This is a genomic window from Bacillus sp. GW821-FHT11D08 (assembly GCF_058808515.1).
The window spans coordinates 226461-284131 of sequence record NZ_JBXARS010000003.1; the positions used below are offsets into that span (position 1 = coordinate 226461).

The 57671-nt window shown below is 47.6% G+C and carries 60 protein-coding genes and 2 other annotated features (2 of these 62 cut by a window edge); of the genes, 7 read left to right on the plus strand and 53 right to left on the minus strand.

Translation table 11 applies throughout. The features are described 5' to 3' along the window. A protein-coding gene (locus AC1RRX_RS08070; protein ID WP_015240291.1) for an N-acetylmuramoyl-L-alanine amidase family protein crosses the window boundary here: on the plus strand, window positions 1–44 show its 3' portion. Its footprint begins 1519 nt before the window's first position; only the last 44 of its 1563 coding nucleotides appear in the window; its start codon lies beyond the left edge, outside the window; its stop codon occupies window positions 42–44. A 26-nt stretch (window positions 45–70) separates the two neighbouring features. Here AC1RRX_RS08070 and dtd read toward each other — a convergent pair whose 3' ends face one another. From dtd to comN, 8 genes are all read right to left on the minus strand, one after another. Further along, window positions 71–514, minus strand: coding sequence for a D-aminoacyl-tRNA deacylase (gene dtd / locus AC1RRX_RS08075; protein ID WP_007408194.1), 444 nt, complete (start codon window positions 512–514; stop codon window positions 71–73). Window positions 515–528: 14 nt separating this feature from the next. Further along, window positions 529–2733 (minus strand): GTP diphosphokinase, encoded by a 2205-nt coding sequence (relA, locus tag AC1RRX_RS08080; RefSeq protein WP_003152716.1) that lies wholly within the window; start codon window positions 2731–2733, stop codon window positions 529–531. A 157-nt stretch (window positions 2734–2890) separates the two neighbouring features. Continuing rightward, a complete protein-coding gene (locus tag AC1RRX_RS08085) occupies window positions 2891–3403 on the minus strand; it encodes an adenine phosphoribosyltransferase (protein ID WP_003152714.1) in 513 nt (170 codons plus the stop codon). Between the two features lie 5 nt (window positions 3404–3408). Beyond that, window positions 3409–5769: a single-stranded-DNA-specific exonuclease RecJ gene (recJ, locus tag AC1RRX_RS08090; RefSeq protein WP_053103954.1), complete on the minus strand. Its 2361-nt coding sequence runs from the start codon at window positions 5767–5769 to the stop codon at window positions 3409–3411. A 55-nt stretch (window positions 5770–5824) separates the two neighbouring features. Then, on the minus strand, window positions 5825–6151 hold the full coding sequence (locus tag AC1RRX_RS08095; RefSeq protein ID WP_012118087.1) for a LapA family protein: 327 nt from the start codon (window positions 6149–6151) through the stop codon (window positions 5825–5827). Window positions 6152–6214: 63 nt separating this feature from the next. Then, complete coding sequence (locus AC1RRX_RS08100) at window positions 6215–6712, minus strand: cation:proton antiporter regulatory subunit (RefSeq protein ID WP_053103953.1); 498 nt, start codon at window positions 6710–6712, stop codon at window positions 6215–6217. 131 nt (window positions 6713–6843) lie between these two features. Continuing rightward, window positions 6844–9063, minus strand: coding sequence for a protein translocase subunit SecDF (secDF, locus tag AC1RRX_RS08105; RefSeq protein WP_032866626.1), 2220 nt, complete (start codon window positions 9061–9063; stop codon window positions 6844–6846). 36 nt (window positions 9064–9099) lie between these two features. Continuing rightward, window positions 9100–9396 (minus strand): post-transcriptional regulator ComN, encoded by a 297-nt coding sequence (gene comN / locus AC1RRX_RS08110; protein ID WP_007408189.1) that lies wholly within the window; start codon window positions 9394–9396, stop codon window positions 9100–9102. Window positions 9397–9511: 115 nt separating this feature from the next. Here comN and spoVB point away from each other — a divergent pair, with 115 nt between their 5' ends. Then, window positions 9512–11068 (plus strand): stage V sporulation protein B, encoded by a 1557-nt coding sequence (spoVB, locus tag AC1RRX_RS08115; RefSeq protein ID WP_007408188.1) that lies wholly within the window; start codon window positions 9512–9514, stop codon window positions 11066–11068. A gap of 7 nt (window positions 11069–11075) precedes the next feature. Here the strand turns inward: spoVB and AC1RRX_RS08120 are convergent, their stop codons facing one another. Next, window positions 11076–11732, minus strand: a complete 657-nt coding sequence (locus AC1RRX_RS08120; RefSeq protein ID WP_003152699.1) for a DUF421 domain-containing protein — start codon at window positions 11730–11732, stop codon at window positions 11076–11078. Window positions 11733–11898: 166 nt separating this feature from the next. Here AC1RRX_RS08120 and AC1RRX_RS08125 point away from each other — a divergent pair, with 166 nt between their 5' ends. Then, window positions 11899–12285 carry a TIGR04086 family membrane protein gene (locus tag AC1RRX_RS08125; protein WP_003152697.1) on the plus strand — a complete coding sequence of 129 codons (387 nt, stop codon included), beginning with the start codon at window positions 11899–11901 and terminating at the stop codon, window positions 12283–12285. Window positions 12286–12336: 51 nt separating this feature from the next. Here AC1RRX_RS08125 and yajC read toward each other — a convergent pair whose 3' ends face one another. From yajC to nadB, 13 genes are all read right to left on the minus strand, one after another. Continuing rightward, the gene (yajC, locus tag AC1RRX_RS08130; RefSeq protein WP_144464162.1) at window positions 12337–12597 is read right to left on the minus strand and encodes a preprotein translocase subunit YajC; all 261 of its coding nucleotides are present in this window, start codon (window positions 12595–12597) and stop codon (window positions 12337–12339) included. 30 nt (window positions 12598–12627) lie between these two features. Then, window positions 12628–13773 (minus strand): tRNA guanosine(34) transglycosylase Tgt, encoded by a 1146-nt coding sequence (gene tgt / locus AC1RRX_RS08135; protein ID WP_007408186.1) that lies wholly within the window; start codon window positions 13771–13773, stop codon window positions 12628–12630. 27 nt (window positions 13774–13800) lie between these two features. Then, on the minus strand, window positions 13801–14829 hold the full coding sequence (gene queA, locus AC1RRX_RS08140) for a tRNA preQ1(34) S-adenosylmethionine ribosyltransferase-isomerase QueA (RefSeq protein ID WP_144464163.1): 1029 nt from the start codon (window positions 14827–14829) through the stop codon (window positions 13801–13803). 25 nt (window positions 14830–14854) lie between these two features. Continuing rightward, complete coding sequence (locus tag AC1RRX_RS08145; RefSeq protein ID WP_003152687.1) at window positions 14855–15055, minus strand: DUF2905 domain-containing protein; 201 nt, start codon at window positions 15053–15055, stop codon at window positions 14855–14857. Continuing rightward, on the minus strand, window positions 15048–16052 hold the full coding sequence (gene ruvB / locus AC1RRX_RS08150; RefSeq protein ID WP_007408185.1) for a Holliday junction branch migration DNA helicase RuvB: 1005 nt from the start codon (window positions 16050–16052) through the stop codon (window positions 15048–15050). The genes AC1RRX_RS08145 and ruvB overlap by 8 nt, the downstream gene beginning before the upstream one ends. Window positions 16053–16062: 10 nt before the next feature. After that, complete coding sequence (gene ruvA / locus AC1RRX_RS08155) at window positions 16063–16668, minus strand: Holliday junction branch migration protein RuvA (RefSeq protein ID WP_003152683.1); 606 nt, start codon at window positions 16666–16668, stop codon at window positions 16063–16065. 134 nt (window positions 16669–16802) lie between these two features. After that, window positions 16803–17312, minus strand: a complete 510-nt coding sequence (gene bofC, locus AC1RRX_RS08160; protein WP_007408184.1) for a sporulation cell-cell signaling protein BofC — start codon at window positions 17310–17312, stop codon at window positions 16803–16805. Window positions 17313–17443: 131 nt separating this feature from the next. Continuing rightward, complete coding sequence (locus AC1RRX_RS08165) at window positions 17444–17563, minus strand: hypothetical protein (protein ID WP_007612850.1); 120 nt, start codon at window positions 17561–17563, stop codon at window positions 17444–17446. Between the two features lie 131 nt (window positions 17564–17694). Then, on the minus strand, window positions 17695–18288 hold the full coding sequence (locus tag AC1RRX_RS08170; protein WP_061582037.1) for a YhcN/YlaJ family sporulation lipoprotein: 594 nt from the start codon (window positions 18286–18288) through the stop codon (window positions 17695–17697). A gap of 148 nt (window positions 18289–18436) precedes the next feature. Then, window positions 18437–19624, minus strand: a complete 1188-nt coding sequence (safA, locus tag AC1RRX_RS08175; protein ID WP_144464165.1) for a spore coat assembly protein SafA — start codon at window positions 19622–19624, stop codon at window positions 18437–18439. A 127-nt stretch (window positions 19625–19751) separates the two neighbouring features. Then, complete coding sequence (gene nadA / locus AC1RRX_RS08180; protein ID WP_144464167.1) at window positions 19752–20855, minus strand: quinolinate synthase NadA; 1104 nt, start codon at window positions 20853–20855, stop codon at window positions 19752–19754. 1 nt (window position 20856) lies between these two features. Next, window positions 20857–21705 carry a carboxylating nicotinate-nucleotide diphosphorylase gene (nadC, locus tag AC1RRX_RS08185; RefSeq protein ID WP_059368039.1) on the minus strand — a complete coding sequence of 283 codons (849 nt, stop codon included), beginning with the start codon at window positions 21703–21705 and terminating at the stop codon, window positions 20857–20859. Then, window positions 21687–23252, minus strand: coding sequence for an L-aspartate oxidase (nadB, locus tag AC1RRX_RS08190; RefSeq protein ID WP_144464169.1), 1566 nt, complete (start codon window positions 23250–23252; stop codon window positions 21687–21689). Before nadB ends, nadC begins: the two co-directional genes overlap by 19 nt. Before the next feature lie 106 nt (window positions 23253–23358). Between nadB and AC1RRX_RS08195 the strand changes: the two genes are divergently transcribed. Further along, window positions 23359–24510, plus strand: a complete 1152-nt coding sequence (locus tag AC1RRX_RS08195; RefSeq protein ID WP_042635392.1) for an IscS subfamily cysteine desulfurase — start codon at window positions 23359–23361, stop codon at window positions 24508–24510. Then, window positions 24507–25049, plus strand: coding sequence for a transcription repressor NadR (locus tag AC1RRX_RS08200; protein WP_012118101.1), 543 nt, complete (start codon window positions 24507–24509; stop codon window positions 25047–25049). Before AC1RRX_RS08195 ends, AC1RRX_RS08200 begins: the two co-directional genes overlap by 4 nt. A gap of 26 nt (window positions 25050–25075) precedes the next feature. Here the strand turns inward: AC1RRX_RS08200 and pheA are convergent, their stop codons facing one another. From pheA to AC1RRX_RS08300, 20 genes are all read right to left on the minus strand, one after another. Next, window positions 25076–25933, minus strand: coding sequence for a prephenate dehydratase (gene pheA / locus AC1RRX_RS08205; RefSeq protein ID WP_144464171.1), 858 nt, complete (start codon window positions 25931–25933; stop codon window positions 25076–25078). 13 nt (window positions 25934–25946) lie between these two features. After that, window positions 25947–26390, minus strand: a complete 444-nt coding sequence (gene thrR / locus AC1RRX_RS08210; protein ID WP_007408173.1) for a transcriptional regulator ThrR — start codon at window positions 26388–26390, stop codon at window positions 25947–25949. A 53-nt stretch (window positions 26391–26443) separates the two neighbouring features. After that, on the minus strand, window positions 26444–27730 hold the full coding sequence (obgE, locus tag AC1RRX_RS08215; RefSeq protein WP_007408172.1) for a GTPase ObgE: 1287 nt from the start codon (window positions 27728–27730) through the stop codon (window positions 26444–26446). Between the two features lie 31 nt (window positions 27731–27761). Beyond that, window positions 27762–28340, minus strand: coding sequence for a sporulation initiation phosphotransferase Sop0B (spo0B, locus tag AC1RRX_RS08220; protein ID WP_007408171.1), 579 nt, complete (start codon window positions 28338–28340; stop codon window positions 27762–27764). Between the two features lie 317 nt (window positions 28341–28657). After that, window positions 28658–28942, minus strand: a complete 285-nt coding sequence (gene rpmA / locus AC1RRX_RS08225) for a 50S ribosomal protein L27 (protein WP_003152662.1) — start codon at window positions 28940–28942, stop codon at window positions 28658–28660. A gap of 12 nt (window positions 28943–28954) precedes the next feature. Beyond that, on the minus strand, window positions 28955–29296 hold the full coding sequence (locus AC1RRX_RS08230; RefSeq protein WP_012118103.1) for a ribosomal-processing cysteine protease Prp: 342 nt from the start codon (window positions 29294–29296) through the stop codon (window positions 28955–28957). A gap of 2 nt (window positions 29297–29298) precedes the next feature. Further along, window positions 29299–29607, minus strand: coding sequence for a 50S ribosomal protein L21 (gene rplU / locus AC1RRX_RS08235; protein ID WP_003152660.1), 309 nt, complete (start codon window positions 29605–29607; stop codon window positions 29299–29301). Window positions 29608–29620: 13 nt separating this feature from the next. Continuing rightward, window positions 29621–29694: a sequence feature (ribosomal protein L21 leader region), on the minus strand. A gap of 58 nt (window positions 29695–29752) precedes the next feature. Next, complete coding sequence (locus AC1RRX_RS08240; protein WP_020956150.1) at window positions 29753–30619, minus strand: M50 family metallopeptidase; 867 nt, start codon at window positions 30617–30619, stop codon at window positions 29753–29755. After that, complete coding sequence (locus tag AC1RRX_RS08245) at window positions 30612–31415, minus strand: M23 family metallopeptidase (protein WP_007408168.1); 804 nt, start codon at window positions 31413–31415, stop codon at window positions 30612–30614. The genes AC1RRX_RS08240 and AC1RRX_RS08245 overlap by 8 nt, the downstream gene beginning before the upstream one ends. Before the next feature lie 127 nt (window positions 31416–31542). Beyond that, on the minus strand, window positions 31543–32346 hold the full coding sequence (gene minD / locus AC1RRX_RS08250) for a septum site-determining protein MinD (RefSeq protein WP_016938784.1): 804 nt from the start codon (window positions 32344–32346) through the stop codon (window positions 31543–31545). Between the two features lie 2 nt (window positions 32347–32348). Next, window positions 32349–33029, minus strand: coding sequence for a septum site-determining protein MinC (gene minC / locus AC1RRX_RS08255; RefSeq protein ID WP_003152653.1), 681 nt, complete (start codon window positions 33027–33029; stop codon window positions 32349–32351). A 53-nt stretch (window positions 33030–33082) separates the two neighbouring features. Continuing rightward, on the minus strand, window positions 33083–33601 hold the full coding sequence (gene mreD, locus AC1RRX_RS08260; RefSeq protein ID WP_007408167.1) for a rod shape-determining protein MreD: 519 nt from the start codon (window positions 33599–33601) through the stop codon (window positions 33083–33085). Then, window positions 33598–34461 (minus strand): rod shape-determining protein MreC, encoded by an 864-nt coding sequence (gene mreC / locus AC1RRX_RS08265; protein ID WP_007408166.1) that lies wholly within the window; start codon window positions 34459–34461, stop codon window positions 33598–33600. Before mreC ends, mreD begins: the two co-directional genes overlap by 4 nt. A gap of 30 nt (window positions 34462–34491) precedes the next feature. Further along, window positions 34492–35505, minus strand: a complete 1014-nt coding sequence (mreB, locus tag AC1RRX_RS08270) for a cell shape-determining protein MreB (protein WP_003152647.1) — start codon at window positions 35503–35505, stop codon at window positions 34492–34494. Window positions 35506–35596: 91 nt separating this feature from the next. Continuing rightward, window positions 35597–36292, minus strand: coding sequence for a RadC family protein (radC, locus tag AC1RRX_RS08275; RefSeq protein ID WP_007408165.1), 696 nt, complete (start codon window positions 36290–36292; stop codon window positions 35597–35599). A 31-nt stretch (window positions 36293–36323) separates the two neighbouring features. Further along, on the minus strand, window positions 36324–36893 hold the full coding sequence (locus tag AC1RRX_RS08280; RefSeq protein WP_007408164.1) for a Maf family protein: 570 nt from the start codon (window positions 36891–36893) through the stop codon (window positions 36324–36326). Window positions 36894–37033: 140 nt separating this feature from the next. Next, complete coding sequence (locus AC1RRX_RS08285; protein ID WP_032866593.1) at window positions 37034–38035, minus strand: SPOR domain-containing protein; 1002 nt, start codon at window positions 38033–38035, stop codon at window positions 37034–37036. Between the two features lie 126 nt (window positions 38036–38161). Next, entirely contained in the window at window positions 38162–38914 is a 753-nt protein-coding gene (locus AC1RRX_RS08290; protein ID WP_012118107.1) for a prepilin peptidase, read from the minus strand. Between the two features lie 139 nt (window positions 38915–39053). Continuing rightward, a complete protein-coding gene (locus AC1RRX_RS08295; RefSeq protein ID WP_144464173.1) occupies window positions 39054–40346 on the minus strand; it encodes a bifunctional folylpolyglutamate synthase/dihydrofolate synthase in 1293 nt (430 codons plus the stop codon). Window positions 40347–40404: 58 nt separating this feature from the next. After that, window positions 40405–43047: a valine--tRNA ligase gene (locus AC1RRX_RS08300; protein ID WP_042635394.1), complete on the minus strand. Its 2643-nt coding sequence runs from the start codon at window positions 43045–43047 to the stop codon at window positions 40405–40407. A 58-nt stretch (window positions 43048–43105) separates the two neighbouring features. Beyond that, window positions 43106–43327, minus strand: a binding site (T-box leader). 172 nt (window positions 43328–43499) lie between these two features. Between AC1RRX_RS08300 and AC1RRX_RS08305 the strand changes: the two genes are divergently transcribed. Continuing rightward, window positions 43500–43691 carry a YszA family small membrane protein gene (locus AC1RRX_RS08305; protein WP_003152639.1) on the plus strand — a complete coding sequence of 64 codons (192 nt, stop codon included), beginning with the start codon at window positions 43500–43502 and terminating at the stop codon, window positions 43689–43691. A 14-nt stretch (window positions 43692–43705) separates the two neighbouring features. Here AC1RRX_RS08305 and ysxE read toward each other — a convergent pair whose 3' ends face one another. The 8 genes from ysxE to hemA all read right to left on the minus strand — a co-directional run bounded on the left by ysxE (window position 43706) and on the right by hemA (window position 53071). Then, window positions 43706–44728 (minus strand): spore coat protein YsxE, encoded by a 1023-nt coding sequence (gene ysxE, locus AC1RRX_RS08310; RefSeq protein WP_144464246.1) that lies wholly within the window; start codon window positions 44726–44728, stop codon window positions 43706–43708. A 33-nt stretch (window positions 44729–44761) separates the two neighbouring features. Continuing rightward, the gene (locus tag AC1RRX_RS08315) at window positions 44762–46690 is read right to left on the minus strand and encodes a LysM peptidoglycan-binding domain-containing protein (RefSeq protein ID WP_053103946.1); all 1929 of its coding nucleotides are present in this window, start codon (window positions 46688–46690) and stop codon (window positions 44762–44764) included. 132 nt (window positions 46691–46822) lie between these two features. Further along, entirely contained in the window at window positions 46823–48112 is a 1290-nt protein-coding gene (gene hemL, locus AC1RRX_RS08320) for a glutamate-1-semialdehyde 2,1-aminomutase (protein WP_053103945.1), read from the minus strand. Between the two features lie 28 nt (window positions 48113–48140). Beyond that, window positions 48141–49115: a porphobilinogen synthase gene (hemB, locus tag AC1RRX_RS08325; protein WP_015240312.1), complete on the minus strand. Its 975-nt coding sequence runs from the start codon at window positions 49113–49115 to the stop codon at window positions 48141–48143. Window positions 49116–49120: 5 nt separating this feature from the next. Next, window positions 49121–49900, minus strand: a complete 780-nt coding sequence (locus AC1RRX_RS08330; RefSeq protein ID WP_032866584.1) for a uroporphyrinogen-III synthase — start codon at window positions 49898–49900, stop codon at window positions 49121–49123. Continuing rightward, on the minus strand, window positions 49890–50831 hold the full coding sequence (hemC, locus tag AC1RRX_RS08335; RefSeq protein WP_007408155.1) for a hydroxymethylbilane synthase: 942 nt from the start codon (window positions 50829–50831) through the stop codon (window positions 49890–49892). The genes AC1RRX_RS08330 and hemC overlap by 11 nt, the downstream gene beginning before the upstream one ends. Window positions 50832–50865: 34 nt before the next feature. Beyond that, window positions 50866–51696 carry a cytochrome c biogenesis protein gene (locus tag AC1RRX_RS08340; RefSeq protein ID WP_007408154.1) on the minus strand — a complete coding sequence of 277 codons (831 nt, stop codon included), beginning with the start codon at window positions 51694–51696 and terminating at the stop codon, window positions 50866–50868. A 7-nt stretch (window positions 51697–51703) separates the two neighbouring features. Continuing rightward, window positions 51704–53071: a glutamyl-tRNA reductase gene (hemA, locus tag AC1RRX_RS08345; protein ID WP_060562760.1), complete on the minus strand. Its 1368-nt coding sequence runs from the start codon at window positions 53069–53071 to the stop codon at window positions 51704–51706. Between the two features lie 194 nt (window positions 53072–53265). Between hemA and AC1RRX_RS08350 the strand changes: the two genes are divergently transcribed. Beyond that, window positions 53266–53757 (plus strand): hypothetical protein, encoded by a 492-nt coding sequence (locus tag AC1RRX_RS08350; protein ID WP_007612894.1) that lies wholly within the window; start codon window positions 53266–53268, stop codon window positions 53755–53757. A gap of 32 nt (window positions 53758–53789) precedes the next feature. Here the strand turns inward: AC1RRX_RS08350 and yihA are convergent, their stop codons facing one another. From yihA to lonB, 3 genes are all read right to left on the minus strand, one after another. Next, complete coding sequence (gene yihA / locus AC1RRX_RS08355) at window positions 53790–54377, minus strand: ribosome biogenesis GTP-binding protein YihA/YsxC (RefSeq protein WP_003152626.1); 588 nt, start codon at window positions 54375–54377, stop codon at window positions 53790–53792. Continuing rightward, entirely contained in the window at window positions 54374–56698 is a 2325-nt protein-coding gene (gene lon / locus AC1RRX_RS08360; RefSeq protein ID WP_007612896.1) for an endopeptidase La, read from the minus strand. Before lon ends, yihA begins: the two co-directional genes overlap by 4 nt. Window positions 56699–56897: 199 nt before the next feature. Then, window positions 56898–57671, minus strand: the end of a protein-coding gene (gene lonB / locus AC1RRX_RS08365; protein ID WP_012118116.1) for an ATP-dependent protease LonB. Its footprint extends 885 nt past the window's final position; the window shows 774 of its 1659 coding nt (coding positions 886–1659); its start codon lies beyond the right edge, outside the window; the stop codon is at window positions 56898–56900.

The window sequence follows — 57671 nt, forward strand, 5'->3', positions numbered from 1 at the left end:
CAGACGGAATTGAAAGCGGATTGGAACATTATTTTCAATCATAAAAAAAAGCTGCCGAACGGCAGCTTTTTTATTGTTTAGAATCCATAATCAATGTAATCGGCCCGGAATTCGTCAGCTGAACATCCATCATGGCTCCGAATATTCCGGTTTCCACTTTGACTCCTTTTTCCCGAAGGAGTTCGTTCCACTTTTCATAAAGGAGCACAGCCTGATCCGGTTTAGCCGCATTCATAAAATTCGGGCGTCTCCCTTTCTTCGTTTCGCCGTAAAGCGTAAACTGTGAAACGGATAAAATCTCCCCGCCCGTATCCAAAAGCGATAAATTCATCTTGCCGCTTTCATCATCAAAAATCCGAAGATTCACGATTTTATCCGCCAAGTAAGCGGCATCTTCTTCTGTATCTTCATGAGTGATGCCGACAAGCGCCATAATGCCGGGTCCGATCCGGCCGGCAACAGCGCCGTCAACCGTCACACTCGCTTCTGTTACACGCTGAACAACTAATTTCATAGCAAGCGCTCCTTTTAGTTCATTACCCGGCGGACTGAATAGATGTCTCTGATCTGCTTAATCCGCTCGACCACTTTGTGCAGATGATTGATGTTTTGAATAAAAATCGCCATATGAATCGTAGCGACTTTATTGCGGTCGGATTTGCCGGAGACAGAGGAGATGTTGGTTTTCGTTTCATTTACGGCTTGGAGCACCTCATTTAAAAGTCCGAGACGGTCATATCCCAAAATCTCAATCTCAACGTTATATTCTTTGCGTCTTTGAACCTGTGATTCATGCTCCCATTCAACGGGGATCAGACGTTCCTGCGCTTCATTCGTTTTGACGTTCGGACAGTCATCCCGGTGAACGGATACACCGCGCCCTTTTGTAATAAAACCGACAATATGGTCGCCAGGCACCGGGTTGCAGCATTTCGACAAGCGGACGAGAAGGTTGTCAATGCCTTTTACGCGCACACCCGCTTCCCGTTTTCTTCCTTGCGGATAATGTTTCGGCTCGGAAGTGACTTCCTGAACGATTTTTTCCTGCTCTTCCTGGTCACGCAGCTTCCGTTCTTTTTCGGTGAGCCTGTTGGCCACCTGAAGAGCGGTAATGCCGTTATACCCGACCGCCGCGTACATATCCTCTTCATTTGAGAAATTGAACTTGTCGGCAACTTTTTGAAGATTTTCGAGTGTTAAAACATCTTTCACTTCAAAATCAAGATTTTTAATTTCTTTCTCGACAAGCTCACGGCCTTTTTCGACGTTTTCTTCACGGCGCTGTTTCTTAAAGAATTGGCGGATTTTGTGTTTCGCCTGGGACGTCTGCGCCAGTTTGACCCAGTCTTGACTCGGACCGTATGAATGCTTGGACGTCAGAATCTCGACGATGTCGCCCGTCCGGAGCTTATGGTCAAGCGTCACCATTTTTCCGTTCACTTTCGCCCCGATTGTTTTGTTGCCGATCTCCGAGTGGATCCTGTAGGAAAAATCAATCGGCACAGAGCCTGACGGCAGTTCAATGACATCGCCTTTTGGCGTAAATACGTATACCATGTCAGAAAACAGATCGATTTTCAGCGATTCCATAAATTCTTCCGCATCGGTAGACTCGTTTTGGAATTCCAGAATTTCACGGAACCAGGACAGTTTTTTCTCAAATGTCGCTTCTTCGTTTGCAGCCTTGCCTTCTTTATATGCCCAGTGTGCGGCCACCCCGTATTCAGCGATCTCATGCATCTCAAATGTTCTGATCTGCACTTCCAGCGGATCGCCTTTAGGCCCGATTACGGTCGTATGCAGGGACTGATACATATTCGGCTTAGGCATCGCAATATAATCTTTGAATCTGCCCGGCATCGGCTTCCAGCACGTATGAATAATGCCGAGGACGGCGTAGCAGTCTTTAATGCTTCCGACAAGAATACGGACGGCGAGCAGATCATATATTTCATTGAACTGTTTATTTTGCAGCGCCATCTTGCGGTAAATGCTGTAGATGTGCTTCGGACGTCCTGAAAAGTCCGCTTTAATATTCACTTCTTCGACGCGTTTTTTCACTTCATTGACAACCTCTTCGACATAAAGTTCGCGTTCCGCGCGCTTTTTCTTCATGAGGTTGACGATTCTGTAATATTGCTGAGGATTCAAATAACGGAGAGCGGTGTCTTCCAGCTCCCATTTGATTTTAGAAATCCCGAGCCGATGGGCCAGCGGAGCGAAAATTTCCAGCGTCTCATTTGAAATTCTCCGCTGCTTTTCCTGCGGAAGATGCTTTAACGTCCGCATATTGTGAAGGCGATCCGCCAGCTTGATCAATATGACTCTGATATCCTGAGCCATAGCGACAAACATTTTTCGATGGTTTTCCGCCTGCTGCTCCTCTTGAGATTTATACTTAATTTTACCGAGCTTCGTCACGCCGTCGACAAGCATCGCCACTTCTTCAGAAAATGCTTCCTTCAGGTCGTCGAGGGTGACATCCGTGTCCTCTACCACGTCATGCAGAAATCCGCCCGCAATTGTGGAAGGGTCCATTTCCAGATCGACGAGAATGCCCGCCACCTGAATCGGATGAATGATGTACGGCTCACCTGATTTGCGGTACTGTTCGCGATGCGCGTTTTGCGCATACAGGTAAGCTTTCTCAACAAACGCAATCTGCTCCTCCGGCAGATAAGTGCGCGCTTTATCTATTACTTGCTCGGCAGTCAATACTTGTTCGTTCGCCATGGAATCACCTTTTTTAAATGTAAACTGTATTAGTTTATTATCAAGAAAAAAACGAGAGATGTAAAGGGCAGAAGTTCAAAACACCTAAAGAATCTGTCAGGATGATGAAATAATAGGAAAAAAGCACCCTGACACGAGTGCTTTTTTCCATATGCGGTTAATATTTCATTAATGTTAAAATATCGTAATCGTCAAGCTTGTCTCTGCCGTCAAGGTAAGAAAGCTCGATTAAGAACGCAATACCGGCTACGACGCCGCCCAGTTCTTCGACCAGCTTAATCGTTGCTTCGATCGTGCCGCCTGTTGCAAGCAAGTCATCAGTAATCAGCACGCGCTGTCCCGGCAGAATCGCATCTTTATGAATCGTCAGTACGTCTTTTCCGTACTCCAAACCGTAATCGACTTTAATGACCTCACGCGGAAGTTTTCCTTCTTTCCGAACCGGCGCAAAGCCCACTCCGAGAGCGTATGCAACCGGACAGCCGATAATAAAGCCGCGCGCTTCAGGCCCGACAACTAAATCAATTTCTTTTTCTTTTGCATATTCAACAATTTGGTCAGTGGCGTAACGGTATACGTCGCCTTTGTCCATCAATGTCGTAATATCTTTAAATTGTACGCCTTCTTTCGGGTAATCGGGCACAATTGTTACGTATTTTTTAAGATCCATCTGTTCTATGTCCTCCTCGTACTTTCATAAGCTTCTGAACCTTGGTTCATCAGCTTATTCAGCCATTCCTTCAGCTCATGGGCTGCGGAATAATTGAGCTTCTGGTCTAATTCCATCAGCTGCTGTTTTACCTGATAGGTTTGCGAATCTGCCAGGTCGCGTTTTTTCGCGCCGCTCACGACAGACAGCACACCATCTTCTATTTTAACAAAACCGAGATCAAAAAACACCTTTGTCATGAAATTGATTGTGTCAATTGACCATCCTCTGTGTCTCGCAAGCTCTGAACCATGCTTGCCGAAGTCAAAAGCGCCCCTTTTCAAGAGAAATGCGTAAAACCACTTGAAATCATTCCGCGATGGAAATGAGGACAGGAAATGTTCTTCATGATTGATAAAAACAAAATAAATCCGTTCCGGCTTCTTTCCGTCAAGCAAATGCTGCAGGCGATCCGCTGACGGCGGCACATCCAGAAAAACGGCATATTTTCCGTCAAGCTGGAGAGCTTCTGCCTCGGATTCCGATGTGATCCCGGCCAGCTCGCCCGACAGCTCTTTTGCACGGAGCTTCTGAGCGGTTTTTTCGTTAAAGCTGATGAGCACCCGTTTTTCCTTCGGCAGCGCGGTGACCGTGTCTTCCCACGTCCGCTTGCCCCTGATATCAAAAAGCTGCCATTCCGGCACCGCAGCATCTTTAATCATCAGCTGGGGCTTCTTTCTGTTGTTCCATTCATTAATGGACATCTCGCCGACAATGGAAATCGTTGATCCGGGGACAACTCCGGCTTCAAGCTCTCCTTTGTTAAAGCCGACGCAGTCAAGGACGGCGGAATCACTTTTCACCGTCATTTTCACGTGGTTTTTATTCGCTCCGATCAGGCGAACTTCATCAAGTACGGCATTTTTCACCATCACATGCGGTTTAGGGTTAAGCATGCCGAACGGCGACAGCATATTCAATTCTGTAATGCTTTCAACGGTTATCTCTTCAACGCCGCAGACAAGATCAACCTCCTGAACGGGAATAAAATCCTCTTCCGTAAGGGTTTCTTCAGCCATTTGATTCAGCCTGTCCCTTAATTCCGCCACATCTTCAGCCTTCAACGTCATTCCTGCCGCCATCGGATGCCCGCCGAAATGAGGAAGGATGTCTCTGCACTGTGAAAGGCTCGTAAACAGGTTGAAGCCTCTGATGCTTCGCGCCGACCCTTTAGCGATTCCCTGCTCCTCATCTATCCCAAGCACAACAGCGGGCCGGTAAAAACGTTCAGCCAGCTTCGATGCGACAATACCGACGACTCCCGGATTCCAGCCGGCTTTTGCCACTACAATGGCAGACGGGTTTCCGCCTTGCTGCTGAACCATTTCAACAGCCTCTTCGGTCATGGTTTTCACCATTTTCTGCCGCTCTTTATTCAGCCGGTCAATATCCGAAGCCAGTTCCTCCGCTTCAAACTGATCTTCGGTCATCAGCAGATGGACGGCGGGATCGGCCTGTTCTATTCTTCCGACTGCATTGAGCCTCGGCGCGACCTGAAATCCGATCGTTTCCTCATCAGCTTGTCCGATATCTCCGCCGGAAAGCTTAATCAGGGCTTTGAGGCCCGGCCGATTTGTCGTCCGAAGCCTTTCGATTCCGAGTGACGCAATTAATCTGTTTTCATCATGAAGGGGCACCAGATCTGCAACCGTACCGATTGCCGCCAAGTCCAGCATAGCTTCCGGCAAAGAACCCGTAAGCGCGTGGGCAAGCTTAAACGCCACACCGACGCCGGCCAATTCTTTAAACGGATAGCCGCATCCCGGCTGCTTCGGGTGGATGATCGCAAATACGTCAGGAAGCTCGGGTCCCGGCTCATGGTGGTCGGTAATAATGACGTCTAAGCCCAGCTCTTTTGCGACTTCAGCTTCATGGACGGCGGCGATTCCCGTATCCACTGTAATGATCAGCGAAAATCCCCGCTCTTTTATGGAGCGGAAAGCTTGTTCATTCGGGCCGTAGCCTTCTGTGAAACGGTCGGGAATATAAAAGTCAACGTCCGCCGACAGCTGTCTCAGTGCCGTCAGCATCACCGACGTGCTTGTAACGCCGTCTGCATCGTAATCTCCGTAAATCATAATCGGTTCCCCTTGAGAAACCGCCAGTTTTATCCGATCAACTGCTTCCCGCATTCCCTTTAATTCATACGGGTCATAAAAGTCTGCATCCTTTGTATGTAAAAACAGCCTTGCGCTTTCGGCAGTATCAAAACCTCTTTTTACAAGCAGTGATGCCACAAGAGGTGTTATGTCCAATTGTTCTGTGAGTGATTTGACTTTTTCCTGATCCGGCTGCTGGATTTCCCAGCGCATTTTTGACGCTAACATAAATTCACCCCTCAACCACCCTATTATACTAGAGCGGACTGAGGGGTTTCAAATGTTATTCTGATCCTTTTTTCTCTTCAAGCATTTCTTCCGGCGGCGCGGCTGTTTTTTTGCCGTCCGAATCAGCCGTCAATTCAGCCGCAGATCTGTTTTCTTTCCGCAGGATTTTAATTTCGCGCTTCAGCTTCATCACTTGAAAGATACCGGCTGAAAACACGATCAGCGCTCCCATTAACACAGAGCCTAAAATGACTAAAATCAGCGGCCATTCAGCGGTTCCGAACAGATAATCAACCTCAACCGCCCGCACGTTAATGACAGCAAAGATGGCGACAATCAAAGTAAATAGTAAAGCGAATATAATAGTCCATTGTTTATTCATGCGTCTGCCCCCAATTGTTCATTCTTATCTTTTCCCCCATTTCCCCGGGAGTAAACCCCGGTCTCAGGAAATCCGGGCCGTTAATTGCTCGCGGACCAGCTTTTTCAGTCCGCTTCTTTCTCCCGACATGACGAGGGTGTCCCCTTCTTCAATTACGGTATCAATGCCGGGGCTCAGCTGTTTTTGCCGGTTTTTCTTTACGATCGCAATAATCTGGACGTTGTAATGTTTCTTGATCTCCAAATCTCCGATTGTACGGCTGACAGCCGGTGCATGAGATTCGGCTTTAAACCACTCAATGACGAGGTCATCAAGCGCGACTTCCACAGATTCCAGCGCTTTCGGCTTATACGTCATCCCGCCTAAAATAGCGGAAATCTGCCTCGCCTCTTCGTCGTTAAATTCAACGGATGCCAAGCATTCGTCATGATCATTCTCATCGAAGTAATAGAGCTCTTTTCTGCCGTCATCATGAAGAATAATACTGATTTTATCGTGATTTTTCGTAATGACTTCTACTTTCTGGCCGATGCCCGGAAGCTCCGACTCACGAACGTTCATAAGAACCCTCCTACATGTTTTTACAATGATGATTGATTATGTAAGCGTATGTCATTATAGCAAATGCAGGTTTTAAGTTCAATGCGGCCTAAAAAAACAGGCTGCCTTCCGGAAGACAGCCTGTTCCCATTTTACTCTTCGATTGATTTTTTCCCTTTAAATTCTTTACCTTTCCATACAAGCCACAGCTGCGCGGCGATGTAAAGAGAGGAATAAACGCCCGTCAATAAACCGACCAATAAGGCGACGGAGAAGTTTGTAATTGACGATGAGCCCAAAATGAGCAGCACGACGACAACAATCACAACGGTCAAGACCGTATTGATCGAACGTGTAAAGGTTTGCTGCAAGCTCAGATTCACGATATGTTCCAGATCGGCAAATGACTTCGGCTTGCGTTTTTTCATCTGCTCACGTATCCGGTCAAATGTAACGATCGTATCATTTATCGAGTAACCGATTATGGTGAGAATAGCGGCGATAAAGGTGACATCGACCTCCAGCCTTGTAATGCTGAAAAACGCGACGATAAAGAAAGCGTCATACAGCAGGGATACAATTGCGGCGATAGCCATTCTGTACTCGAAACGTATTGATACGTAAATAATGATGCCGATTGATGCAATGGCGACAGCATATAAAGCATTACGGGCCAGTTCTTTTCCGACTGTCGGCGATACCGTGCTGACGTTCGGTTCAGATCCGTATTTGTCCTTAAAGTACGTTTTGATTTCAGCGATTTTTTCTTTAGATGGCTCTCCGACAAACCGGGCCGCGGCAACATGGTTCTCTTTACCAGAAAGCACGATGTTTTCCGGCTCCATGCCGAGAGAATCAAAATCTTTTTCAACCTGATGCGCCGTCAAAGAATGATTGCTCTGCACGTCAATCCGCGCGCCGCTTGCAAAATCGATTCCCAGGTTGAGTTTAAAGACCAGTAAGATGATAATTCCCGCAACGGTTACAGCGCTTGAGAAAATAAAGAAGTATTTTCGCTTGCTCGTGAAATCCCATTTTTGGAATGCCGTATGCGGTTCAGTATTTTCGTCGGTCTTCTGAATATCCATAATGTGTTTTTTCTTGACGCCGAACCAGCCTTTTTTCCGGTCAAGCCATCTGCTTTCCACGAGAAGGGAGAGCAGGAATCTTGAAAGGAAGACAGCTGTAATAAAGCTTGTCAGAATTGACAAAATCAGCATCGTCGCAAACCCTTTTACAGAGCTTGTCCCGAAAATAAAGAGCACGACCGCTGCGATGATCGTTGTAATGTTCGCATCGAAAATCGTCGCGAATGACCGTCTGTTCCCTGAACGGAAAGCTGAGCGGACGGATTTGCCGAGTTTCAGTTCTTCTTTTATCCGTTCATAGGTGATGATGTTGGCGTCAACCGCCATCCCGACTCCCAAAATGAGCGCCGCAATACCCGGAAGCGTCAGCACCGCCTGCATCCAGTCAAACACTTGAAGCGTAATATACACGTATACAGAAAGCGTAATAACCGCAATGAGTCCCGGCAGTCTGTAATAAAGCAGCATAAATAAGAAAACAATTGCAATACCGATGATGCCGGCCTCTACCGTATCATGCAAAGCCTGCTGTCCGAATTGCGCCCCTACTGAAGTAGAGTATTTTTCGGTCAGTTTCACAGGCAGCGCGCCCGCGTTTAAAATATTGGCCAAGTCCTTCGCTTTTTGAACGGTGAACTGACCTTCAATCGTGACATCCTTCGTGTTTAATTCCTGGCTCACATTCGGAGCGGATACATATTTCGGATGTTTTTTACCGACTTCTTTTTTAAATGAATCGCCTTTTTGGTAATCAAGCCAGATCACAAGCTGATTATTAGGCGCCATTTTCTTGACTTTTTTCGTCACTTCTCCGAACTTATCCGCATCCTTCAGCTTAACGCTGACAATCGGTTCGTTCGTCGTCGGATCAAAGGTTTGCTTCGCGCCGTTTTCCACGAGATCAGAGCCGTTTAACAACTCTTTATCATTCGTATCCCTGAACGAGAGCTGCGCTTCCGTTGACAGAATTTCGCGCGCCCTGTTCTGATTCGTGACGCCCGCCAGCTGTACGCGGATGCGGTTATTTCCTTCAATCTGAATGTTCGGCTCGCTTACGCCGAGAACGTTAGCCCGGCGGTTCAGCGCCTGCACCGTGCTGACGAGCACGTCTTTTGTGATTTTATCGCCTTTTTTGACGGGCTGCACATCGTACAGAACTTCAAACCCGCCGCGTAAATCCAATCCTAACGTAATATTATTGGCAGCCGGTTTTGTAAAATACCCCAGCCCTGTGCCGATTAATAATACGATCAGGAAAAACGCAATCAAGCGTCCTTTTTTCATTATGTATTTCCTCCTTAAACCTATGCCGTCAAATCATTATCTCAGCAGTTCATCTAAAGCTTCCTGACCCTCATCGCTTTCCAGCCAATTAGACGACTTAAAAGCTTCAACGGTTGCATAGTTCATAAAATCGCCAATTTTAACTGATAAAATATGACCGGCCAATTCATGCAGCGGCAGTTCCTTTTTCTGTTTCCACTTTTTATGTATTAAGTATGACCATAAACTCTCGTGCTCAACATCATCGTATCCGAGGATTTTGAACTCTTCAAGTTTACTGTACAAGAAAGGCCGCAAATGATCTTTGTACATTTCGGCGGGATGTTTCTCCACTGGGCGCTCGCTCCTTTTTCCATTTTTCTCGAAGACTTGTCATGCTCGGACGACATCGGCGCATATCTTTATTGTATATGATTCCAGGTAGTTTGAGAAGGCAGGGGTTTATAAAATGGCAAAACAGACTTTTTTAAGGGGCACTCTTATTCTCATCGCAGCCGGGATGATTACGAGAATGCTCGGCTTTGTCAACCGGGTGGTTATCGCCCGGTTTATCGGTGAAGAAGGGGTCGGTTTATACATGATGGCTGCCCCGACATTTTTCTTGGCCACCACTTTGACTCAATTCGGCCTCCCCGTTGCCATCAGCAAACTTGTCGCTGAAGCAAGCGCGCGGGGGGACCGGCAGAAAATGAAACACATTTTAGTGATGTCGCTTACCGTCACCGGGATATTAAGTCTCATCTTCACGCCGCTGTTTTTATGCTTTGCGCCGATTATGTCCGAAACGATGCTGACGGATCAGCGCACGGTTTACCCGCTTCTGGCGATTACGCCCGTCGTGCCGATTATCGCGATCTCCAGCGTGCTGCGCGGTTACTTTCAGGGCAGGCAGAATATGAACCCGCTGGCGTTTTCCCAAGTACTTGAGCAGATCGTGCGGATTTCACTTGTCGCGGTCTGCACGACGGTGTTTCTGCCGTACGGGATTGAATATGCCGCAGCCGGAGCCATGATTTCGTCTGTCATCGGGGAGCTTGCCTCTCTTATTTATTTATTCATTTGTTTTAAAGCAAATAAAACAATCAGAATCAGAAAACAATTTTTCAAGTCGATCGCAAATGGAAAAGAAACATTCCGCCAGCTGATGAGCGTGTCGCTCCCGACAACCGGAAGCCGCTTCATCGGAAATTTATCTTGGTTTTTTGAACCTATTGTCGTCGCGCAAAGCCTTGCGATTGCAGGAGTGGCCACCGCTGCCGCCACCAGCCAGTACGGGGAGCTGACCGGATTTGCCATGACGGTCTTGACGCTGCCCAGCTTTATAACCTATTCTCTGTCAACGGCGCTTGTTCCTGCGATCAGTGAAGGAATGGAGCAAAAAAAGCTGCAAGTTGTCGAATACCGTCTGGAACAGGCGATGCGGCTGTGTCTTTTAAGCGGAGGCATTTCGGTGGTTATTTTATTCTCTTTCGCTGATGAACTGATGTCCGTCATGTACGGATCAACTAATGCGGCGGTATTTGTTAAAGTGATGGCGCCGTTTTTTCTGCTTTATTATTTTCAGGGGCCCCTTCAGGCGGTGCTGCAGGCTCTCAATTTAGCCGGGGCCGCCATGATGAACAGTTTTATCGGCGCCGCTGTCAAAACTGGCCTAATTTTTGTTTTGGCGACCAGGCCTTCCTTGGGCATCATGGGCGCCGCACTTGCGATTGTAACGGGGATGGTTCTTGTCACCCTGCTGCATGCGGCCACCGTAAGCAAGGTGCTTCCGATCAGCATTAAAATAAAAGAATACGCGCTCTGTTTTGCCGTCATATTCATTTGCGGCTATGTCAGCCGCATCATCAAACACGCCGTTCATTTTTCAGGGTCAGAGGCTGTTAATCTCACAGGCTGGATTGCAATGACCGCGATTTTGTACATTGCGCTTCTTCTGTTATTCAGGCTGATTAAAAGGGAAGAGCTGATCCGGATTCCGGTCATCGGCAAGTTCGTGACGCGGTGAAACCGATTCATGGCTCCCCTTTTTCATCTTTAAGATCAATAAAAAAAGCGCCGTCCGTAAACGTGCAGAATGATATAACCGAAAGATCGCGATATCCTCTTTTTGCTAAATTTTTTTCGAGCCAGTGTTTATCTTTCCCGATTCTGTCCAGATGCTCGTTCTGAATGACCCCGTCAACGATAAGCGATGTTTCCATCTGCTTATCCTTATTGTTTTTCTTTTTGACGATCGACAGTTTGCCTGAAGACTCCAAAATGGCGTATGACACGTCAGAGATTCTATCGATGTTATTCTCCCTCAGCTGCATAAGAAGATCGTCAAAATTGTAGCGCTGCGATCTCATCGCCCGTTCATCAATTTTTCCCTGTTTTATAATAATGGTGGGTTTTCCGTCAAGCAGCTGCCGTATTTTTTGGCTTTTGAGCGAAATAAAAGCAAGGCTTACTTGAATAATCATTAAAACGACAATCGGCACAATTGTATGCAAAAGCTTATCTTTTACATTTTCAATTGCCAATACGGCAATCTCGGCAATCATAATGGAGACGACAAGGTCTAAAATGCTCAGTTCTCCGATTTCCCGTTTTCCCATCAGTCTGAAAATCACAAGAATGATAAAATAAAGCACAATCGTACGAAACGTAATAATGAAAATATCTTCCATATCGCACCTCCAACGGTCATAGCATTTGCCATCGGCTCTGAATTATGTAAGAAACGGGCTGAACATCATGCATTTACGTCTAATTCGAACATTCAGAGAATACATTTAGAAAAAGACAGGCTCCGGCTTGTCATATATCAGGCCGCAGAGCGGAGAGGAGATAAAAATGGAAGAAACGAAACAAGTGGGAAGAGGCGTCTTGTACGGCTTAGTGGCTATCTTTGCGGTGATGCTTCTTACGAGTTTGGCGATTTCGCTTTTACTGACGGTTACCTCAATGGAAGAGTCATCTTTCAGCTGGCTGATCACCGCGCTTTCCTTTCTTTCTTTATTTGCGGGCGGTTTTATATCGGGCGGCAAAGCGAAAGAAAAAGGCTGGATGATCGGAGCGTTAACCGCCGTCTGTTTTTCATTAATCATCTTGCTGTTTCAATATTTAGGGTTCGGAAAAACGTTTACATCCGGTCAGCTTTTGTTTCATCTCGGCTTTTTGGGAGTCAGTATGCTGGGCGGCATTTTCGGAGTGAATTTGAAAGGAAGCAGATCAGCGTAATAAAAAAAGAGCGGATTCTCCGCTCTTTTTTTGTATGTATGAGCTTCGCTGTTATTCAGCGGAAGCTTCTCTGATTGCGCGGCGGTCAAATGTTAAACGGGTGTTATCACCTGTTTTAATGACGACCTTGCTTTCATTAATTGAATCAACAGTGCCGTGCAATCCTCCGATTGTCACCACTGTATCCCCTTTTTTCAGCTCTTCTTGCATCTGGCGTACGGCCTTCTGCTGCTTTTGCTGCGGACGGATGAGCAGGAAATAAAGCACTGCAAACATTAAAATAATAGGAACGATTGTACCTAAAGTACCCATCTGTTTCCCTCCCTTCAAGAATGGTTTTATTTAGAAGCTTTTCGCATTTGGCTTATTATAGCCGTAACGCTCAAAGAACTCTTCTCGGAAATCACCAAGACGATCCTCCCGGATGGCTTGTCTGACCTGCTCCATTAAGTGTAACAGAAAATGAAGGTTATGGTAAGTTGTTAATCGAATTCCAAACGTTTCATTACAGCGGATCAAATGTCTGATGTAAGCGCGGGAGTAATTTTTGCATGTATGGCAGCTGCACTCTTCATCAATCGGACGGAAATCACGCTCATATTTGGCGTTTTTCATATTCAGACGCCCTTCATTCGTAAACACCGTGCCGTTTCGGGCAATCCGGGTCGGCAGTACGCAGTCAAACATATCCACGCCGCGGATGGCGCCGTCAATTAAGGCATCCGGTGAACCCACACCCATTAAATATCTCGGCTTGTCCTTCGGTAAAAGCGGAGTTGTAAACTCAAGCACTCGGTTCATGACGTGCTTCGGCTCGCCGACAGATAATCCGCCTATGGCATACCCCGGAAAATCAAGCGAAACCAAGTCTTTTGCACTTTGTGTCCGCAGGTCTTCGTATTCTCCGCCCTGTACGATTCCGAACAGCCCCTGCTCATCTGAGCGCCCGTGCGCCTCCAGGCAGCGTTCCGCCCAGCGGCTGGTCCGTTCCACAGAGCGTTTCATGTAATCATACTCTGCCGGATACGGCGGACACTCATCAAACGCCATCATGATATCAGAGCCGAGGGCGTTTTGAATTTCCATCGCTTTTTCCGGAGATAAAAACAGCTTGTCTCCGTTTAAGTGATTGCGGAAATGAACGCCTTCTTCTTCTATATTACGAAACTTGCTCAATGAAAAGACCTGAAAACCGCCGGAATCCGTTAAAATCGCGCGGTCCCAGTTCATAAACTTATGAAGCCCGCCCGCTTCTTTTACAATGTCGTGTCCCGGGCGGAGCCATAAATGGTACGTATTGCTTAAAATAATGCCCGCATCCATAGATTTCAGCTCGTCCGGAGACATCGTCTTTACCGTAGCAAGCGTGCCGACCGGCATAAATACAGGCGTCTCAAAGGAGCCGTGGGGCGTATGAACTCTGCCCAGTCGCGCTCCCGTTTGTTTGCATTCCTTTATAAATTCATAACGTATCGGTTGTTCAGCCACTTTGTATGAGGCCTCCTGTCATTCAAATTAGATAATCAGCATGGCGTCGCCAAAGCTGAAGAAACGATATTCCTCTTCTACCGCATGACGGTAGGCGGAAAGAACATGCTCTCTGCCGGCAAGCGCAGAAACGAGCATGATAAGGGAAGATTTCGGCAGATGAAAATTGGTGATCATCCCGTCAATCGCCTTAAATTCATATCCCGGATAAATGAAGATGGACGTCCAGCCGCTTGAAGCGGTAAATACGCCGTCATGCTCGCCGGCAATGGTTTCCAGGGTGCGCGTTGATGTCGTCCCGACCGACACAATGCGCCCTCCCGCCTTTCTGACCTCGTTTAAAGAGGCGGCGGTTTCTTCCGTCATTTCATAAAATTCCGCGTGCATGTTATGCTCTTCCACATCATCCGCACTGACCGGGCGGAATGTGCCGAGTCCCACATGAAGTGTGATAAATTCAATCCGCACACCTTTTTGCTTCAGCTCGTCCAGAATCTCTTCCGTAAAATGAAGTCCGGCCGTCGGAGCTGCGGCAGATCCGATTTCTTTTGAAAAGACGGTCTGATACCGTTCTTTATCATCAAGCTGCTCTTTAATATAAGGAGGCAGCGGCATTTCACCGAGTGATTCAAGCACTTCGTAAAAAATCCCCTCATACCGGAATTCTATTTTTCTGCCTCCGTGATCAAGCTCCTCCGTGCAGACCGCTGTCAGCCGGCCGTCGCCAAATGTCAGGACCGTTCCTTTTTTTACGCGTTTCGCCGGCTTTACGAGCGTTTCCCATGTATCATTTTCTTCCTGTTTTAATAACAGAAGCTCCACTTTCGCTCCCGTATCTTCTTTTGTGCCGAATAATCTTGCAGGCAGCACACGGGTATTGTTCAAGACGAGGCAATCCCCTTCATTAAAAAAGCTTACAATCTCTTTAAATGAACTGTTCGTCAGCCCGCCCGTCTGTTTGTCGAGCACCATCAGCCGCGATGCGTCACGCTCTTTAAGCGGCACTTGGGCAATGAGGCGTTCAGGCAGTTCAAAATCAAATAAATCGACTTTCATCATTTCACCTTAATTCTGTCTATTGTTATTTCATTCTGCCGAAAAAATTAAGCAGAATGGATAGTATCACACTGATCACAATACAAGTGACAACGGGGAAAAAAAATGTAACATTTCCCTTCTTAACGAAAATATCTCCGGGCAGCCTTCCGACAAAGTGCCAGACTGCGCCGGCAATAAGCAAAACGGCACCGAGAACCATGAGAACCTTCGGAAAGTCAGTCACGGGCGGGCGCCTCCAATCGAAAATGTTCATACACAGCCGGCGTCACGACCCGTCCCCTCGGCGTCCTCTGAAGAAATCCGATCTGCAGCAGATACGGTTCGTACACATCCTCTATTGTATGCGGTTCTTCGCCGATTGTCGCGGAAATCGTATCAAGGCCGACGGGACCGCCGCTGAATTTTTCGATCATGCCCATCAGCAGCTTATGGTCGATATGGTCAAGGCCGAGCGCATCGACTTGAAGACGTTCGAGCGCGTCGTGAGCGATTTCTTCCGTGATGCGGCTGTCGCCGAGCACCTGGGCAAAATCTCTCACCCTTCTGAGCAGACGGTTTGCAACCCGCGGCGTTCCCCTTGACCGTCTGGCGATTTCCAGAGCCGGGGCTTTTTCGATATCCACTTCAAAAACGTCAGCCGTTCTTGACACGATATCTGTCAGCTCTTCCTGCGTATAGTATTCAAGGCGCGACAGCACCCCGAACCGGTCTCTGAGCGGTGCGGTCAATAATCCGACCCTTGTCGTCGCTCCTACAAGCGTAAAAGGGGGAAGGTCGAGACGGACGGAGCGGGCGGACGGGCCTTTTCCAATGACAATATCAAGGCAGAAATCCTCCATCGCCGGGTACAGCACTTCCTCAATTGAGCGGTTCAGCCTGTGAATTTCGTCTATAAACAGCACATCCCCTGGTTCGAGCGCCGTCAAAATGGCTGCCAAATCCCCCGGTCTTTCGATGGCGGGACCTGACGTCGTCCGCATCTCCACACCCATCTCATTGGCCACGATAGACGCAAGCGTTGTTTTCCCGAGACCCGGAGGCCCGTATAAAAGAACGTGGTCCAGCGTTTCCTGCCTCATTTTCGCCGCATCGATAAACACGCGCAGATTTTCTTTCACTTTCTTTTGGCCGATATACTGGGCGAGATTCTGCGGCCTGAGGCTTTGCTCGATTATTGATTCATGGCTGTCTGCTTCACTTGAAACGAGCCGTTCATCCATGAACATCACCTTACTTTAATAATTTTTGCAATGCTTTTTTCACATATTGATCTGTTGAAAGCGCCGTTTCCTCTTTTAAGTGAGGAAGCACTTTTTTAATTTCTTTTTCGGCGTAGCCGAGAACCCGGAGCGCTTCAAGCGCCTCGTCAAGCGCCGTTTCAGCCTCTTGTTTTTCAATGCGCGCTTCATGATTGAACAGGTTGTCAATCATTTCAGGCACGACGTCGGCCAGTTTGCCTTTCAAATCAAGAATAATCTGCCGCGCCGTTTTTTTGCCCACACCCGGAAATTTCACCAAAAAGGCTTCATCTTCCTGTTCGATCGCTTCGATGACGGCTCCGGGATCACCGGAGCCGAGGATGGCGAGCGCCCCTTTCGGCCCGATGCCGGTGACGTTCAGCAGCTTTGTGAAAAGCGCTTTTTCTTCCCGGGTTGAAAAACCGTACAAAGAAAAGGCATCTTCTTTTATATGATGATACGTAAAAATGGTCTCTTGATTGCTTACCTTATAAATAAACGGATTCGGAGTGAAGACCTGATAGCCGATTCCGCCGTTTTCAATCACGATGTATTGGGGAGATACATAATCAATCGTCCCCTTCACGAATTCAATCACACCTATTCACCTCTTTGACTGCTTATCATTGTAACACAAAAACAGCCAAAGTCTTATAGAAAAGTTAACGTATGTTCGCTTTGACACCTTCCATTCAGAAAAAAAAGACATGTGTCACATGTCTTGCGTCAAAGTCAGCCGCTGTAAGTCTTAATATGATCGATCACGCTCTCAAACTCCGCTTTTGTCCTGTACGGTATGCCGTGTTCCAAGTGCTTTTGCAATCGGCTTTCCAGTCTTTCTATATCAATCTGGAAGAAAGATTGAATCGGCTCGGCCAGCGATCCGGGACGGCCGTGAAAAGTGGAGATGACGCCCCCGTCCGTGACGCCGATATAACCGTTAACCTTACTGAGCGGAGAAATGTCATCAACATGCTTACGGAAAAGGACGAAGCCTTTTTTCTGCTCAACGAGCGTCCAGCCCGCATATGCGGCCCAAAAATCCTCCATCGCCAAAACGGTTTCATCCGTATGTTCGATGCCGACATCACCGTCCAGATAGACCTTTTCCAGCTGGACGTGCACCCGAAGCGGCCCGTAATGCTCGACCTCCGCCCCGTATGCGCCTTTTCCTCCGCAAATCAGGGCTGCAGCCGATAAGATAAGCATAAACAATAGACGAGCACCGCAAATTCGTTTCACCAATAACACCTCTTTATTCAATCAAACTCTTGATGCTAGTTTGACCAAAGATGCCGGTGCTTAACCGTTTTCTTTCATTTGTCTGTTTCAGCCGAAAAAAGCAGCTCTCTAAATGAGGGCTGCCCCGATGATTATGCCCGGCCGGCTGAAATCAGTTTCATTTGTCCGGGCGTCAGTTTGAGCCGGTATCCCCTTACGGTCAGATACACAGTTTTTGCTCCGCGGCTTTTGTCATGCTCCGTTTTTTTCATCCCGGCCCCTCCGTTACGTTTTATTACTTTTATGTTAACACCGCAATATAAAGAGCGTTTTAAGAATATGTAAAGAAATGATGAAGCTTTCCATAAAAATACTGCCGGATGAAATCATCCGGCAGTCCCGTTTAACGGCTGTTTCTGTTCATGTCTTGCAGCTTTGTAAAAGTAGCGTTGTCGGTAAACACTTGAATTGTACGGCCGTCCGCGAATTTTTTGGCCGCATGTTTGACATGTTTATCATCATTTTTCGTAAAAGGATGATTTGTTCTGACGGCAATGACGACTCTCGTGTCAGTCACGATAACCTGACTATCCTGTACGCCTTTTACTTTTTTCACGCGGTTTGCAACTTTTGCCGCCAACCTGATGTTTTCGGCGTTGTCATACCCATTATAAGACATTGCTGCCGGCGGCGTATTGGCATTTCGGCCATTATATGTGCCGTCCGTCGTTAACGGAACCCCGTCATTAGGCGCGTACTGATCGGACACGTTTGTCGTATTATGACGGCCGTTTCGGTTTTCCATCATTTCAGAAACGGGTCCTTGATGGTCCATGCCGTACTGGCCTCTGCCGTTACCATTATCATTCGAATAATATCCGACCGGACGTGTTGACTGGTTGTAGCGTCCGTCATTCATGGCATTATTTGCTCCGCATGCCGTTAAGCTTGCCGTCACGGCTAAAACGCCCGCGATCGTCATCAGTTTTTTACCCAATGGAAAAACCCCCCGTGGATTCATCGCTGTTTTGAGCGTTTTCCGCTCATGTTTAGGATGTGCGGCGGGCGGCGGATTTAAGCTTGTCAGTTATGTCCATTCCTCAGTTGGACATAAAAAAAGGAACGACATACATCGTCCCGAAACATTAATCTTCTTCTTCCTCCGGCCGTCCGAATACTTGATTTGGACTCGGCTGATTCGGCGCGGCATTAGGATTTGCTCCGCCGTAAGGCATAAAATATCCGGCGTTTGCACCCATATTCGGATACGGCTGCACAGGCATATTTGCGTGATGGTGATGTGAACCGTGGTGATGGTGGTGATGATGTGAATCATGGCAGCCGCAATCATCATCCTTATATTTTCCATCATGATGAGGCGCGTTTGCGTAATGTGACGAATATCCGCCGTAATACGGCATTTGACCGTACGGAGCACCGCCGAAACCAGATGCAGAACCATCATAATGCTCTGCATTTTCATGGGCCTGGTTTTCATATTCACCGTAACCCGCATGCGGCCCAAATCCCGGATGATGGAATCCGTACGGTAACGGCATCGGCATGACCGGAAAGCCTCCAAAACCTCCTCCAAAACCGCCGAAACCTCCGCCTACCGGGAAGCACGGATGGCATAGTCCCGAACCCGGCAGCATCGGTGTCACCGGAACCGGACAAGGACAAGGCATGCACGGCATCGGGTAATGCATAAAAGGCGGTTCAACGGCCGGCATATTCGGAAACGGGACATTCGGAATGTTTGGCATGTTCGGCAGATGATAAGCGGCGTTTTCTTCTTCCATCTTTCCGGCTTCAGGCGCCTTTGGCATATTCGGGTAATTCGCGTTTTCCATGTTGATCATTTCCTCCTGTTGTGGAATGTTATTGTCATGCTCTTTTTCTTTCGGCTCGACAAAATGTGTCACCGGTTCCTCCGGCTTAGGAGGCGACCACGGCTGAAACAGCTGATTGGACGGGTAATATTGGTTCATATCAGCTTCCGGCAGCACATTTTCATGCTTTTCAGGGATTGGCGGCACATACGGAATTGACGGCTTTGGTTCTTCCGGTATGGTGTCTTCAATGTCCACAACTGATTTCGGTTTTTCTTTGGCATATGGATGCTCATGCTTATGCGCAGACGTTCCGAAGCCGGCCTTAGGTTCTTTTCTGACCGGAACGGCTTCTGAAGGCACCTTTATCTTCATTCCAGGCATAATTAAGTCTGGATTGCTAAGCTGATGATTCAGTTTTTTTAACTCTTCAAGATCAACTCCGTATTTTTCAGCTATTTTCCAGAGCGAATCGCCTTTTTGAACGATATGAATTTTCAACGTTTTCCCCTCCTATGCACAAAACGTGAACGGTACATTTGTCATTACAATACGTTTCTTCACACTATATGCCGATGGACTGGGCATGATGATAAAAAATTTTGGGAAGGAGGGGAAATTTTTATAATTACGTATGACTCAGCATTCTGTTCAAAGCACGAAGCGCTTCTGTCCGAACCGCTTCCGGAACTTTAATGACACCCTTCGGCTCGCCTTTTTCAAGCTGCTCAAGCGACCACAATAAATGCGGCAGGTCGATTCTGTTCATAGTCAGACACGGACACATATCGGGATTCAATGATTCAATCTGTTTATCCGGATGCGAGTGAATGAGGCGCTGAACAAGATTCATTTCCGTGCCGATCGCCCATTTGCTTCCCGGTTCAGCCTGTTCGATCGTATCAATAATATATTTGGTAGACCCGCTGTCGTCACTGAGCGAGACCACTTCCCGCGAACATTCCGGATGAACGATAATGCGGATGCCGGAATCCCGCTGCCTCAGCTGAGAAATATTTTCCGCTGTAAACTTTTCGTGTACGGAGCAATGCCCTTTCCAAAGGATAACCTTAATGTTTTCCGGATGGTCAGTAAGCAATCGGTTCTGCACCGGGTCCCATACAGCCATTTCTGTCAGCGGAATGCCGAGGTCATAGGCCGTATTTCTGCCTAAATGCTGATCCGGCAAAAATAAAATTCTCTCTTTTTGTTTAAAAGCCCATTTCAGCACACTCCGGGCATTTGAAGAGGTGACGGTCGCTCCCCCGTGCCGTCCGACGAATGCTTTAATTTCCGCCGTCGAGTTAACATATGTTAACGGAATGATGGTGTTACCGTACAGTTCTTGAAGCTCTTGCCATGCTTTGTCCGTCTGCTGAATATCTGCCATATCAGCCATCGAGCAGCCGGCGCGCATGTCGGGCAAAATGACGGTTTGGTTATCATCAGTCAGCATATCAGCGGTTTCCGCCATAAAATGCACGCCGCAAAACACAATATATTCCGCCTCTTTATTTTTTTCTGCCACTTGAGCGAGCTGCAGGGAGTCACCTGCCGTATCGGCGAATTGTATTACTTCGTCTTTTTGATAGTGATGCCCCGGAATGAACAGGCGCTTTCCGAAAGCCCGTTTAATGGCGGCGACCCGCCTTTCCATTTCTCCTGTGCTCATGTCTTTATAATGGCTCGGCATCATTTCGGCTGATGCAGTTAGCACGTCAAAAATAGACATCTTAAAAATCCCCCTGTTCCGCTGCCTCAACATCCATGCTGATGTCGGCGCTTTTTACTGAATGAGTCAGAAATCCGAGTGAAATATATTGGACGCCCGTTCCTTTATAAGCGGGCAATGTGCCGAGCGTTATGCCTCCGGATGCTTCCGTTTTGATATGTCCCGGTGTCATGCCTGCAAATCGCCGGACGGACTCAGGCGGACAGTTGTCAAACATAATAACGTCTGCACCCGCTTCTATTGCCTCGAGCAGCTGCTGTTCGGATTCGATTTCGACTTCCACCGCAAGCATCTGCCCCGCCGTTTTTCTTGCCCGCTCCACGGCCGCCTTTATCGATCCGCAGGCGGCAATATGATTATCTTTTATCATGATGCCGTCATATAAGCCGAAGCGATGATTAAAGCCGCCTCCGACCCGAACGGCGTATTTTTCCAGCATTCTGAGCCCGGGTGTCGTTTTTCTCGTATCACAAAGCTTAATGGACGGATCATCAAGACGCCTTTTGGCCTCATCCGTCATTGTCGCAATGCCTGACATTCTTTGTATGAGATTCAGAATGACCCGCTCCCCCGTAAGAAGAGCCGCCGCCTGGCCTTCTATTTCAGCGAGCACGTCTCCTTTTTTCATCCGTTCTCCGTCTTTTTTCAGGGAGCGGATGCGGATATCATCGTGTAAAAGCTTCCATCCTTCACGGATAACGGCTTCTCCGGCAAACACGCCGTCTGTTTTTGCGATGATTCGCGCTTTACATTGCTGATCAGAAAAAATCGCTTGTGACGTCGCATCACCCGTTCCGATATCTTCCTGAAAAAAATGAGTCAGCATTTGTTTCAGCTGCAGAATGTCCATAGTTCCCCAATCCTTTCGTTTTTTCTGATAGCTGTTCCAGATGTTGAATGAATGATTTGTTTTCCGTGCCACTCTTTCTCCGTCCCGGGAAAATCAGCGCGAAAGTGAGCCCCCCTGCTTTCTTCCCGAATAAGGGCTGAGGTCACAACAAGTTGCGCAGTCTTCCATAAGCAGGATAGCTCGGCTTGTTCCATTGTGATATCCTTCACATTTATATGACGCACAGATACGTTGTTAAGCCAGGATGCCAGCGCCTGCAGGTTTTCTTTTTCCCTGACAATGCCCGCTCCGGTTGTCATTTTGGCTTGGAGCACATGAAGCGTTGTGTCCGGCACTTCTAAGATGACGTCAGATTTCTTCGGGGTTTTTTTATATCTTCCGTTTAACGGTGTTTGAGTGATATGTTCAGCACATCGTTTCCCGCTTGCCAGCGCTTCCAGCAGTGAGTTGCTCGCAAGGCGGTTCGCCCCGTGCAATCCTGTGCAGGCGGTCTCGCCTATGGCGTACAAATCAGGCATGGACGTTTTCCCCCAGGTATCGGCTTTTACTCCGCCCATTAAAAAATGCATTCCGGGTGCTACGGGAATCCCGCTTTCAAGATCAACACCGGCTGTTTGACAAATTTCTGTTATGGTCGGAAAACGTTTGTTAAAATCGGCTATTCGGCTGCAATTTATAAAAACAGGATTCTCTTTCATCATTTCTTCATAAATCGCCCGTGAAACCACATCCCGGGACGCCAAATCTTCAAGCGCGTGTCTGCCAGCCATGATCCTGCGCCCGAAGCGATCCGCTAAATATCCGCCTTCTCCTCTCACTGCTTCAGAAATCAGGCCGTACACAGTCCCGTTTTTCACAAGGAGGGTCGGGTGGAACTGGGTGAACTCCATATCCGTGATCTCAGCTCCCGCGCGGAAGGCAAGAGCGATGCCGTCTCCCGTTATGGCGGAATCATTTGTGTGATATTGGTACAGACTGCCGCAGCCGCCTGATGCAAGCACTACACAATCCGCTCTTCTGTAAGAAACAGCGCCTGAAGCATCCTTTACGGCAACGCCTGCGCATCGTCCGTGTTCAATCAGCAGATCAACAACCGTCTCGTGTTCAATGATCCGTATGCCGTCCCTCAGCTGCTGAACCAGAAACTCAACTAACATCCGTCCGGTCGCATCTCCCCCGGCGTGCAGAATTCTCCTTTTGGAATGAGCGCCTTCCCTGCCGAGACAAAACGTTCCGTCCGACTTCGTATCAAAAGGGAAATGGCCTTCTATCAGCCTGTTTATCATGCTCTGTCCGCTTTTCAGCAAATGCCGCACGGCTGTCACGTCATTGTGTCCGCATCCCGCATACAGTGTATCGTTCACATGGGATTCTATAGAGTCATCTTTTGCATATGAAACAGCAATCCCGCCTTGAGCATAATGCGAATTGCTGTTCGTTACGTTTCTCTTTGTGATGACGGTCACTTGGTATGACGGAGGAAATGAGGAAGCACAGGCAAGGGCCGCCGTCCCCGAACCAATGACGATAATTGTTTTTTCAGACATACATCACCCTCCTGTTATGTTTACACCTGTCTTGACACCTATATTTACACAACGATAAAATAAACTCAAGCTTTTTTTTAACATAAACGGATAGGAGACGGGCTGTATGATTTATCTTGATTACGCGGCGGGAGCGCCTTTAAGCAAAGAAGCCGCGAAAGTCTTTCAGCATCTAAGCACAGAGGTATACGGCAATGCAAGCAGCCTTCATGACGCCGGAGGAAGAGCGGCGGACGTCCTGGAATATTGCAGACATTCTGCAGGCAAATTGATCGGCGGAGCGGCAGACGGCATTTACTTTACAAGCGGCGGAACGGAAGCGAACATCCTGGCCGTCCAATCATTGCTGCACGGCCTGCCCGATCACAAAAAACATTTTATTACGACCGCAATGGAACACCATTCGATCCATAATGCCGCGGCGTTTTTAGCTGACCGTGGAATTGATGTCACCATCATATATCCCGACGAAAACGGCCTTATAACCGAGGACATACTGGCGGCTCATATCCGTCCTGACACGGGGCTCGTTTCCATACAGCACGCCAATTCAGAAACCGGCCTCATCCAGCCTGTGAATCGTCTGGCCGCTTTTCTTCACCAGAGAAACATTTTACTGCATTGCGATTGTGTTCAAAGTTTCGGCAAACTGCCGATTGATGCGGATCAGGAGGGAATCGACGCCCTTTCCGTCTCCGGTCATAAAGTATACGGCCCGAAAGGCACCGGGGCTGTTTACATTCGGCCCGGTGTCAGCTGGAACCCGGTTTATCCGCATACCGTGCATGAAAACGGGTTCAGGCCCGGTACGGTGAATGTGCCGGCCATCGGCGCTTTTACCGCTGCTGCGGAGTATGCAGTGAAACATATGGAGGAACACCGTGAGCATGCTGACAGGCTGAGGAATTATTTGTATGACCAAATTCGGCGTCAAGGCCTCCCCATTTCATTTTCAGAGGAAGAAACCGGCGGTGAATGCCTGCCCCACATTGTCGGGTGTTTTTTTCACTCCTTTGAAGGACAATATATTATGTTAGAATGTAATCGTAACGATATTTGCATCTCAACCGGGAGCGCATGTTCCGCCGGCAGCCACGGCCCTTCTTCAGCTATGAAGGCGCTGAGAAAAACCGAACGGGAAGCGCGGCAGTTTTTCCGGATCTCATTCGGAAACGAAACAACATGTGAACAACTCGATATGCTGATACATACATTTACGGCGCTATGGGAGCAAAAGAAAGGAGAATCAGCAATTTGACAGAAGGAACGAAGCTTACTGGGGAGAAAAGACGCGACATGCTGCTTCATTGGCTGAAAGAAGCCGGCTCGCCATTAACAGGAGGCGAATTGGCCAAAAAAGCAAATGTCTCAAGACAGGTGATCGTGCAGGACATATCGCTTTTGAAAGCAAAAAACGAGCCGATTATCGCGACGAGCCAAGGCTACTTATACATCAGCATGAATGCCGGCGGCGAAAAAAATGCCGAACGGATTGTCGCCTGTCTGCACGGCCCGGAGCGGACGGAAGAAGAGCTTGCACTTATTGTCGATGAAGGCGTCACCATAAAGGACGTCATAATTGAACACCCCGTATACGGCGATTTAACCGCCGCCATAAGAGTCAGTACACGGAAAGAAGTCAAACAATTCATGGATCACATTAACTCGACAAATGCCGCTTACCTTTCACAGCTGACCGGAGGCGTGCACCTCCATACGTTAAGCGCCCCGACAAAAGAGCGGATTGACCAAGCCTGCCAAGCGCTGGACGACGCGGGTATTTTAATAAAAGATTAAAAAAAAAGCCCCCTGAAGGGCTTTTTTTATATCGAATAGGATTGATATGTTCCCAGAAGCTTGACCCGGCAGCCGAGGGCTTCCATCTCTTGAACGGCACCGGGAATGAGAACCTGATCCATCGCCTGTTCAATATCAATAATAAAGAAATAGTTGCCGAGACCCGTTTTTGTCGGGCGCGATTCGATCTTTGATAAATTCAGGTTTCTCCATGAAAAAGCGGACAGCACCCTGTGCAGCGCACCTGATTGGTCATCTTGGGGAAGCGTTACCATCATCGTCGTTTTCGGCCGTGAAGACAGTTTCGCATTCACTTCGAATGAGACGTCTTTTTCAGGCGAAAGAATGACAAATCTCGTGTGGTTGTCCTGATAATCCTGAATATCCCGCTTCACGATGCTCAATCCGTATGTAGCGGCGGCCATTTCATTTGCAATCACGCCGATCGGAAGGTCCGAATGCTCACTGACATACTTGGCAGCAGCACCTGTTGACTTCGCATACTCAAAAGGAACGGACGAAAAATGCCGGTGAAGAAATTTGTGGCATTGCGCAATCGCATGGGAATGTGAATAAATTTTCTCAAGCTTTTTCCACTCATTTTCTCTCGAAGGGTGAACGAGCAGATGCTGGTGAATCGGCAGCGTCATTTCCCCCACGATCGCAAGAGGCTGCTCATGAATCAAATAGTCAATCGTTAAGTTAACCGAGCCTTCCAGCGCGTTTTCCAAAGGAACAAATGCAAGATCAACTTCTCCCGCAACCGCCGCATCCATGCATGCCGGTATTGTTTGATAAGGTGCTTGTGTCACGCTGTTTTGAAAGCAGGAACTGACTGCTAGATGTGTAAATGTGGCTTCTGGCCCTAAATAACCGACTTTCATGTCTCTTCTCTCCTTACGCGCCTGACCCTAAGATCTCAACTTTTTCTATAAAATCAAATTTTCTCAGTTTATTCATTAACGTATGAATGTTTTCTTCCATTGCGGACGTACTGATTGAGAGCGTGACATTCGCCCTGCCCTGAAGCGGAATCGTCTGGTGAATGGAAAGCACGTTGCTTCCTGAGTCAGCCACCGCCTGCAATAGCTGGGATAACGCGCCTGACCGATCCTCCAAATGAAAGAAAAGTGTGATTATTTGTTCTTTAACCATCGTGTAAAAAGGGAAAACCGCATCTCGGTATTTGTAAAAAGCGCTTCTGCTTAGATCAACTTTCTGCACGGCATCTGCAACCGATTCAGCCTTTTTTCTGTCGAGCAGCTTTTTGACTTCAAGGGTTTTCCGCATCGCATCAGGCAGAACGTCTTCACGCACTAAATAAAATGTCTCTTCTTTCACCTGCACCCCTCCCTTTTACATCAGAGAGCCTGCAACGCAAGCTCTCCGTTTTTTTAATCAATAAATTCAAATTCAAATTCCAGAAGCCGGATGATATCGCCGTCTTTAGCACCGCGTTCTCTGAGCGCTTCATCAACGCCCATACCGCGCATCTGTCTTGCAAAACGCTTGACGGATTCGTCACGGGAGAAATCAGTCATTTTAAAGAGGCGTTCCAGGCTGTCACCTGAAAGCACAAACGCGCCGTCCGGATCACGCGTAATGTTAAATGGAATTTCTTCATCTTCCATCGTGTACATTACGCGGTTTTCCGCCAGTTCTTCTTCATCATACAGCGGGAATTCAGGCGTTGTTTCCAGCTGGTTGGCGACTTCAAACAGAAGATCGCGGAGCCCTTCTCTCGTCACAGCGCTGATCGGGAAGACAGGATGGTCATCCTGAAGCTTTTCTTTAAACGCTTTAAGATTTTCAGCCGCTTCGGGCATGTCCATTTTATTCGCAACGATAATTTGCGGACGCTCCGTCAGCCGCAGATTATATTCACTGAGCTCCTGATTAATGGTCACATAATCCTCATACGGATCACGGCCTTCCATCGCTGACATGTCAATGACGTGAACGATGACGCGCGTCCGTTCGATATGGCGGAGAAATTGGTGGCCTAAGCCGACTCCTTCGTGCGCTCCTTCAATCAGGCCGGGCAGATCCGCCATTACGAAGCTTCTTCCGTCATCCGTTTCCACCATGCCCAGATTCGGAACAAGCGTTGTAAAATGATAATCGGCGATTTTCGGCTTTGCCGATGAAACGACAGACAGAAGCGTAGATTTTCCGACGCTCGGGAAGCCGACGAGGCCTACGTCTGCAAGCACTTTCAGTTCAAGCACGATATAGCGCTCTTTTCCGGGCTCTCCGTGCTCTGACAGCTGCGGTGCCGGGTTGGCCGGTGTCGCAAAGCGGGTATTTCCGCGTCCGCCGCGTCCGCCTTTTGCGATGACGGCACGCTGCCCGTGCTCAGTCAGATCGGCAATGACCTGTTTTGTATCGTCATCCGTTACGACTGTGCCGGGCGGAACTTTAACAACCATATCGTCCGCATTTCTGCCGTGCTGGTTTTTAGACATGCCGTGCTCGCCGCGTATCGCTTTGAAATGCCGCTGGTACCGGAAGTCCATGAGCGTGCGCAGTCCTTCATCAACCTCAAAAACGACGTCGCCTCCATTACCTCCGTCACCGCCGGCAGGCCCGCCTTTCGGCACATATTTTTCACGGCGGAACGCAACCATTCCGTTACCGCCGTCGCCGCCTTTTACATATACTTTCACCTGATCTACAAACATAATATCCTCCGTTCTAAACCGTAAAAAACCGCTAGTTCATTCCAATTTCGGCCACACATTCATGGCCGGTCAGCTCAAATTGCATGACATCAAAGTCCTCATGCCGGGATTTGCGAAATTCATCAAACACATCTGCATTTGCAATCGTTCCATGAAAATCGAGATATACAATAAGCTGTCTGTCAGGGTGATCCGTCTGCAGCGATACGGTCAGATGATTTTCACTTTCATTGTTTACCGCCAGACCGAACAGATGAAACAGTTTTCTCATCAGGTTCGACAGCTTTTGATCATATGCCGATAAATCTTTAATTTCTCCGAGCACTTCGTATTCGAGCCTCATATAACGGGACTTCCAATTAAATGTAAGAAAGTCAAACGCCAAGTGCGGGGTTTTCAGGTTTGAGAGCTTTGATTCGTGCTTTGCATCTATGACCATTTCGTCAATAATTTCAACGACCCTGTCATACTTCTGCAAACTTAAGTTTCCTTTTATCAGCTGCAGCTTATTCATCCAATCATGACGGAAATGGCCCATTAATTGGATCAGCTCATTGATCAGAGCCGCATCGCTTACAGGTTCTTCTTGTTTCTTCGATACATCCTTCATTTTCGCACTCCCAATCGTTTAATTTCTTTTTAGGAGTCTTGATAAGTGTGTACTATGAATTATAACAGAGAAGGCTTTGTTAAAAAAACACTTGTTTTTCCTGGTTCATCATGTTCCTTTTTCGGATCGCATACAATGCGGATGCCAGGCAGAAACATTTTTGGTATCACTGCTTGGGGAACATATCCAGTGGGTATGGGAAGCTGATGTCCTCATTCAAGGCGGGGTTCACTCACGCATCCTCTGCTTTTCATTCTTGATGTTACTCCGCTTACTGCAAAAAAAACTCCAGTCAACGACCGGAGTTTTTTGTGTCATTATTGAGCTACAGGATATACGCTCACTTTTTTGCGGTCACGGCCGAAACGTTCGAATTTAACAGTTCCGTCGATTTTAGCAAAAAGAGTGTCATCTCCTCCGCGGCCCACGTTTTCACCTGGGTAGATTTTCGTTCCGCGTTGACGGTAAAGGATAGATCCGCCTGTTACGAATTGACCGTCTGCACGTTTAGCGCCTAAACGTTTAGATTCAGAGTCACGTCCGTTCTTTGTAGAACCTACACCTTTTTTAGAAGCGAAAAACTGAAGATCTAATCTAAGCATGTAACTCACCTCCTATATTTGGTTTGCAGTCAACCGTAAGTGTTCACTGTAATCCCGCTCGATCGTTTCAAGAGAAACAATCATGCCTTCAATCAGCAGCTGCGCTTTTTGCAAAGCTTCCTGATCAGCGGCTTCAGGGAATTCAAAGTAGAAATAACCCCCGTCCTCGCCTATATCAAGAATCGGTTCGAGAGGAGCCAGCGCGATAACCGCATTGACCGCTCCGAAAACGACAGCCGTGACCCCGGCGCATACGAGATCTCGTCCATGTTCAGCAAAATCGGCATGTCCCGTCATTTCAAAGGACAATATGCCCCCGTCATTCCGGGATCTTCGAATTGTTGCCTCAATCATGCTTACGCGTTGATTTTTTCGATTGTCAATTTAGTATAAGGCTGACGATGACCTTGTTTTTTATGAACATTTTTCTTTGGCTTGTAACGGAAAACAGTGATTTTTTTCGCACGGCCTTGTTTTTCAACTTTAGCTGTAACTGTCGCGCCTGCAACTGTTGGGTTGCCGACTTTCACGCTGTCTCCGCCAACAAACAATACGTCTTCAAACGTCACTGTTTCACCTGCTTCAGCAGCAAGTTTTTCGATGTAAACAGTTTGACCTTCTTCAACTTTGATTTGTTTTCCGCCTGTTTTAATGATTGCGTACATTCTCTGCACCTCCTATTAGACTAAGACTCGCCAGCAACAGGGGGCTTTAAAGCTCTTATCACCTGTCCCGAGCGGTTGTAGCATTGGTGCTACATCCATAACATTAAAAAATATATCAGAACCAAAAGGATATGTCAATCTATTTCTAGTAAGGCAGCAGCAGGTCTTCCATAGAGGAATCTGTCCGTTTATCGGCAAAATACGCATGAAGCACTTCATTTTCATCGAGCTGGCTGAGCTTTTCGCCGGCTTTTTCAACGATAATGGGGTGCTTGCATCCCCGTTTGAATTCGGCCATGACATGCTTTACTTTGGCATCGGCCGCGACCGTCAAAGGATGCAGCATGGCGACATCGCGGTTTTTGCCGTAGTATCTCTCCAAAAGAAACCTCAGCTGAATATAATGCCGCTTCCGGTATTCATCCCATAAAGAAGCGGCGAGAAAGACGAACAGCACCCATGCGCTGATCTGAAGGGGGACGGCCAGCACAATCCAGCAGCAGAGCAAAAGCGCGGAAACAGCCGATGTCTGCAGGCTGAGGAGATGCGCTTTTTGAAAAGCCATTTGTTTAGAGAAGTATAAAAACACGAACTTTCCGCCGTCAAGCGGCCAGATCGGCAAAAGATTGATGAAAAGAATGGAGAGATTATAAAAGGTAAACATCTCAAATGTCTGCTCACTTGCAAAGCCTGACATGAAAAAGAGCCAGGCTGCCGCCTGAAGCCACACATGCTGAAGCGGGCCCGCCAGAATGACCGCGAATTCCTCTTTAAGCGGCCGGTTTCCGTGCTCCTCCACCTCAACCGTCCCGCCGAAAGGGAGCAGAAAGATGCGTTTAATGCGCCACGAAAAAAACACAGCCAGAGCAGCATGCCCCAGCTCATGAACGGATACGACCAGCAAAAGACACAGCAGCGCTTTGATGTGCCCCGTCATAAGACCAAGCCCCATGATAATCCAAAGAAAAGGATGGACATGAATTTTAAAAAGGAGGATGAGCCATTTATTCATCAAATGTGATCACCTGGATCGGATCTATGAATTTATCGCCATCCTGGATCGCGAAATAGTACTGGCCTTTACTTTTATCGTTGAGCTTGATCGAACCGATCTTTTTCCCTTTATCGACAAAGTCGTACAATGAAACATTAACATCTTTTAGCCGGCCGTAAATGCTGCTGGTATTGTCGGCGTGCTGCACCTTCACCGTCAGTCCTGTTTTTTTATCTTTGCTCACTTCCATAATGTAGCCTTCTTTTACGCTGTCAATGGCTTCGCTGGCGGTTTCGACGACGACGCCTTCTCCGTTATTTTGAAAGTCCTGCTGGATTTTCCCCGCGGCAGGAACGGCCATATCCTGACTGACCGCCACCTGACCGTCCTTCTTTTTCGTTCCCGGGGTAAGAAAAGCGAGCGGGTTTCCGAAGGAAGATACGAACCAATTGCTTACGGCAGCAAACTGAAATTCTTTTTGAAAGGTTTGTGCGATCGCCGGTTTGATCTGACTCAGCGGCTGTTTGTCAGTTTTATAGGCAATAGCAGAGATCAGTACGAGACAGGCGGCCAGCAGGCATTTTAAAATAATAGAATGAGCGCTGATCAATGGGTGCCGTCCGTTAAATTCAGGCGGGTGTTCCGTTTGATATTCGTAGTCCGGTAGAAGCTTGTGCTTTTCCTGCTCCTTGACCGTCTGCCACGCGGGAAAATTCTGCGTTTGGGCGTTTTGAACGAAAGTCCGTTTTGATTCAGGCCGCTGTTTTCTTCTTTTGGCCAGTCTTTTTCTAATTTCATCAGCTCTGTGACTCATCGCCATCATCCTTTGCAATCGTTGGGTTTGTACATCCTATGTCTTGTCCATTGCAAATATGCGCTCTTGAAAAACAAAAAAGACCTGATAAGCTGGGCTTCATCAGATCTTTGTATTCTGGTATATATTATGAACGCACGCCGAAAAATGACTTGATTTTCGCCATCATCCCTTTTTGCTGCTCTTCAAGCACCTGCAAAGGAACGGATTCTCCTAAAATGCGCCGGGCGATATTGCGGTACGCAATGCTGGCGCGGTTTTTGGAATTCATGGCAATCGGTTCGCCGATATTTGAAGCCCTGATCACTTCATCATCGTCAGCAACGATTCCGAGGAGATCAATAGAGAGATGATGAACAACTTCATCCACATCCATCGTGTCACCGTTTTTCATCAGGTGATTTCTGATGCGGTTCACGATAAGGCGCGGCGGTTCGATATCTTCCTGCTCCAAAAGTCCGATAATGCGGTCAGCGTCCCGCACCGCTGATATTTCCGGCGTCGTCACAACAATCGCCTTATCAGCTCCGGAGACGGCATTTTTATAGCCTTGTTCAATTCCGGCCGGACAATCAATAATGACATAATCAAATTCCTGCTTAAGCTCCTGCACAAGCGATTTGATCTGCTCAGGGACAACAGCCGTCTTGTCGCTTGTCTGGGCAGCCGGCATTAAATGAAGCAGATCATCAAAACGTTTGTCTTTGACAAGCGCCTGATGCGTCTTGCATCTGCCTTCAATTACATCTACTAAGTCGTAAATAATTCTGTTTTCAAGACCCATTACGACATCAAGGTTGCGCAGTCCGATATCTGTGTCTACCAAACAGACGCGCTTCCCTAAAATGGCTAAGGCGGTACCGAGGTTTGCAGATGTTGTTGTTTTACCTACTCCGCCTTTTCCCGAAGTTATTACGATAGCCTCACCCAATTTCACATTCCTCCCTCAAGCCTTGTTAGATCAGGTCTTAAATGAGCCAATTGCTGAAGGCGTTCAATGACCATATTTCCGTCAGTATCTAAATAAGCACATTCCATGTCGTTCCCTTTTTGAATGTGGTCTGGGGAGCGATTTAACACGTGATTGATCCTCAATTGTGTCGGCATCATTTCTGATGCGGCGATCACAGCCCGGTTATTTCCGTTATAACCCGCGTGGGCAATCCCTTTTAATGAACCGAGAACAAATATATTTCCTCCGGCTCTGATCGTACCGCCGGGATTCACATCTCCGATTAAAAGCAAATCTCCCGTCACGTGAAGCACCTGGCCCGAACGGACAATTTTGGAAACAGAAACAATTTCCTGCTCCTCTTTCATCCGCTGCGCTTCTTCTTTGGCAATGACTTCACTGTCAATTGAATGCACGACTAAATCTTTCTTTGACGCGATCAGATCAGTCAGCTGCTCTGCCTGTTCCTGATACAGATACCGATGCCCGAGTTTAATATGAACACTGATTTTTTGGCCTTTGCCATCAGTATATTGTTCAATCGACAGCATGTTTTGAAGACCATCGAGAAGCTCATCAAAAGAACACGCATCATCCAGATGCAATGTTAAGCCGTTTTTTGTTCCTTTTATTGTTACATATTGCTGCTTTTTGGTCTTCATCAATGTTCACCTCAACAACATACTCTTTTCGTCAAAAAAAGATAAAATCCTTTTTACTCATCTCTTAATTCTTTCTTCAGACTTATATAAAACAGCCTGAAGGGCAGGACTAATATAACAGCTCCCGCAATATTCAGCAAAGCAGTCGGCAAGAACCGCTGAATGACAAAATCGTTAAACGTCATAGTGCCGCTGCGGATTAACGTCTGAATGCCGTAGACGTAAAATTCAAGCACACATACGCTCAGCACTGCAACCAGAATGACCATCAGGGCGTTTGTCTGCAGCACTTTAAACGCTTTGGCCGCCAGATAGCATAAACCGGCAAAACCAAACATATAAACGCCTAAAACACCCGTATAATTGATGTCATAAAGAAATCCGAAAATCAAACCGTAGATCACCGCATGCTTTTGGTTGATATAAGCGGACATAAAAATCAGCGCAAGCAAAAGAAAATGCGGAACGACCTGCTGCTCGACGGAAACGAAAGGAAAACGCACCAGATCCGTATAGATGCTTTCCGCACAAAAGACCAAAATCATAATCAAAGGGAGAAGGAAACGTTTCACGATCCTTCCTCCCCTGTTGCTACGCTTCGGTTCACGACGATGACATGGTCAAGATCGTACAGGTCGGCAGCCGGTTTCACGTAAGCGATTTTCGTCAGGCCGTAAGCATCTGATTCTACATCGGTCACTTCCCCGACCGTCAGCCCTTGAGGAAATACGCCGCCCGTTCCGGATGTCTCCACGAGGTCGCCTTTTTTCACTTCACGTTTTTCATCCGGCTCAAGGATGGTCATTTTCAGAGTCTGCTTCTTTTTATCATACCCTTCAATTAAACCGTAGCCTTTGCTGCCCTTTTTGCCGGAGATTTTGGTGGCCACTCTGTTATTGCGGTCAACATCGCTCAGCAGCTGAACGGCGGATGTGAAACTGTTGAGTCCGCTGCTTTTGATCTTCCCGACCAGCGCACCCTTTTCGTTCGTGACAGCCATGTCTTTGGCCACTTTCTGCTTCGTTCCCTTATTGATCATGATCTGCTTGTACCATTGATCAGGGTTTCTGGCGATAACGGTCGCTAAAATCGGATCATAGTCGGAAATTGATTTGACATGCCCGAGTTCATCACGCAGCTTCTTGTTTTCATCTTTGAGTTCTTGGAGCTTCGCTTCATATTGTGTCTGTCCGTCCAGCTTTTGTCTTAAGCGTTCGTTTTCCTTGTACGTGTTTTTCAGGTCTTTTATGTCCCCGAAGAACCCTGCAAAATATTCGGCAGGCGTGTGAAAAATGTTTTGAAATACTCCCGTCGTATCACCGATCAGCTTTTCAGGCCAGGTGGTATTACGGCCGTTCTTCAGCGAGAATCCAATCATAGCCACCAATATGATAATACACAGAAGTAATAGCATTAACCGTTTGTTCGGCATCGTGATACACCTCTTCTATTTAACTCCTGATTATCTTGTTTTTCCTTTGAAAAGATGGATGTGCTCCAGTGCTTTTCCAGTGCCGATCGCAACACAATCCAGCGGATCTTCAGCGATAAGAACAGGCATTTTCGTTTCGTCGCTGATGACTTTGTCGAGATTGCGGAGCAGGGCGCCTCCCCCTGTTAATACAATACCTCTGTCCATAATATCAGCGGCCAGCTCAGGCGGTGTTTTTTCAAGCGTGCTCTTCACCGCGTCAACGATTGAGAGAACTGTATCACGCAGTGCATTTGCAATTTCCGTTCCCGTGATTTCGATCGTTTTCGGCAGACCTGTCAGAAGATCGCGGCCGCGGATTTCCATTGACGCATTTTCTTCACCGGTTTCTGCTGAACCGATTTCCATTTTAATAGCTTCCGCCGTACGGTCACCGATCATCAGATTATATGTTTTTCTGATATAGCTGATGATTGAGTCGTCCATTTCGTCACCGGCTACGCGGATTGACTGAGACGTGACAATGCCGCCTAAAGAAATGATCGCCACTTCAGTTGTTCCGCCGCCGATATCAACGACCATGCTGCCCGTCGGCTCCCATACCGGAAGATTCGCGCCGATTGCTGCTGCAAACGGTTCTTCAATCGGATAAGCGTCACGTGCGCCCGCTTGTCTTGTCGCGTCGATGACCGCCCGTTCTTCAACGGCCGTAATACCTGACGGCACACACACCATAACGTAAGGCTTTCTCGCAAACAATCCTTTATTTTTCACAGCCTGATTAATGTAGTATTTCATCATTGTCGCAGTTGTTTCATAGTCAGCGATAACGCCGTCTTTCATCGGACGGAGCGCGACCACGTTGCCCGGAGTTCTTCCGATCATGTTTTTCGCATCGTTACCGACCGCAACGATTGACTTCGTATCCGTTTGCAGAGCAACGACAGACGGCTCTCTCACTACGATTCCTTTACCCTTAACAAACACAAGCGTATTCGCGGTTCCCAAATCTATACCAAGGTCTCTTGTACCAATTCCGAACATATGTATGTATCTTCCTTTCTTAAAGCAAAAATACCCTAAAGGGAAAAACTCATAAAATCTATTATATCTTAAATCAACGAAAAAAAAAGTGTTACAAATATCCTTTTTCCTTTAAACTCACAAATTTTTTGTCACCAATGACCAAATGATCCAGCAGCTCGATGCCGATTAAATTTCCGCACTCAAAAAGCCGCCTGGTTACCTCTATATCTTCCCTGCTCGGTGTAGGATCTCCTGAAGGATGATTGTGAACGCAAATGAAGGACGCGGCGGATCGTTTGAAAGCTTCTTTAAACACCTCCCGCGGGTGGACAATAGATGAATTCAGACTTCCGATAAAAACGGTGCGTTTATGAATGACTTGATTTTTGGTATTTAAATATAAACAGACAAAATGCTCCTGGGATAAAAAGCGCATATCCTCCATCACATACTTCGCCCCGTCTTCCGGAGAGCGGATGACGCAATGCTCCCCGGCGGATGTCTTATGAATGCGGCTCCCCAGCTCAATTGCGGCAAGAATCTGAACGGCTTTCACCGTGCCGATTCCCGGAATGCTGGAAAGCTCCTGGGCAGAGGCGCCTTTTAACAGTCGCAGCCCGTCAAACGTCCGCAGCAGCCGGTGAGCGAGGTTCATGACGGACTCATGTTTCGTTCCCGTCCGCAGCAGGATGGCGAGCAATTCATTGTTAGAGAGATGTTCGGCTCCGAAGTGCAGAAGCCGCTCTCTCGGTTTTTCTTTTTCGGGGAAATCTCTTAATTTTAACGGCAGATCACGGATGATCAACCCCTCCTTGTTCCCCTTCCCGGTTTGAACATCAAGCTTTTATATTAAATTCTTTCAAGGCTCTCATTGTTTTAGCGACAGGAAGCCCGACGACAGAATAAAAATCACCGTCTATTTTTTTCACTAAAAGCGCGCCTTTTCCTTGGATGCCGTATGCACCTGCTTTATCCATCGGTTCTTTTGTTTCAATGTAGAGCTGTATGTCGTCTTCACTGAGCGGCCAAAACGTCACTTCCGTCGTGTCACAGAACGTTTCTTTCCGGTCATGCGTCTGAATGCTGACCGCCGTAATGACTTGATGGCTTCGGCCGGAAAGCCTCCGCAGCATGTGTGCCGCTTCTTCTCTGTCATGCGGTTTGCCGAGGCATTCGCCGTCTATGCACACCATCGTGTCAGCCCCGATAACGACTGCATCGGGATTTTCGGCCAATACAGCTCCGGCTTTTTGCTCGGCCAAACATTGGACGTTTTCTTCCGGCGAAAGGTTTCGATTTAATTTTTCTTCTGTGCGGCTTGCAATAATGCTGTAAGGAATCTGAAGAAGAGTAAGGAGTTCTTTTCTTCGCGGAGATTGTGATGCGAGTATTAAGCGTTTTGTCATGATTGTCATCCTTTCAGGGTTTGCTTAAGAAAAAAAGATACTTGTCTATCCTACCAAATCAAACGGGCAACCACAATTTCAGAAAAATAACTTTTTGATGACAAAATAAAAAATCCCGCCGGATGACGGGAAATGAGATACTATTTTACAACACTTAAAAGCTCTTTTTGGGCTTTCCAGCCGGATTCCGAACCCGACGTTTCCAGTTCTTTCAGCGCTTGAAGCACGGCCTCTTTCTGCTTTTTGTCAGCGGCGTCTGCACCGTCTGCCGCTTTTGCCGCTTCAGCCACTTCCGTTTTTGAAAGATCTTTGCCGGTAATCGCTTTGGCGGAGAGCTCAGATGCTTGTTTAAAAGAGTCTTCCAGTCCTGAATCGACCGCAAAGCTGAGCTCTTTTCCGCCCCAAGCCTCAAAATCATGGTCTATCAGTGTCTGACCCAATTGCTGTGATAGGCTTTTTTCCGCTGCAAGCCCGGCGATCACGTATGTGTATCCGTCTTCTTTTGCCAGAGAGACGGCCGAGTATCCTTTTTCAGTCAGCTGGTCAACAAGCGTTTGCGCTCCTTTTTCTGATGAAAATTTTCCGGCCTGCACCGCATATGTTTTATAGTTTCCCTCTGAAGATTCCGCATCTCCTGTGCCGGCTGTTTCAGATTTGTCTTTAGAAACATCTCCCGCTTTCGCCGTCTGCCCTTGTGAACCTTTGTCAGCTGATGCCGGAGCGGAGGCTTCTTTACTTCCCGACATATTTAAGGCGACAAGGCCGAGCCCGGTGCCTAAAACAGCCGCAACGGCAATTGTCGTGACCGCTTTTTTAACTGGAGAAGACGGCTGCTTTTTTTTCGGAAAATGAGGGCCGTTTTTTTTCTTCTGGTATGGCGGAACGACTTTCGGGTCATCTTCAAATACCTCAGAATTCTTCTCATGATCCCAATTGAAATCTTCTTCTTTCGGATCTTCATGGGATGCGGCGGTCTCCTGCTCCGCCTTTTTTGTTTCTTCCCAATTTGAAAATGTGACGGTTTTCTCCCCGCCTTCTTTCACATCTTCTTGTCCATACATCGTTTCTTCTTGTCCGTTAATGGTTACTTTAAGGGCATTGTTTTTTGCGTTGCTGTGCTTTTTGCTCTTCCTTTTTTTCAACGTCTCTTCCCCCTTGCATTCGTCTTGGCCGTACCTTGAACTGATCATGGTTCACACTTTAGCATAGGCGAAAAAAAAAAGAACAAGACTTTTGTCGTCTTGTCCAAAAAACGTTCGCCAAATTTTTCAAGCCCCGCCTGAAGCGAGCTTGATGTAAAACGAAAACAGCTCTTCACCGTATAAATAACTCAAAGCGCTCCCGGCTGAGATGGCCGGCGCAAACGGAAATGGCTGCTTTTTACCAAGCCTGCCCCGGGCTGCGGCGCACATACCGTATACGGCTCCGATCATAACGGAGAGAAAGAATGCAATGAGCACGAGCTTCACGCCGAGCGTCAGGCCGATCACCCCAAACAGTTTCACATCACCTGCGCCGATGCCTCCTTTACTGACAAACATGATAAAAACAAGCAGAAAAAATCCGCAAACGGCTCCGGCAAACCCTGCATACCATGAATCCAGCGGAGAAAACATACGGCCGGCGATGAAAAGCGGAAGAAAAAACAGCAGAACCTTGTCAGGAATCAGCATATATTGCAGATCCGTCATAGTAACAATCATGAGCAGAGACAGAAATAACAGCGCGACTAACAGTTCTTTTGAGAAACCGAAATGAATGCCTGCAGCCGTGAATAAACACGCCGTCCAGCATTCCGCCGCCGGATACATAACCGACAGCTTCGCACGGCAGTTTCTGCATCTGCCTCTTTGCAGAATATAGGAAACGACGGGCACAAGCTCCCCCCAGGAGAGCGGCAAGCGGCAAAACGAACAGGCTGAACGCGGCGAAATAACCGAGATTCGCAGCGGGATACGGCACGCTGCTGTATAAAAAAAAGAACCGAAAATCAAGCCGAGAAAAAACAGAATCAAAAGCACTCAGACCACACCTTTACTATCAATCTGGCTCAGATTATAGCAAAGAAAAACACCATGACTGAAATGGCTGAAAATATATTTTCAGCATAAAAACACCCGGCAAAACCGTAAAATGGTCTGCCGGGCATCCGAGGGGCTGTCAGATAAGCCGCTTTCTCATTTCTGAAATAAAATATAAGGAGCCGGTAATGATGATGACATCATCCGCCCCGTCTTTTTGTTCTATCCATTCTTTCACACTGTCCGGGTTCTCATCGAAGCTCTTATCCGCTAGACTGCTTGCGTTATAAAGGGCTTCGGCGCTTGAAGCACGCGGAAAGTCAAATGATACAAAGTGAATGGAATCCGCTTCGGTTTCAAGCTTTTTAATCATTTCCTGATACGGTTTGTCTTTTAATGCGCTGAATACGACATGGACGTTTTTACCGGCAAAGCGCTGCCGGATCGTTTCTGTCAGCGTTTCAACGCCCTCTTCGTTATGGGCGCCGTCCGCAAACACTAAAGGGCGGCTTTGAAGACGTTCAAACCGGCCCGGCCACGATGCTTTTTTCAGGCCGTTTCGCATCGCTTCTTCAGAAATGGCTGCGGCTCCCAGACGATTCACCCATTCAGCGGCCAATATCGCCAATGCCGCATTCTGCCTTTGGTGAATGCCGATCAGCGACGTTTGAATGTTTTCATAGCATTTCGTTTCCGTTTCCAGCGAAAAGCTTTCACCGGACGGAAGCGCCGCTTCATTAAACAGTCTGCACGTTTTATATAGTGACTGATACGGAGCCTGCTTTTTTTCGGCTTCCGCTTCAATGACGCCGAGTGCTTCCGGCTGATTGACGCCCGTAATGACCGGAATGGAATTTTTAATGATACCGGCTTTCTGCCCGGCGATCTCCTCGATGGTATTTCCTAAAATCGCCATATGGTCATGTCCGATACTTGTAATGACCGACAGGAGCGGATTCACAATATTGGTTGAATCAAATGTGCCGCCGAGCCCCGCTTCAAAAATGACAAAATCGATATCAGCCCGCTTCGCAAAATATAAAAATGCACACGCTGTAATGATTTCAAATTCTGTCACCGTTCCGGCATCGGTCTTATCAAGCTCATCGACTATCGGTTTTATGTCATTAACGAGCGTTCTCCATTCCTCATCAGAAATCGGCGTGCCGTTGACGCTGATACGCTCATTAAACGTAATAATGTAAGGCGATGTGAACGTGCCGACCGTATAACCGGCTTCTTGAAGCACGGAACGGATAAAAGCGACGGTCGATCCTTTGCCGTTTGTGCCCGCCACATGAATGGCGCGAATGTTCTTTTCCGGGTGTTCCAGTTTTTCCATCAGCTTTTCCATACGGAGAAGGCCCGGCTTAACGCCGAACTTGAGTCTGCCGTGAATCCAGCTGATCGCTTCTTTGTACGTATTAAACAATGAAATCCCCTCTTTTATACGACAAGGCGGTTTCTTAGGAAACCGCCCCGCTGTTTTATCAGCCTTTCAGCTCTGCAATCCGCTGCCGGACAGCTTCGCGTTTTGCCGTGTAGTCTTTCTCTTTTCCGCGTTCTTCTTCAATGACATGCTCAGGAGCTTTTTTAATGAATCCTTCGTTGCCGAGTTTTTTCTGAACGCGTTCGACCTCTTTTGTCAGCTTGTCGAATTCTTTTTGCAGACGGGCGATCTCCTCATCAATGTTAATCAGCCCTTCAAGCGGCAGAATGACTTCCGCTCCGGTGACGACCGCTGTCATCGCTTTGTCTGCCGCAGTGATATCCGTCCCGATTTTCAGCGTGCTCGGATTCGTAAAGCGTTCAACGTAAGAACGGTTCTTCTCAAGGCGGCCGGCAATGTCTTCGGTAGCTGTTTTAATGTAAAGCTCAACCTGCTTGCTCATCGGCGTGTTGACTTCGCTCCGGATATTGCGGACAGAACGGATTAATTCAACGAGCAGTTTCATATCCGCCGCTGCCTCTTTATCCGTATGTTCCGGCACCGGAACCGGCCAAGAGCTGATCGTGATTGACTCGCCTTCATGAGGAAGGTGCTGCCAGATTTCTTCCGTTAAGAATGGCATAAACGGGTGAAGAAGACGCATCGTCTGGTCAAGCACATATGCCAGAACAGAACGGGTTGTTTTCTTCGCCGCTTCATCTTCCCCGTACAGCGGAAGCTTTGCCATTTCGATATACCAGTCGCACACATCGTCCCAGATAAAGTTGTACAGGTGGCGTCCGACTTCGCCGAATTCATAACGATCCGCAAGCTGGGTTACGTCTTCTATCGTTTCATTCAGTCTTGTGAGGATCCACTTATCAGCAACTGATTTTTCACCGGACAGATCAAGCTCGTCATACGTCATGCCGTCCATGTTCATTAATGCAAAACGGGAGGCGTTCCAAATTTTATTTGCGAAATTCCATGTGGATTCCACTTTTTCATAGCTGAAACGGAGATCCTGTCCCGGTGAACTTCCGGTTGCCAGGAAATAGCGCAGGGAATCCGCTCCGTACTTGTCGATGACATCCATCGGGTCCACGCCGTTCCCAAGGGATTTACTCATTTTTCTGCCCTGCTCGTCACGGATTAAGCCGTGAATCAGCACGTCTTTGAACGGACGCTCGCCGGTAAACTCAAGACCTTGGAAAATCATCCGGGATACCCAGAAGAAAATGATGTCATATCCCGTTACAAGAACATCGGTTGAGTAATACCGCTTAAAGTCTTCAGCGTTTTCATCAGGCCAGCCCATTGTAGAAAACGGCCAAAGCGCGGAGCTGAACCATGTATCAAGCACGTCTGAATCCTGTTCCCAATTTTCACTGTCCTTAGGCGCCTCAAGGCCGACGTACACTTCTTTTGTTTCTTTATGATACCAAGCCGGGATGCGATGGCCCCACCACAACTGACGGGAAATACACCAATCACGGATATTTTCCATCCAGTGCAGGTACGTTTTCTCGAACCGGTCAGGAACGAAGTGAACTTTCTCTTCTTTTGACTGAAGGTCAACCGCAGCATCGGCCAGCGGCTGCATTTTGACAAACCATTGTGTGGACAGGTACGGCTCAACAACGGCGCCGCTTCTCTCACTATGTCCGACAGAATGCATATGGTCTTCGATTTTAAAGAGAACACCGGATTCCTGAAGATCTTTGACGAGTTTTTTGCGGCATTCAAACCGGTCCATGCCGTTATATTGCAGCGCTTTTTCATTCATTGTTCCGTCTTCATTCATGACGAGAATCCGCTCTAAATTGTGGCGGTTTCCGAGTTCAAAATCATTCGGGTCATGGGCAGGCGTGATTTTAACGGCGCCTGATCCGAATTCCATATCAACATAATCATCGCCGACGATCGGAATTTCGCGGTTTGTAATCGGCAGAATCACCGTTTTGCCGATTAAGTGCTTGTAGCGCTCATCTTCAGGATGAACCGCGACAGCCGTGTCGCCAAGCATCGTTTCCGGACGGGTGGTCGCGATTTCAATTGAGCCTGAACCGTCTGCTAACGGATAGCGCAAATGATAAAACGCGCCCTGTACGTCTTTGTAAATTACTTCAATATCGGATAAAGCCGTTTTTGTGGCAGGGTCCCAGTTGATGATATATTCGCCTCTGTAAATCAAGCCTTTTTTGTACAGCTTGACGAATACTTCCCGCACTGCTTTGTTCAGCCCTTCATCAAGAGTGAAACGTTCGCGCGAATAATCGAGTCCGAGTCCCATCTTGGCCCATTGGCTGCGGATGAAATCAGCATACTCTTCCTTCCACTTCCACGTTTCTTCTAAAAACTTTTCACGGCCGAGATCATAACGGCTTGTGCCCTGTTCGCGGAGTTTCGCTTCGACTTTTGCCTGAGTGGCGATGCCGGCGTGGTCCATGCCCGGAAGCCAGAGCACGTCATAGCCCTGCATGCGTTTCATACGCGTAACGATATCTTGCAGCGTCGTATCCCACGCATGTCCGAGGTGCAGCCTGCCCGTCACGTTCGGCGGCGGAATGACGACAGAATACGGCTGTTTCGTTTGATCGCCGCCCGCTTCAAAATATTTTCCTTTCAGCCAAAAATCATAGCGGCCTTTTTCAATCGCAGACGGATCATATTTTGTCGGCATTGTTTGTTCGTTTGTATCCATGATAACCCTCCAGCATGTTTAGAAATGGCTGAGCAACTAAAAAAGAGCCTTCATCCTGATAAAGGACGAAAAGCTCTTTCGCGGTACCACCTTTTTTCATGAACAGATTTGTTCATGCACTTAAACGGATAACGGGTGCGGCCCGAATTTCTCTACTGTATGTTCAAGAAATTATGCTCCCGGGCGACCTTCCAATGAGACGGCATAAGAAGCCTTTCAGCACAGTAGCTTCTCTCTCTTCATGCGTCTTTCTTGTACTCTTCCCGTTCAAAGCAGGTGTATTTATATCAGCTCATGATCTTATTTATTATGTTCTTTATTATAGTAAAAGTGTTTTTGATTCGTCAATCATCTTTTCCAAAAACCGCTGCCGTCATACATAAATGGGCATGCACCCCGCCCTTTCCCTTACATACGATACATAGAAAGGCGAATGTGAGGAGGAATTGCCCGTGAGAAAAAAATTCAATTCTTATTCGCTCCCCCAGTGGGCCAGACAGGTCCGCCTTGTATCCGTGCAAGTCATTATCCCGATTACGATCTTTCAGGGGATCAGGACGATTTTCTTTCCGACGACTTTTGATGTCCTGCTGCTTGCCATCCTGCTGTTTTTAGCGTGCGCCCTGCATTTGGAATGGATATAAAAAAACGAGTCCCGTTATGAAGAGGACTCGTTTTCCGCTTTTATTTTTTTCTCCCGCTCAATCTGATGAACCTTCATGAGAAAAGGCTCAACATTTTTCATCTGCCAAAACGCTCTTAATAATTGCGTGCACTCTTCTTTTTCAGAGCCCCTTTGGCCGGTCTGATACCGTTTCAGCACTTTGTACATGGCGGACGGATAAGCCATATAGCTGAGAAACAGACTGATTTCCGCTTCACGGAGCGGGAATGATTTGTGATACGTATAAAACCAGTCCAGACATTCCGGGCATGCTTTCGGATAGCTTCTGAACATTCTGGAGTAAAAGCCGAGCAGGTCGTTTTGCGGAGGGCCCAGCGCAGCTTTCTCGAAATTCGTGAAAAAGCCCGATCCCGCATCATTATACAGAAAGTGGCGGCTCGATAAGCTGCCGTGGTTGATCACCGCTCTCGTCTTGTCATGATCCTTTGCCGCGTCAAACCATTCTTCCAGACGTTCGAGAGCAAAATTGACGGCGGAAACCGTTTCTGTAAGATACGTAACAGCTTGCAGTTCAAAAGGTGAAAGGTACCACTCTTTTTCCGCCCGGTCGGCGAATTGTTCATAGACAAGCTTATCATTTTCCCAATCTCTTTTCGTTGCTTCATAAAAGCTGCTGATATCTTCAGTCCGGATTTGGATGTCCCGCACAGTCGCAGAATGGAGCTTCGCGACCTCTTTAAAAAGGTAAACATGTTTTTGGTCCCGTTCCTCTTCCTGATCGTACTGAAGCCAAGGCATTAAATAATAAGAATTCTCCGTCTGTCTTCCCGCAAAAAAATCGCCGGCATACGTGCGGCAGATCGGCACAAATGATCGGTAGCCTTTCTCCTCAATCTCAATCATAAGATCCGTAAATTCACTGCTGCGGGCCGGCTTGAGCTGTTTCAAAGCAAAAATGCCGTAGTTTGAGTAGACCTTCCAAACATGCGGGCTGACAGGCTCAATATACTCAGCCGCCAGCCCGTATTCCTGAAGCACTGATTGGACTGCTTCCATTCCATTCACCACATTTTTACGGCCTCTTTGTGCTTACGCATGGCTGTTATTATATTCAGGTATATACAGAAGCTGACCTTCTTCAAGCTCGTCATCAAACGATAAAGCATTCGTTCTGATGAGCTGCTGGGATGTTATGTCATATCGTTCACACACCCGGTCGATAGTATCTTGCTGCTGTACGATACAAATTTTCATTCTTGAAAACTTTTCTTCTTCCCTTGTAAATAATTTTGTCAAGTAATGAGAGTTGTCATTTTCCTTCTGCTCGGTTCCCGGTGCCGCTTCTTCATTCTTTCTTTCAGACTTAAGCGGCTCAGGCGGTTCAGCTTGCGCCGGCTCCTCAGGCGGCAGTTTGGAAAACTGAAAAGACAAATCGAGAGGCTTCCCGGTTTCCTCCTCCGGCGGCGCCATCTTCCTTACCTCAATTTCAAACCCTTCTTCATCATGAGCCTCTTCTTCAAGCAGCTTAGGAGCGCTGTAAAACTCCTCTTCCTGCCGTTCCGGAACGAACTCGCGATAAACGGGCGCCTGCTCTTCTTGAAAAACCGCAGGCTCATCTTCGTCTTCTGCCGCCTCATGATCGCTCTGACGGAGAAGCGGCTCGGCCTCTGGCTGCTCTTCTTTTTGAAGGAAGGGCTGTTCCGCAATTTTTGGTTTTTCTGCATGCGGAGTCAGAGTGAACGCAGGGAAAACCTTTTCGATATCATCTTTTGGCTCTTCCTGGACTTCTGCTGAATCATCCTCAAATACAGGTTCATTCCTCACAGCCGACATGATTGCAGGCTCCTCAGCTTCTTCCGGCTCTTCTTCGTGTTGGAAAGAAACGGGAGGAGGAGGCTCAGTAAAGGAAACAGGTTTCGGCACCTCTTCCTGCTCCCTCAGAATCGGGGCAGTCTCCCGCTCTTCTTCTTCCCGCTCCCTCAAAATCGGGGCTGCTTCCTGCTCTTCTTCTTCCCGCTCCCTCAAAATCGGGGCTGCTTCCTGCTCTTCTTCTTCCTGCTCCCTCAGAATCAGGGCAGTCTCCTGCTCTTCTTCTTCCTGCTCCCTCAAAATCGGGGCAGTTTCTTTCTCTTCTTCTTCCTGCTCCCTCAGAATCGGGGCAGTTTCTTCCTCTTCTTCTTTGTGCTCCCTCAAAATCGGGGCTGCTTCCTGCTCTTCTTCTTCCCGTTCCCTCAGAATCGGGGCTGCTTCCTGCTCTTCTTCTTCCTGCTCTCTCAGAATCGGGGCTGCTTCCTGCTCTTCTTCTTCCCGCTCCCTCAGAATCGGGACAGTTTCCTGCTCTTCTTCTTCCCGTTCCCTCAGAATAGAGGCAGTTTCCTGCTCTTCTTCCTCCTGCCTGAGTAAAGGCTGGGTTTCTTCCTCGTTCTTCTCGGTTTCTTGTGCTGCTTCTTTTGATACAGTCAAAGGTATTTCAGGCTCATGGCGTATCATTAATTCTGGTTCGTTTTCGTCCTCCGAATGATGTCCGGCAAGATTGATCATTTCTTCTCTGGCAAATTCAGGCGCCACGTACAGAGGGATCTCCGGCTCTTTTGGCTCGGATTCCTCAAGCAGCCCTTCAATTGCCAAATCAGCCTGAATGGTTAAGATCCTTGAATCCGTCAGCTGATAATCAAAGGCATCGATAAATACGAAAACATCATTGAGGTGGCTCACTTTATTTTTCGGAATCGTAATGTCCACCGGGAAACAATGAATGAGCTCGGCCGTGCCATCCTCCCTCGCCCTCACTTCCTCTACATGCCTCAGCTCCCTATCAAGCTCTTCAAAATGACTGCTGTGATCTATGTTGTACTCGCCAGTAAGTTCTAATGATCCTTTAATTGAGACATAATCATTTACTTCCTGCACCCTGATGTCAGGGTCTAACGAAATCGAAAGTAATTCAGAAACTTCCTGTCCTTTTTGGAAACAGATTGATTCTTCAACAGAAAATTGCAATCGGTGATTATGCGGCAAGTTCATATCCTCCTTTCATCTAATCCATACAATTAGATGTCACTAAAGGTGTATGCCGCAATCCGGGAAAATATGATAATGGAGGCATTGAAAAAAGCCGATACAAGTCTTGCTTGCATCGGCTTTTCTGTATCAGCGGCTGATCGCCTGGAACACTTTCTCAGCGGCTTGAATGGTATTTTCAATATCCTCCATTGTATGCGCAGTGGAGAGAAACAATCCTTCAAATTGAGACGGAGGCAGAAATACGCCTGCGTCGGCCATCCCTTTATAATATTTGGCGAACAGCTTTAAATCAGAAGATTTGGCTGCTTCATAGTTAATGACAGGCTCATTTGTGAAAAAGAAGCCGATCATTGAACCCGCCCGGTTAAACGTGTGCGGAATGCCATGTGCTTCAGCTGCTTTTGAAATGCCTTCTTCAAGCATATCGCCTTTTTTCACAAATTCTTGGTAAGATTCAGGTGTGAGCTGCTGTAACGTCTCAAGTCCCGCTGTCATGGCAAGCGGATTTCCTGACAATGTTCCAGCCTGATAGATCGGACCGCTCGGCGCGATTCGTTCCATAATGTCAGCTTTTCCGCCATACGCACCGACAGGAAGACCGCCGCCTATGACTTTGCCGAGACACGTTAAGTCAGGCGTCACGCCGAAATACCCTTGCGCACAGTTATAATCCACGCGAAAACCGGTCATGACCTCATCAAAAATGAGCAGCGCGCCATACTGTTCCGTCATGTCGCGAAGTCCTTGTAAAAAGCCTTCCTGCGGCGGAACAACGCCCATATTGCCTGCTACCGGTTCAACAATGACCCCGGCAATATCTTCACCGTACTCCCGAAATGCGAGTGCAACGCTTTCCAAGTCGTTGTATGGAACGGTAATCGTATTCATTGCTATTCCTTCCGGCACGCCCGGGCTGTCCGGAAGGCCGAGTGTCGCCACCCCGGATCCCGCTTTGATCAGCAGTGAATCACCATGGCCGTGGTAACAGCCTTCGAATTTCAAAATTTTGTTTCGGCCGGTATATCCTCTTGCCAGACGCAGGGCGCTCATTGTCGCCTCTGTGCCGGAGCTGACCATCCGTACGATTTCAACAGACGGCACACGGTCAATGACCAATTTGGCCAGTTCGTTTTCCACCTCAGTAGATGCTCCGAAACTTGTCCCGTTCTCGGCTACTTTTTTCAGGCTTTCAACGACCCGGTCGTTCGTGTGACCCAAAATGAGCGGCCCCCAGCTCAGGACGTAGTCGATATATTCATTGCCGTCAATATCAAATATTTTCGATCCTTTTCCGCGCTGCATAAAAATCGGATCCATATCGACTGATTTAAACGCGCGCACCGGGCTGTTCACTCCGCCCGGCATCAGTTTCTGCGCTTCTTTAAAAGCGGCTTTTGATTTTTCATAGCTTCTCATCTGCCTCAGCTCCCGTCAAATGAAATCGTTACTCAGCAAGCCATTTTGCTGCGTCTTTTGCATGATACGTCATAATCAGATCGGCTCCTGCACGTTTCATGCTCGTTAAAATTTCCAGCACCATTTCTTTTTCTTTAATCCAGCCGTTTTGGGCTGCCGCTTTCACCATGGAATACTCCCCGCTCACATTATATGCGACCAGCGGCAGGTGATGGCGGTTTTTCACATCACGCATAATATCTAAGTATGACATAGACGGTTTGACGATTAAAAAGTCAGCGCCTTCTGCCGCGTCTGATTCAGCCTCACGGAGCGCTTCCAAGCGGTTGGCCGGATCCATCTGATATGTTTTTCGGTCTCCGAACTGCGGCGTGCTGTCAGCCGCGTCGCGGAACGGACCGTAAAATTCACTTGAATATTTTACGGCATAAGACATGATCGGAATATTCGTGAATCCTTCTTTGTCGAGCGCTTCCCTGATCACTGTGACAAAACCGTCCATCATATTTGAAGGAGCGATGATGTCAGCGCCGGCTTTGGCCTGGCTGACGGCTGTCTGAGCCAGCAGTTCAAGCGACTCGTCATTGAGGATTTCTCCGTCTTTCACGACCCCGCAATGGCCGTGATCCGTGTATTCACAGAGACACGTATCAGCGATTACGATCATTTCAGGATAATGCTTTTTAATTTCAGCAATCCCTTTCTGCACAATGCCGTGATCGTGAAAAGCCTGGGTTCCGCAGGCGTCTTTTTCTTCCGGCACGCCGAAAACGATGACCGACTTAATGCCGAGCGATATCAGCTCAGCCATTTCATCCTTTAACAAATCGAGTGATACATGATAAACCCCCGGCATGGAAGGAACTTCTTTTTTTCCTTCGAGTCCTTCAACGACAAATAACGGGTAAATAAAATCTGAGGGGTGAAGACGTGTTTCTTTTACTAAATCTCTCATCGCAGCGTTCGCGCGCAAACGGCGGTGTCTGTTAAATGTTTGATTCATCATTATCAATCCTTTCCCGACATGCTGCACATGACGTCCAGCATGCCTTCAATCGTATAAGTGTCAGGCACATGGGATGAGATCCCGTATTCCAAGAGCGCTTTCTCTGTCAAAGGGCCGATGCTGATATAGCTCGCACCGCTGTTTTCCCACGCTTTTTCTCCGTCTCCGACCGCGTGCATAAACGTATGCACCGCCGATGAGCTGGTAAACGTAATAAAATCAAAATGAGAGCGGGATGCAGCCCGTCTCAGCTCGTCCATGCCTTTTTCATCCTGAATGGTATTGTATAACACCCATTCCCTTATTTGATAGCCATGCGGCTCAAGCTCCGCTTTTATGACATCGCGTGATAAATTGCCCTTTATCACTGAAATGGGTTCGGCAGCTGATGCGTGCCGTTTTAAAGTATCAGCCAGACATTCCGCCACATACTCGTCAGGCATCGCATCCGTCCGGGCTCCCCGCTCTTTCAGGGCGCGCGCAGTCTTTTCACCGACGGCTGCGATTTTTTTCCGTCCCGAAAGCGCAAGACCGTGACGATCAAGATAGGAAAAAAAGAACCGGACACCGTTTACGCTTGTAAACACAAGCCATCCCGGCTCAGAAAGGTCTTCCCGCAGACTGTCCGCACATTCATCCGGGAGCGCTTCCTGAAAAGCGATCAGCGAAGCGGAAACAGCCGTTCCGCCGAGCGCCTCTACTTTTTTTCGGAACGGAGCGGCCTGTCTTTTGTTCCGGGTGACAAGCACGGTCTTTCCTTGTAAAGGAAGGTCATTTGCCATCCTGATCGAGCTCCTGTTTCACGCTGTCGATTAGTGCTTTGGCTCCTTTTTCAGACATCATCGCCGCACAGCGTTTTCCGATTTCTTCCGGATCATGTCCCGCCGCTGTTTCTTTATAAATCGTCTTTCCGTCCGGAGACGCGACAAGACCGACCAATTCAACCTCATCCCGGTCATTGACGGACGCATACCCGGCTATCGGCACTTGGCAGCCGCCTTCCATCGCGTGTAAGAAAGCCCGTTCGGCTGCCACCGTGCGCTGCGTATACTCATCGGTAAATTGCGCAAACAGCTTCAAAAGCTCCTCATCCGACTCTCTGCATTCAATGGCAAGAGCGCCTTGGCCGACCGCAGGCAGACAGCGGTCCGGTTCGAGAAATTCAGATACGACATCATCTTTCCAGCCCATTCTCGAAAGTCCCGCAGCCGCTAAAATAATAGCATCGTAATCTTCCGTTTCAAGCTTTTGAAGTCTCGTATCAATATTGCCTCTGATCCACTTAATTGTAAGATCTGGGCGTTCAGCAAGAATCTGGGCGCTTCTTCTTAAACTGCTGGTGCCGATGATGCCTCCTTCTTTTATGTCGTCCAGCTTTTGATGCCCCTTTGAAATCAGCGCATCACGCGGATCCTCACGTTTCGGTATGCAGCCTATGACAAGACCCTCAGGCAAAACGGCGGGCATGTCTTTCATGCTGTGAACCGCCATATCAATCTCCTGATGCAGCAGCGCCTGTTCAATCTCTTTGACAAACAAACCTTTGCCGCCCACTTTTGACAGTGTAACATCAAGGATGCGGTCGCCTTTTGTGACAATCTCCCGGATTTCAAAGTTATAGGAAGGGTTCAATTCCTTCAGTTTGTTAATCACCCATTTTGTCTGGGTCATAGCCAGTTTGCTCCGTCTGGAACCTACCTTAATCGTTCTCATTTTCTTTCCTCCCGAATCTGTTTGGGCGCGTGCGTTAACTGAACCAATGGAATTGCGACAGGCTTCCGAGCAGGAAGTAATTAATCATCAGCACGAGAAAACATGCTGAATTCCATAACGCCGCCACTTTTCCCTGCAGTTCCTTAATCATTCTGATATATAAATAGTAGCTGTATAAAAGCAGCACAATAAACGAACCGAGCACTTTTGAATCAAACCAGTACAGCGTTTCCAGCGACACATACGCCCAGATCACGCCTAATATCAGGCTCAACAGCAGCATCGGAACCCCGATGACATTTAAAACGTAAGCCATATAATCAAGTTTTGACAAATCTTCAATTCTCAACAGCCATTTTCCCCACTTTTTCTTCTTTAATAAAGAATATTGAAACTGATAAAGAAGCGAAAAGACAAAAGAAAGGGAAAAAGCGCCGTAAGACAGAATCGCCATTGTAATATGAATGACCAAAAGCTCTGAGACCAGCTGGCCGGAAAAAGCGGCCGAATGCTGATCCGTCGGTGAAAACGTATGGATCGCAATCATCGAGAAACCGATGACATTCGTGAAAAACACGATAAAATCAACCCGCAGAATCTGCGTGACCACAAGTGAGAGCGTGACAAGCACCCACGCATAAAAGTAAAGGGCCTCCGTAATATTCAAGACCGGAAATCTGCCCGTCTGCCACATGAAATAAGAAAGATAGACGGTTTGCAGAGTCCAGACAATAGAAAGCAACCAGAAGGCCATTTTCCCAGCCTTCCGGTTGTGTTGAAGAAAATCTATAAAGTAAAAAAGGACGCTTACTGCATAAATAACAATTGTCGCTTCATTAAGTCTTGCCATTGCTGTATCAATCATACAGCCCTCACTCACTTACAAGCGGACGTAAGCCCGTTTTTGCTTCTGCCTTTTGAAACGAATGAACCGTCTGACGGTTATCCAGACTTTTGTCCAGCTGGCGGCCGGCCTCTTCCTCAATATCGAAAATCTGCATAAACAGCTTCAGCTTTTCATCTGAATCCGCTTCGGCCGCAAGCTCTTTCGCCTTCAGAATCGGGTCGCGCAGCATTTGGTTAATGATGCTTTTCGTATGTTTGCTGAGAAGTTTTTTCTCTCTTACCGTAAGATGAGGCAGCTTGCGCTCAATGCTCTGCATCGTATCGGACTGGATGGACAGCGCCTTTTCACGCAGCGCCGAAATGACCGGCACGACGCCGAGCGTATTAAGCCACTGCTTAAACTCAACAATTGCCGCTTCAATAAACAGCTCGACTTTTTCAGCGGTTTCACGGCGTTCTTGTAAGTTGGCTTCAACGATTCCTTCAAGGTCATCAATATCATACAGAAAAACACCTTCAAGATCGTTCAGCGCCGGATCGAGGTCTCGCGGCACAGCGATATCCACCATAAATAACGGGCGGCCTTTCCGCTGTCTGCCCGCTCTCTCCATCATTTCTTTAGACACGACGAAATCACTTGCGCCTGTCGAACTGATTAAAATATCAGCTTCAGCAAGTGCATGTTCAAGCTGGTTTAAGCTGCGCGCTTCTCCGGAGAAACGGTCAGCGAGCGCTTTTGCCTTCAAAAACGTTCTGTTGATGACCGTTACTTTGCCGATGCCCTGACCGTGCAGGTTTTCTGCGGCGAGCTCGCCCATTTTTCCCGCACCGAGAATCAAAATGTGCTTATTTGACAATGAGCCGAAGATTTTTTTCGCGAGTTCAACGGCGGCGTAACTGACGGAAACGGCATTGGCGCCGATATCGGTTTCAGCATGCGTGCGTTTGCCGACGGTCACCGCCTGTTTAAACAGCTCATTGAAAATGGTGCCGATCGTCTTTTCTGCCTGCGCCGTTTTAAAGCTTGAGCGGACCTGGCCGAGTATTTGCGTTTCTCCGATGACCATGGAATCCAAGCCGCACACCACACGGAATAAATGCTCGATCGCCGCGTCGCTCTCATAAAATTTCAGAAACGGAGACAGCTCTTCTTTCGGCAGCGAGAACCATTCGGATAAAAATGTTTTTATATAATAACGGCCGGTATGAAGCTGGTCGACCACCGCATATATTTCGGTGCGGTTGCAGGTTGACACGATAATGTTTTCAAGAACGCTTTTTTCTTCTTTTAAACGAAGCATCGCTTCTGCAAGCTCATCCGGCTGAAAACTTATTTTTTCGCGTATTTCAATAGGGGCGGATTTATAATCTACTCCCACAACAAGAATATGCATCGCTTTCATGCACCCCCGTACATCGCAATTTATTTATAATCATTCTAACATAGAATTTATTATTTATAATAATTATAACATAGTTTCTTCGGGAAAATGTGAACAGATTTCAAAAATGTTATGCTATAGTATAAAAAGCTCGTTTCCACTGTAATCATCATACTAAAAATCCTTTACTGCGGGTAGGTGACAGGATGAAAAAAACATCAATTTTATTACCGGGACTTCTGCTTGCCGCTTCATTATTCGCATGGCTTCAGAGCGGACAGGTTCACCTGTTTGAGAATCAGGGAGAATGGCCGGTGCTCCTTATGCTTTTGGGCGCCGTGCTCTTGTATCAGGGCAAAAAGGAAGCGGCCGGGCCTCACGTCCTGATCGGCATGCTTCTTTTCGGCATAGGTTTACACTTTTTCGCCAAACCTGAGCTCTCATGGTGGCCGGGAGATTTTGAAATGATTCTCTTCGTCTTCGGATTCTCCTTATTTGCGGCAGCCAGAAAAGAATATGTATACGAAGCGGTTGCCATGATTGGTTTTTCCCTCTTTTTATACTTCTTTAAACAAATTACGGCGTGGCTGGAGTCCGTCCATATTCCGACGGAACACTTCAAAACATACTGGCCGTATGTTTTCATCGGAATCAGCCTTTTATTATTGTTTATCAAGCGGAACAAAACTATACGATAAAACCCAAAACGCACTGCGTTTTGGGTTTTTCATTACCGGCTGATCATTTTTTTAATGGCTCCCCATGCTTCATCTTTGCCTTTTTTCGTTTCAGAGGAAAATAAAATCAGCTCATCTTCAGGATCCATATCAAGCGTCTGTTTGACAACCTTTAAGTGCTTGTCCCATTTTCCTTTTGGAATCTTATCCGCTTTTGTCGCGATAACGATGACGGGAATGCCGTAATACTTCAGGAATTCGTACATGTTCACGTCTTCAGCAGACGGCGCGTGCCTGAGGTCGACAATCTGCACGCAGGCTTTCAGCTCTTCGCGGGTCGTCATATAGGTTTCAATCATTCTCCCCCATGCTTCCCGCTCGCTTTTGGAAACTTTCGCAAATCCGTACCCGGGAACGTCGACAAAATGCAATTCATCATTGATGATGTAAAAGTTTAGGGTCTGTGTTTTCCCCGGTTTTGATGACGTTCTGGCCAAGTTTTTCCGATTGATTAATGAATTGATAAAAGATGATTTTCCTACATTTGATCTTCCCGCCAGCGCGATTTCCGGAAGCCCCCCATCAGGGTACTGTTCGGGTTTGACCGCGCTGATCACGATTTCTGACTTTGTGACTTTCATTTCTTCTCTCCTACTAAGGCATGTTCCAAAACGTCATCCAGGTGAGAAACGAATATAAACTTCAGTCCTTCTCTGACGCTTTCTGGAATATCCTCTATATCTTTTTCGTTATCTTTAGGCGCAATAATAGTGGTCAGGCCCGCTCTGTGCGCGCCGAGCGCCTTTTCTTTCAGTCCGCCGATCGGAAGCACGCGGCCCCGCAGCGTAATTTCTCCCGTCATACCGACTTCGCGTTTTACCGCACGGTCCGTTAATGCTGAAACGAGCGCCGTGGCCATCGTAATTCCGGCAGAAGGGCCGTCTTTCGGCACCGCCCCTTCAGGGACATGGATATGAATGTCATACTTCTCATGGAATTTCGGATCGATTCCGAACTGTTCCGCTTTCGAGCGGACATAACTGAAAGCGGCCTGCGCTGATTCCCGCATGACATCTCCAAGCTTCCCGGTCAGAATCAGCTTTCCTTTTCCCGGTGACAATGACACTTCGATTGACAGCGTATCTCCGCCGACCGTCGTATACGCAAGCCCCGTGACAACCCCGATTTGATCTTCGGTTTCCGCCTGTCCGTATCTGAATATCCGTTTTCCGAGATAGTCGGCCAGATTTTTCTCTGTAACGGTAATGCGTTTTCTCTCCTCAGACACAATGGCTTTTGCAGCCTTTCGGCAAATGGCGGCAATCTGGCGTTCAAGCGTTCTCACGCCGGCTTCCCTCGTGTAGTAGCGGATGATGTCCGTAATCGCCTGATCCCGAATCTGCAGGTTGCTCTTTGTGAGCCCGTGCTCTTTGATTTGTTTCGGAAGCAGGTGGTCCTTCACGATCTCCAGCTTTTCGTTTTCAGTGTAGCCTGACAGGCTGATAATCTCCATTCTGTCTCTGAGAGGTCCCGGGATGGAAGCAAGGTTATTCGCAGTCGCGATAAACAGCACTTTCGATAAATCGAACGTCTCTTCAATATAGTGGTCGCTGAATGTGCTGTTTTGTTCCGGATCCAGCACCTCAAGCATCGCCGAAGACGGATCGCCTCTGAAATCAGACGACATTTTGTCGATCTCATCCAGGAGAAAGACCGGATTTTGTTTACCGGCTTTTTTCATCCCCTGTATAATACGGCCCGGCATCGCTCCGACGTATGTACGCCGGTGCCCGCGGATTTCAGACTCATCGCGCACTCCGCCCAGTGAAATTCTCACAAAACGGCGCCCCATGCTCGTACTGATTGATTTTGCAAGAGATGTTTTACCGACTCCCGGAGGTCCGGCCAGACAAAGAATCGGCCCTTTCAGCGTTTTCGTCAGCTGTTTCACGGCCAAATACTCCAAAATCCGCTCTTTCACTTTCTCTAAGCCGTGGTGCTCTTTATCTAAGATTTCCCCGGCTTTTTTAATATCAAGTTTATCTTCTGTTTCATCCGACCACGGAAGGGCGATGAGCCAGTCAATATAGTTGCGGATAACAGAGCTTTCCGCTGAGCTTGACGGCACTTTTTCGTAACGGCTTAATTCCTTAAGCGCCGTTTCTTTGACACGCTCAGGCATGCCTGCTTCTTCTATCTTTTCCGTGAGCGACTGAACTTCGCCGGTTTTTCCTTCTTTGTCGCCAAGCTCCTTCTGAATGGCTTTCATCTGTTCACGCAAGTAGTATTCCTTTTGAGTGCGTTCCATCGAACGTTTGACGCGCTGACCGATTTTTTTCTCAATCTCCAGCACTTCTTTTTCATTATGAATGGAACGGATGACCTTATTCAGACGTTCTTTAATATCCGCCGTTTCTAAAATGTCCTGCTTGTCCTTTAATTTCAGCGGGAGATGAGAAGCGACGATATCCGCCATTCTGCCGGGCTCTTCAATATCAGTCACAGCCGCATACGTTTCTGCGGAGATTTTTTTAGAAATTTTTATGTACTGGTCAAAATGGTCCAGCAGCGTCCGCATAAGCGCTTCGTCTTCCACGTCTTTTGAATCATCCTCATGCATCAGCTGTATATCGACCGAAGTATAATCTTCGAGCTCGGTGTATTCAAGGATCTGCGCCCGCTGAATTCCTTCTACAAGCACTCTGATCGTACCGTTGGGCAGCTTCAGCATCTGTTTAATTTTTGTATAAGTGCCGACGGCGAAAATATCCTCTTCACCCGGTTCGTCTATCGAAATATCCTGCTGAGTGGCTAAAAAAATCATATGATCATGCATCATTGCCTGTTCAAGAGCCTGAACCGACTTGTCACGGCCTACATCTAAATGTAAAACCATTGTCGGGTATACCAATAAGCCTCTTAAAGGGAGGAGCGGGATGCTGCGTTTTGTATCTTCTGCCATGTGACTGACACCTCCGTGACTTTAGTATGAACCATTATAATACAACTTTTTCATCGTTGTACAATTCCGGGATCGGGCTTTAATCGGCTTATCCGCCTGCCCTGTATATAAAACAGTCTCTTCGTAGTATACCCTTTCTTTCTGTTCTGAAAAAGGAAAAGATGTCCTCCATAAAAAAACCCCATTATAAAAATGGGGTTTATACGGATTCTTTATTCATTTGGATATCAAACGGTTTTTGTTCTGAAGGAGGGTCAACCAATATGACGTCAAGCACTTCCTGGAACGTTTTTACCGCTTTAATGGTGATTCCGTCTATTCGTTTCAGAATGGACTGCTGATTTTCATATGGGATAATGACCGTTTTTGCTCCGGCCTGTTTTGCGGCTTTAATTTTCGGAATGACGCCGCCGATCGGTTTGACAAGCCCCGTCAGGCTGATTTCTCCCGTCATCGCCACCGTATGGTCGATCGGGATGCGGTGAATCGCGGAAAAAATCCCCGCGGCCATCGCGATACCTGCTGAAGGTCCGTCAATCGGGCCTCCGCCCGGAAAATTGACGTGAATGTCATAGTCTGAAGGTTTGATGCCCATTGTGCGCAGAACCGTCAGAACATTTTCCACAGATCCCTTCGCCATGCTTTTGCGGCGGATCGACTTCGATTGGCTGCCGATGCTTTCTTCCTCTGCAATTCCCGTGATATTCAGGCTTCCTTTGTCCTGCGCAGGTGTGACATTCACTTCGATTTCCAGCAATGCGCCGCTGTTCGGCCCGTAGACGGCAAGTCCGTTCACGATGCCGACTTGCGGTTCATCGGCGATTTTCTGCTCATTTTTAGGTGTAAGCTGACTGGAATGAACAACCCATTCTATATCTTCTGTCGTAATTTCTTTTCTGTCCTCAGTCACCGCCATGCCGGCGGCGATCTGGATCATATTGACGGCTTCACGTCCGTTTCTCGTATATGTGGT

Coding starts and splice junctions, on each gene's coding strand:
- dtd (WP_007408194.1), bottom strand. CDS start 514: ATGAAATTAGTTGTTCAGCGTGTAACAGAAGCGAGTGTGACGGTTGAC.
- relA (WP_003152716.1), bottom strand. CDS start 2,733: ATGGCGAACGAACAAGTATTGACTGCCGAGCAAGTAATAGATAAAGCG.
- AC1RRX_RS08085 (WP_003152714.1), bottom strand. CDS start 3,403: ATGGATCTTAAAAAATACGTAACAATTGTGCCCGATTACCCGAAAGAA.
- recJ (WP_053103954.1), bottom strand. CDS start 5,769: ATGTTAGCGTCAAAAATGCGCTGGGAAATCCAGCAGCCGGATCAGGAA.
- AC1RRX_RS08095 (WP_012118087.1), bottom strand. CDS start 6,151: ATGAATAAACAATGGACTATTATATTCGCTTTACTATTTACTTTGATT.
- AC1RRX_RS08100 (WP_053103953.1), bottom strand. CDS start 6,712: ATGAACGTTCGTGAGTCGGAGCTTCCGGGCATCGGCCAGAAAGTAGAA.
- secDF (WP_032866626.1), bottom strand. CDS start 9,063: ATGAAAAAAGGACGCTTGATTGCGTTTTTCCTGATCGTATTATTAATC.
- spoVB (WP_007408188.1), top strand. CDS start 9,512: ATGGCAAAACAGACTTTTTTAAGGGGCACTCTTATTCTCATCGCAGCC.
- AC1RRX_RS08120 (WP_003152699.1), bottom strand. CDS start 11,732: ATGGAAGATATTTTCATTATTACGTTTCGTACGATTGTGCTTTATTTT.
- AC1RRX_RS08125 (WP_003152697.1), top strand. CDS start 11,899: ATGGAAGAAACGAAACAAGTGGGAAGAGGCGTCTTGTACGGCTTAGTG.
- yajC (WP_144464162.1), bottom strand. CDS start 12,597: ATGGGTACTTTAGGTACAATCGTTCCTATTATTTTAATGTTTGCAGTG.
- queA (WP_144464163.1), bottom strand. CDS start 14,829: ATGAAAGTCGATTTATTTGATTTTGAACTGCCTGAACGCCTCATTGCC.
- ruvB (WP_007408185.1), bottom strand. CDS start 16,052: ATGGATGAACGGCTCGTTTCAAGTGAAGCAGACAGCCATGAATCAATA.
- AC1RRX_RS08165 (WP_007612850.1), bottom strand. CDS start 17,563: ATGAAAAAAACGGAGCATGACAAAAGCCGCGGAGCAAAAACTGTGTAT.
- nadA (WP_144464167.1), bottom strand. CDS start 20,855: ATGTCTATTTTTGACGTGCTAACTGCATCAGCCGAAATGATGCCGAGC.
- nadC (WP_059368039.1), bottom strand. CDS start 21,705: ATGGACATTCTGCAGCTGAAACAAATGCTGACTCATTTTTTTCAGGAA.
- nadB (WP_144464169.1), bottom strand. CDS start 23,252: ATGTCTGAAAAAACAATTATCGTCATTGGTTCGGGGACGGCGGCCCTT.
- AC1RRX_RS08195 (WP_042635392.1), top strand. CDS start 23,359: ATGATTTATCTTGATTACGCGGCGGGAGCGCCTTTAAGCAAAGAAGCC.
- pheA (WP_144464171.1), bottom strand. CDS start 25,933: ATGAAAGTCGGTTATTTAGGGCCAGAAGCCACATTTACACATCTAGCA.
- obgE (WP_007408172.1), bottom strand. CDS start 27,730: ATGTTTGTAGATCAGGTGAAAGTATATGTAAAAGGCGGCGACGGCGGT.
- spo0B (WP_007408171.1), bottom strand. CDS start 28,340: ATGAAGGATGTATCGAAGAAACAAGAAGAACCTGTAAGCGATGCGGCT.
- rpmA (WP_003152662.1), bottom strand. CDS start 28,942: ATGCTTAGATTAGATCTTCAGTTTTTCGCTTCTAAAAAAGGTGTAGGT.
- AC1RRX_RS08230 (WP_012118103.1), bottom strand. CDS start 29,296: ATGATTGAGGCAACAATTCGAAGATCCCGGAATGACGGGGGCATATTG.
- rplU (WP_003152660.1), bottom strand. CDS start 29,607: ATGTACGCAATCATTAAAACAGGCGGAAAACAAATCAAAGTTGAAGAA.
- AC1RRX_RS08240 (WP_020956150.1), bottom strand. CDS start 30,619: ATGAATAAATGGCTCATCCTCCTTTTTAAAATTCATGTCCATCCTTTT.
- AC1RRX_RS08245 (WP_007408168.1), bottom strand. CDS start 31,415: ATGAGTCACAGAGCTGATGAAATTAGAAAAAGACTGGCCAAAAGAAGA.
- minC (WP_003152653.1), bottom strand. CDS start 33,029: ATGAAGACCAAAAAGCAGCAATATGTAACAATAAAAGGAACAAAAAAC.
- mreC (WP_007408166.1), bottom strand. CDS start 34,461: ATGCCGAACAAACGGTTAATGCTATTACTTCTGTGTATTATCATATTG.
- mreB (WP_003152647.1), bottom strand. CDS start 35,505: ATGTTCGGAATTGGTACAAGAGACCTTGGTATAGATTTGGGAACCGCG.
- AC1RRX_RS08280 (WP_007408164.1), bottom strand. CDS start 36,893: ATGACAAAACGCTTAATACTCGCATCACAATCTCCGCGAAGAAAAGAA.
- AC1RRX_RS08300 (WP_042635394.1), bottom strand. CDS start 43,047: ATGGATACAAACGAACAAACAATGCCGACAAAATATGATCCGTCTGCG.
- ysxE (WP_144464246.1), bottom strand. CDS start 44,728: ATGGAAGCAGTCCAATCAGTGCTTCAGGAATACGGGCTGGCGGCTGAG.
- hemL (WP_053103945.1), bottom strand. CDS start 48,112: ATGAGAAGCTATGAAAAATCAAAAGCCGCTTTTAAAGAAGCGCAGAAA.
- hemB (WP_015240312.1), bottom strand. CDS start 49,115: ATGAATCAAACATTTAACAGACACCGCCGTTTGCGCGCGAACGCTGCG.
- AC1RRX_RS08330 (WP_032866584.1), bottom strand. CDS start 49,900: ATGGCAAATGACCTTCCTTTACAAGGAAAGACCGTGCTTGTCACCCGG.
- hemC (WP_007408155.1), bottom strand. CDS start 50,831: ATGAGAACGATTAAGGTAGGTTCCAGACGGAGCAAACTGGCTATGACC.
- AC1RRX_RS08340 (WP_007408154.1), bottom strand. CDS start 51,696: ATGATTGATACAGCAATGGCAAGACTTAATGAAGCGACAATTGTTATT.
- hemA (WP_060562760.1), bottom strand. CDS start 53,071: ATGCATATTCTTGTTGTGGGAGTAGATTATAAATCCGCCCCTATTGAA.
- AC1RRX_RS08350 (WP_007612894.1), top strand. CDS start 53,266: ATGAAAAAAACATCAATTTTATTACCGGGACTTCTGCTTGCCGCTTCA.
- yihA (WP_003152626.1), bottom strand. CDS start 54,377: ATGAAAGTCACAAAGTCAGAAATCGTGATCAGCGCGGTCAAACCCGAA.
- lon (WP_007612896.1), bottom strand. CDS start 56,698: ATGGCAGAAGATACAAAACGCAGCATCCCGCTCCTCCCTTTAAGAGGC.